The sequence below is a fragment of the Paenibacillus uliginis N3/975 genome, assembly GCF_900177425.1.
Lineage (GTDB): Bacteria > Bacillota > Bacilli > Paenibacillales > Paenibacillaceae > Paenibacillus_AQ > Paenibacillus_AQ uliginis.
Genome location: NZ_LT840184.1, coordinates 4399254 through 4456924 on the forward strand (window position 1 = coordinate 4399254; position 57671 = coordinate 4456924).

Consider the following 57671-nt stretch of genomic DNA (forward strand, 5'->3'; position numbering starts at 1 on the left):
TGCTGAAGACTTTCCACATTTCGCTGCTCACCGGTGATATTGATAATGGCTTCTCTTGAAGCTATTCTGGCCGGGATTTCCGATTCAATAATCTTTAAAAAAGAATCCTGCGGTCCGAACAAGGAAAGTCCTTCAGACGCGCTTTGCAAATAAATCTGAATGCTGGTCGTTTGCTGTGACAAATAGCCTCATTCTCCTTGATTGTATACTATGGGAAGTTCTTTTGCGATGGTCTCTTCCACCTCAAAAAGTACTTTCATATAAACTTTACCATTCTCTTTCTTATCATGCAAAATTTTTTGGCTCACCAGCCTGGTTTCTGAACCATATTTAGCCAAAATATCCCGATATGCGCCCTCTAATCCTTCTTTCTTGGCTTCTTCCTCTGTCACAGTTTGGCTACTCTCGCTTACCTCCATCACCTTTTCGGTCATCCAGCCGATCGGAAGTGCTCGCGAACGCCATGTCAGTGGATCATATATTGTCAGCGTCTCATGTTTCTCGAACGGAACATCCCCATACCCCCACAACTGAACAGCACGATTACCAAGGACAAAGTAAGACTTTTTGGATGCTTCACCAGTATATATTTTCCGCTTTTTCACAAGAGGCACTTCGATCTCATATTCATGCCATACCAGTCCCTTTACTTCCCCTTTGGCAACAACGGATTTGGCATTCTCCGTATCTCCCAAAATACCCGAAATCAGTATATCTCCTTTTTTTACCCGGGAATTGATCTGAACTTTCGGGACACCCTTCTCTGCGTAAATATAAGTAATTACAGCATCACTAGTGCTTACAAGATGCCGCGGGCTTAACAGCTCCGGCTTTTTGGGAACCGATGCCTCGACAACCTGAATCCGGATGCTCGTACCATTTCTCTCCACACCAACCCACGAGGTTCCAGGTAAACGGGTCGTCAGATTAGTAGATAGCTTGTCCAGTGATTTCAGTCTGAAAATCCATTGATAGGGGTATACCCCTTCCTGTTTCGCTACCTCCAATATATCCTCTGAAGCTATAGTCTCATTCCCTTCGACACTCACGTTCCATACCATAGAGGATAAAGCCATAAGGATCGCAAAAAACATGACCACTCCAACCACAAACACTTTGCGTTTCAGCAGGCGTAAAGCACGGAACGGCAAGCCATGCCGTTCAAGGATGCGGGATCTGCAGCCTGTCCGCTTTAACAAAGGGCGCAGCCCCTTGAAATCGTTTAACAGCAGTTTGAATTCTGCGGAATGCGTCCCTGTTGGTCTTACATCCCAAACCGGAGTTCCCGCCTCCGCCAATGCATTAATAAATGCTTCTACATGCTCCCCACGCACCGTAAGCTTTAAATAACCACGTAAAAATATCATTGTCGGTATGTTCACGGTCTCTCCCCCGTTCCTATGTATTGGATATTATTAATCGTGCCTTCAACCGTTACTTCACTACTCTGAATTGCTCGGATGGAGAGACCAGATCCCGTTATTTCCATAGTGCCCTGGGTAAGAGACAGTATAAGCTTATCCGCGGAAAAATGGCGGACACCGCGGTGATTTTCGATATGCAGCTCTTTATTGCCGATCAGGGTCAACCGCGGCAAGTCGAACAGTAGATCCTGCGGCAAGTCGAGCATTTCCTGAGTCCATTTCTGCAGCTTGCGGCTGATGCGGGACATATGAAGGCCTTCCCCCCTTCCTGTACTGTACACCTTATGAGCAATAAGCCCTTTTTATGCAAGTTGAAATGCAAAAAAAGACCGCCTCGTCAATGACGAAAGCGGTCTTCGTGTTCATGCTTTTATTGCCGTCTAACACCCTCAAACTCTGCCTAATGTCGACGGCCCATCGGCCTCTTAGAACGGGGCGGACCCAGAATTTCAGACCATATAACTCCTTTTCTAACCTCTTCAGCAAAATTCGACTGCTTTCGCGGCGATTTGGAATCGGCATCTGTAACCTCAACCAATGTTTCAGGTATGTGAGAGGTCATTCTATCCAATTGTTTATGGATCTGGTCCAGCTCTGCCTGCATATTGCGCTTGCGCTGCTCCATGCTGTCTCTGGCCGAGTGAGGGTCATCCAATTCCGACAGAACATCATACCGGGATTCAACAGGGGACTCGTAAGTTCTCTCCGGTTCTTCGTGGTACGGGTCAAATTCCTCATCTTCATCGTTATCGAACTGATCGTGTGACCGCTTATCGGTTGCCTGACCCGTCGGAACTTCTCCACCGGGCCACGGCTGGACGCGCCGAACCTGCTGTCCTGGGCGCACTGCCTTAGCTGCTCTTGGCCCCTGTTCGGCTGAATCCCCCCCTCCTCCGAAGGTAGGCATCCGGTTCGGCTTGTTTTCATCACTGCCCTTGCCTAATTTACCAAGCGCGGAGAGGAGAAAGAAAACAATACCCGCCACGATGTATATATTATCAAAAATCCATTCCATCAGTGGCTCGCCTCATCTCTACTTGTTATTTTTAGGAGTGTCCGGTCCGTCCGTATTCTCGCTGATCTTGCCAAGGGAACCTCTCATTTGGGTATCCGCTTCAATATTTTTAAGATTCATATAATCCATAACACCAAGTTTGCCACTTTTAAGTGCTTCAGCCATAGCCAAAGGTACCTGGGATTCGGATTCAACCACGCGCGCTCTCATTTCCACAACTTTTGCTTTCATTTCCTGCTCTTGCGCAACAGCCATTGCACGACGCTCTTCCGCTTTTGCTTGAGCGATCCGCTTATCAGCTTCAGCTTGCTCCGTTTGCAAGTATGCACCGATGTTCTTACCTACATCCACGTCCGCGATATCGATAGACAGAATTTCGAATGCTGTACCGGCATCCAGCCCTTTGGACAGAACAGTTCTAGAAATAAGATCTGGATTCTCTAATACGTCTTTATGAGACGCTGAGGAACCGACCGTAGTAACGATACCTTCGCCAACACGGGCAATAATTGTCTCTTCACCCGCACCACCGACGAGGCGATCGATATTCGCGCGAACGGTAACCCGAGCTTTAACTTTCACTTCAATACCGTCTTTGGCAACAGCCGCAACGGTAGGCGTTTCGATAACACGAGGGTTTACACTCATCTGTACGGCTTGAAGCACGTCACGTCCTGCGAGGTCAATCGCAGCAGCACGTTCGAATTCAAGCGGAATGTTTGCACGCTGCGCTGCGATCAGCGCATTAACAACGCGGTCCACGTTACCTCCCGCCAAGTAGTGACTTTCCAGCTGGTTAATATTCAATCCCAAACCGGCTTTTGTCGCCTTGATGAGCGGATTCACGATACGACTTGGGGTTACACGACGCAGCCGCATGGCTACCAGCGTAATAATTCCGACACGAACACCGGAAGCAACAGCCGAGATCCAGAGCATCAGCGGGAAGAAGCTGAAGAACACGCTCAGTACGATGATCGCTACGACCCCGATCAGTAAAATAGGAATTAAAGAACTATCCATCTAACACATCATCCTCCATACCAGATATTTGTTATGTCCATCTTACCAAATAAAGCAGGTTAATCAACTTTATATGGCAATTTTTATTCCTGACTTACTCTATTTCTTCTTCAACCACAATCCGGGTTCCGTCGGTTTTCACGACACGAACAGGACGCCCGGAACCAATAAAACTTCCTTCAGTAACCACATCAAGGCGGCGTCCGTCAAGCTCAACTGTTCCGGATGGTCGAAGTGGTGTAATACTTCTACCGACAAGCCCGATCAGCACATCCCGATCCTCGATAGGAATGTACCCCTGCTCCTTCGTGAGGCTTTCACTTAATATGAATTTCTTCCATATTCCCCGTTCTTTAAACACCAGTGCCACAACTACAATGGCTACCAGTGCACAGGCAGCTGCTATTCCCAGAGAAAGCGCTACATCTGATGTACTATATGCTGCGCGTACTACACCAAAGATCAGGCTACCTGAACCAACAATTCCCAATATACCGAAGCTTGGCACAAACAGTTCCATCACAAGTAGGCCGATACCGATAATAAACAGCAGCCAGGTTTCCGATCCAGCAAATCCGGCAACAGAGTTACCGAAGAAATAAAGCACAAATGCTGCCGTACCCAATATACCAGGCACTCCAAAGCCAGGCACTATAACTTCGATGATGACCCCGGCAATACCAATAAAGAGCAAGAGTGTCATCACTACGGGATGCGTCAGAAACGTTGCTAACTTCTCTGAGAAGGTTTGTTCCATATGAAACACATCGTTTGTAGAATAACCCATCCATTCAATGACCTCATTGGTGCTTCCGGCAATCTTATCCGCGTACCCAACCTTTAACGCTTCGTCTGCTGATAATGCAATAATCTCGCCAATATTTTTTGTCTTGCCGATTTCCGGCATTTCCACCTTCATATTAATATCAACCATTCCCTCGGCGATATCGGTTTCACGTCCATTAGCTCCGGCAGCACTCGCCATCTTGCTCTTCCACCAGGCTACGATCTTGGCGTCTTCAACACGATTACCCATTCCGTCTACCATTTCCGCTGCACCAATCATACTTCCCTTTGCCATTACAATCTTATCTGCGTTCAGTGCAATGAAACTACCGGCCGAAGCAGCATCCCCGCGAATATAAGCAACTGTAGGAATTTGGGTGCTCTTTATCAGTTTAGCAATTTTCTCGGCTTGATCCACACGACCGCCTGGCGTATTAATCTCAAGCACGATTAATCCCGCTTCCATCTCTTCGGCTTCTTTGAAACCGCGTTCCATGAAGCTGGTCAATCCACGCTCGATCTTCTGCTCAATCGGGATGACATACACCGAACCAATGTTAGCGGCCGCAGCTGACTTTACTGGAGTGACGTACATACCCACAGACATCAGTATAAGTGTTAGCACTCCTGCAAACGCCCAAATGCGCCGTACCCAGAAATCTCTTTTACCCATCATATCCCCCTCCTTTACGACATATTATGTCAGCAATACGCATATATCGATATTATAACCGATGCGAACCACCTCGGGATAACTTATGTATCAGCATCCCGACTTATGGTAGTTACTACGAATAAATTTGTATTCGGTTTCAAAATTTATGAGTGTATATACGAAAAAACACCCCTTGATAAATCAAGGAGTGTTCCGCTTATGTTGTTACAGAAATTGTTGAACAACTTGGTTGACAAGCTTTCCGTCTGCACGCCCTTTAACTTTCGGCATGAGAGCGCTCATTACTTTACCCATCTCGGCTTTTGAAGAAGCACCGGTTTCCTGGATGGTCTGCTGTACAATGACTTTAATTTCTTCTTCAGAAAGCTGTTCCGGGAGGTAGGCGCTAAGAAAATCAATTTCTGCTTTCGCATTGGCGACAAGATCGTCACGACCTGCTTTTTCAAAATCTTGGAGGGCATCTTTGCGCTGTTTGATCTCACGACTAATAATATCAAGCACTTCGTTGTCATCCAAACTTCTTTTCAAATCTATTTCAAGATTTTTAATCGTCGAACGAACCATTCGAATATTGGAGAGTTTGAACTTGTCCTTACTCTTCATCGCTTGCTTCATATCTTCGTTCAATCGTTCGCTAAGATTCATGCTAGTTCATATCCCCCTAAAACTTTCTCTTACGAGCAGCCTCGGACTTTTTCTTGCGCTTTACGCTTGGCTTTTCATAATGCTTGCGTTTCTTCACTTCAGCCAAGACGCCATCTTTAGCAATGGAACGTTTGAAGCGACGAAGTGCAGCATCAATTGTCTCGTTTTTGCGAACTTTCGTTTCAGACACCAGTTTTCCCTCCCTCCGACCAGACCGTCCAAGAGCAATAACACGGTTCATCATTCTTCATTATAGGGCAAACAGAAATAAGGTGTCAACCTTGATAGCTCATTTTTAAAAGCTTCAACGGCAATATGTATTCTATATTATGAAATCGCCGCCCTATGATGGTTAAGCATGGGAAGAAGAGATCCCTGTCAGGGCTCCAAGACGTGCTCCTCCGAGCAAATGATAATGTAAATGATGGACGGTTTGTTCGCCGTCGCGTCCACAGTTATTGATTAGGCGATAACCGCTCTCCGCGATTCCCAGTTCAGCAGCAGCCTCTTGTGCCGCCTTGTGAATGTCGCCAATCAGCTCTAAATCTGCCGCTTGGACATCGTTCATTGAAGCGATGTGTTTTTTAGGTATGATCAGTACGTGAACCGGAGCGGCCGGCTGAATATCATGAAACACGAGCACCCGATCATTCTCCAACACCTTCTTGGAAGGGATATCTCCATTAATAATTTTGCAAAACAGGCAGTTATCCATAACTGTACCTCCTCTAAGGTTATCATGCTCTCATCATACAAGAAAACCCGTAAATCCGTCCAATGAAGGCAAAAAAAATAGAAGCACCCGGTCAGCTGGAACTCAGCTGTCCAGCAAGCGGGCGTATGATATAAGAGGATTCTCTTATCCATACGTCCGCCGAGGTGCTTCTAAATAAGAATGTCGGCTTAGCTGTATTATAACAGCCCCTTGTAACTGTCTCTGTGAAAAATATCACGGGGTATAAATATGATTACATCGTCTCCAAAACAATCTTCGATCCCCCGCCGGAATGTTCAGCAGGCCGTACAACCAGTTTGCGGGGCAGACGTGCCCTCAGCTCAGGCACATGGCTGATAATTCCTACTGTGAGTTGATCATTATGCAGTCTTTCCAGAGAAGTAATGACTGTATCAAGCAACTCAGGGTCTAATGTTCCAAACCCTTCATCCAAGAAAAAGAACTGGAGAGGATACTGCCCTCTGAGTTGAATTTGAGCAGATAACGCCAGCGCCAAGGAGAGGGATGTCAGGAACGTTTCTCCACCCGACAACGTTGAAACCGGCCTGCGGACTCCCCCGTTCGCGTCATCACGAATAACAAATCCGCCTCCCGAATCGACCTCCAGAGAATATCGCTGTTTGGTAAGAAACCGCAGCCGCTCTGAAGCCGATTGACTGACTTGCATCAGCTGTTCTTCTGCAACATATTCCACGAACGCATTTCCGCGCAGACAGGATTGGAGCTTCGACAGGCGCTCTCCCTCTATGGAATGTAAACTCCGGCGTTCTTCCAGCTCCATAAACCGGATATGGCGTTGCCTGAGGTCCTCCAAATCCCGCTCAGCGCGGGCTTTCGACTGTATTGCCGCTTCATCTGCCTGCCGGCACTGTTCGAGATTTTGGCAACATTCCTGCCAATCTTCTTCACTGAACGTTGCTCCGTTCAGCTTCAGTTCGATATCCTTCAGCCGCAGTGACCATTCACGTTGCCCTTCACGGTGAGCTTGAACGTGAGCAGCACACTTATCAGCTTCCTGTGGAGTCATGAACGCCTCAAGAACCCCTTCTTCGGTAGTAAACGGCGAGTCGCCCAGCTGGGCAAGCCATCTCTGTTCCGCCATCTTCGTGTGCTCGTCTGCGGAATCCGCGGCCTGCTTAGCAATAGCTGCCTCTTTAGTAGCCTGTTGCTTCATCTCTTCCGCCTTGCGGCGTTCCTGCCTGGAATGCTCGGCAGCCGATCTCAAATGTTGCAGCCGCTGCTTGCATTCCTGCAGCAGTTCTTGAGCGGAACGGTCTCCTATCCACGACTGAAGCCGCTCCTCTTTCTCCTGCATTAGCTCCTGCTTGCCCTGATGCTGTGCATCCCATTGAATCAGCTGCTTCTCAAGTTCACGGATTTGACTCTCAAGATTCAACACGGTCTGCTTCTTCTCTTCCAGAAATGGTACGCTCCGGTCAAGTCCATCCTTCACGGATTCGGCTTTGGCATCCCGTTCCTGCATTTCTTTAAAGCGGAACTCCACCGCCTGAAGATCAAGACCGGGACTACTCTCACCCCACTCTTTCATCAAAATACTAATATCTTCTCTCAATCCGCTCAGTTTTCTCCCAAACTGTTCGGACGAAGTGCGCGCGTTCTCAGCAGAAGCCGTCCGCTTAGCCAGCTCCTGCTGCAGGGAACCAAGTTTCTGTTGATATATTGAAGTCTTTTCACGGCATTGATGCAAAGCCTCCGCTTGTGAAGAAGCAAATGCTTTCAAGGTGGATACAAAATGCTGAAACTTTTCAAGCTCTGCAACTTGCGATAGACCGTCATTATGCTCTAGCGCTAATCCTACAGCCGCTTCGGAGAATGCAATTGTTGAGGCACTACTCTCAGATTTATCTGTCATAGAGCCTGACATCTCGTGGACTGCAGCCGGAACGGGTAATCCCGATGCTTCGTTTAACTGCTGGCGAAGAACCAATCGCAGCTCTTGAATCTCTTCCTGTACCTGACGAAGGCGTTCCTGATGCAGTTCACCGGATTCATCTGAGAGGGTATCTGGTTGAACCGGTGCAGGGTGATGCAAACTGCCGCATACAGGACAGGCTTCTCCATCACGAAGCTCGGAAGCCAATGAAAGCGATAAGGCGTGAAGCTGCTGTTCACGGAAGGATTCATTCATAGCTCTAGCCGCTTCTGCCGCCTTCACTGCCCCCTGATCAGCATACTCAGAAGCATCGGCAACCGAGCGTCTAAGCTGTTCAGATTCCTGAGCAAGCTGCTCCAGCTGATGCTGTATCTCTTTTTCAATGGCTAGGGCTTCTTTCAGATCACGTTCGATGTGCTGCTGTTGTATGTTATGTTCCTTAGACTCAGCCTCCGCTTTAAATAACTGTGCTTCAGCCGTCAGGATCGATTGCCGCTTCTGCATAGCCTCATGCAACATCTGCCGGTCCTGTGCCCTTGTCTCAAGCTGCTTCAGACCCTCCTGCAGCTCTTCACGGCGTTTTCTTCCTCTTTCAAGCAGCTCCTGTTCCTTATGAAGCTGCTCATTGATACTCTCCAATGACTTTCCAGCCTTAGACCGCTGATCATTTAGAGCGATAAGCTCAAGGTGAAGAGCATCCCTTTCCCGCTGAAGAACAGCCGCCTGTTCCAACTGCTCAGCTCGAAGTAGAAGTTTAGGCTCTTCTGCAGATAAAAGCATCTGAGCAGCGTCGTCTGCCGTACAAGCACGTTCAGCCGCTACTTCTGACTGTTCCGATTGCCTAAACAGCAGTTCCGCTTTAGCGAGCAAATTCTCATGGATTTTCGCAGATTCTCGCCGCGATTCCAGAGCAGGAATAAGCAGTTTTGCAGACGCACCAAGGTCCAGCTGCTTTTCATAACTCTTAATCTCCTCTTCACGTGCCGATAAGTCATCCAGCTTGCTTCTTAGACGGCGCTGCTCCATATCCAGTTCGCGTACTTTGCTTAAAGCTTCACTTCGATCAGCAGCTGCCTTCAAATTTTTTCTGGATTTCTCCGCATGCACCACCGCATCCGACATCACCTTCTCGACTTCTGCTACCGCTTCCTTGCCTGCGTTCCCAAGACCTTGCTGCTCCGCTTCTACAGACTTTAATGCTCCATCGTTGTCTTTCACCCTGCGGCTAAGTTTCATGGCAAGCTGGTCACCATAGCGCTCCAGATGAAACAGCCGTTGAAGCATTTGCCGCCGTTCGCTGCCTTTCAATGATAAAAACTCGGCAAATTTTCCTTGTGGAAGCACAACCGCTCTGGTGAAATCATCCATTTTCAGACCGATTTTCTCTTCAATACACCGGGTCACGTCGGCCAGCTTGTCTGCAACTACGGCCTCACCCTCGTCCGTAATTACTACAAATCGGCTGATCGTATTACTGATCGACAGTTCATTAACCCGTTTAAATCGGCGCTCCACACGGTACCGCTCCGGACCATCTGCAGAGGCCAGCTCAAAGGTAAAGGAAACAAACAAGCTGTCCTCCGAATGATTCATAATGCCCTGCGTGCCGTTAACCGCACGCTCCACCTTGCCGTACATCGCCAAAGTAATGGCGTCGAGCAATGTCGATTTACCGCTCCCCGTTGGTCCAAATATGCCGAATAATCCGGTCTCGCACAGCTGTTCAAAATCGATTTCCTGCGGTTCCCGGTAGCTTTGAAGACCGGCTACTTTAAGTAAAATCGGCTTCATTCACTCACCCCCGCTTGTTCTGTTTCTTCCTCATCTACAAGCTCCAAGAAGAGGTCAACCAGGCTATCCTCCGGCTCTGCTCCTCCGGTCTGCCGCTGGTAGAACTTACGGAACAAATCAGGCAGCGGAAGCCTTGCGCGCTCCGTCTCCAGCTCCAATGCTTCCATCTCAGGGTATATCGGCCGGATGTGTACGATACCGTCCCGACTTTTGCGGAGGCGCTGAATATCTGCCATTCCCATGGCCTCGGTCAGTGAAACTTCCAGATCTATAAAAGCATCCAGATCTCGCTCTTCCTCAAGCCACCGGTACACCTCCTGCAGCCCTCCCTTCGCCTTCCAGCGAACAAGCGGACGTCCACTGCTCAAAAACAGCTCTTCAACGACCGGAGTGGTGCCAGGAGAAACATCTACCATGGTCACCGATTTAGCCTGACCCGCTTCCGAAAAGCTGTAGGCCAAAGGCGATCCGCTGTAACGGATTATCCCCTCACCTTTGACAGCCTGTGGGCGGTGAAGATGGCCGAGGGCCGTATAACAGGCACCAACCGCAAGAGCCGAAGGATCGACCGTGTAAGCACCCCCCACCTGAATGGGACGCTCTGATTCACTCTCGAGCCCGCCGAGTACATAAATATGACTCATGGCCAGATTGACCGTCTTCGGTGAAAAATCGCGGGCCATCATCTGCATCAACTTCCCCACTCGTTCGCTGTACGCACGGCGAAGCTCATCCTCGTTGCCGTCTGCGGTTAGCAGCTCATTCAATCTTGCCTCAGATGGATACGGGAGAGCTGCGATTTTGGCGATTTCTCCTGTTCTAGAAGCTGTTACTGTAACAGTTTCCGCCGAAGGAAGCCCAACCAAGGTAATACCGCGTTTTGCCACAAGCGGTGTCACAGACGATACCCTCTCGGGCTGATCATGGTTTCCTGCAATGACGACAAGTGGCCGTCCTCCATCTGTTAGCCGTGCCGCAGCATCATAAAACAACTGTTCCGCCGCTGCAGGCGGATTAACGGAATCATAAACATCACCTGCCATCAATATGAGATCCGCATGCTGATCATCCGCCATCCTTACGAGCTCGTCCAAAAATGCTTCCTGCTCAGCCAAACGACTCCGGCCTTCAAGCGTCCGGCCCAAATGCCAGTCACCCGTATGCAAAATCCGCATAACTCCTAGTTCCCCTCTCCCACTGAAAGCTTTCTACCTGAACGCTAAATAAGCTCAAAGAATATATATAATTTTTAAAAGTTTCATAATCCATTGATAAATCTATAAGAGCACTGCATGGCCCCCATCGAAAAAGTAGAGCCATTTTTCATGGATAGGTTCACCCAAAATATCCTGAAGCGCCTTACTGTACAACTCCAGCTGAAAACGATAGTGCTCTGTTAATGTTTCGATACCTCCACGGTGTTCCACTACGCGGTCTGTTTTATAGTCCAGCAAAATCAGCTTATCATTGAACCGGAACAAGCAATCCACGATCCCTTGAATTAAGACAGTCTCATCATCAAGAAGCTGGGCGTCCCGAATTGAGGATTCATCTGTACCTTCTGTAAAGCCAAGAAATGACAGACCTTTATAAGCTTCTGATGCCGACAGACCATAAGAGAACGGCATCTCGCGCCAGACCTGCTGCGCTTCAAGAAGCTTCACACCTACTGAAGAATGAAGGATTCCCAAAATATGTTCCGGACTTACGGCTTCAGCCTGTGCTCTCGTAATAATCTCTTTCTCCGTCAACTCCGCAATGGTCCTCTCAACGACCGAAAGATCCGTACTACTGCTGATAGGCAAATGCTGCATAACCGTATGATAAACCGTTCCGCGCTCTGCAGGAGTCAATGTGGCGGCTTCCATAAATTTGGGCCGCCGCAGATGCAGCGTGAATGAACTCGCATCCACCTGCGTCTCCTCCTGCTGCCTGCGAATTGCAGCTTCCTCTATCATGTCCAATGATGGACTATCTTGCATTGCAAGCAGCTTTTTCATTTCTGTGACGGACGTTTTCGCAGAAATCCCACTCACCGCTGCAAAGGGGTATGACCAGCTTAGACGGCGGTAAATTTCCTGTCTCATTTCCTGCACACTGCCCTTTTCATTCCAACCGATATCGGCAACAGGCTCAAGTTTACGTAGTGCCGACTCCTTCTCGGCCCGTTCAGCTTCAAGGACCTCCTCTTCGTCCTTCACGATCGTGTTCCCGGACAAAGAATCGGATGTCTCCATATGAATGATCCAGCCAGTACTGTCCGAAGACAGAACCGTATGCTCCAGAGATTGCAATCCTGCAGCTTCCCGAAGCACTCCGGCAGATGGATGGCGTATAATGGCCGGTCCGATCCAGTCCAGATAGCTGCGTCCACGAGCCAGCATATAATCAGGTAGGAGCAGTTCAAGTGTACTGTCCGCTTGAGCCCAACCGCTCACTTTTTTCGGCAGATCCTTCACGGTTCCAACTAAAATCATCTTCTCCTTCGGTCTGGTTAGCGCCACGTAAAGTACACGCATCTCCTCAGCCAGAAGCTCCAGCTGCGACCTGCGGCGAATCGCCAGATTCGGCAGTGTCGGATAACTGACCCGCAGCTTCTCGTCCACATATTTCGGGCCGAACCCTAGCTCTTTATGCATCAGGAAAGGAACGTTTAGATCCTGCTGATTAAAGTTTTTTGAAATTCCGGCAACAAACACAACTGGAAACTCCAAGCCTTTGCTTTTGTGAATCGTCATCAGACGAACAGCATTCCCCTGGCTCTCCGTCCCGCCTGCTGCGCCAAGATCCCCACCGTTGTCACGCAGTCGTGAGATAAACGTCAGGAAACGGAACAAGCCTCTGGATGAAGTATCCTGTTCGTACTGGACAGCCCGGTCATACAACGCCGTCAGATTGCCTCTGCGCTGGGTGCCACCCGGCAAACCACCGATCCAGTCCAAATAGCCCGTATCACTGTAGATGCGCCATATCAGGTCACTGAGGCTTCCCTGACGGGCTTCCTTACGCCAGCTGTGGAGTCTTTCCATGAACTTCTTCAGCTTCCCAAACAGCTCAGCGGACAGTACAGGGCTCTGGTCTGAAGAGATCCCTGACTTTTCTCGGATTTGTTGAAAATCGGCCAGACCTACCGCTACCTCGGCAAGCCCCGGCAATTCTATCCCCGTAAACCAACGGCCTGTATCGATCCCTGCCCCTTGAGGCAGCCCAGGCTCGAATGTACTAACAGCTTCTGAAAGTGCATCGTAAAACGTTCCTGATGCACAAAGGCGAACCTGTGCCAGTTCCTCTTCCGTTAATCCAACGATCGGCGACCGTAAAACAGAAGCGAGAGGAATATCCTGACGAGGATTGTCTATCACATGAAGTAAAGAAAGCATGATTTCAACTTCAATCGATTGAAAGTACCCCTTGTTCTGTTCGCCGAATGAAGGAATCCCCTCCTGCCGGAGCTCCTCCATAATTAAGGGGGCCCACACCATAGCCGAACGAAGCAGGATAACCATATCACCGTACTGCGCCGGCCTCATCGATTTAAGCTGCTTATCATACACCATCAGCGGCTTCCCATTTTCTCCGGTCATCTCCCGGATCCGACGGGCAATCGCACGAGCCTCCAGTTGTGCAGTTTCCATCTCCAGCCGCTCCGTTTCAGAAGAAATCCCTTCGATATCCGGGCCTTCCTCATCCTTCGGTTCCTCAGACTCCTGGCCAAGGCGGTCAATCAGCAGCAGTTCCGGAGCATACGGGTTTTCATCTATCTGCCCAGGTCCAGCATTTACATCGTCTTCATTCCGTACGTCTGATTGTGGGAAGGATGCGCCGCACACGAGCTCTGCCCGTTGATCATATGCAATTTCAGCCACGGACTCATTCATGATCTGCCGAAACAGCATATTAACAGCGTCCACAACCTCCATTCGGCTGCGGAAGTTCCGTGCGAGATCGATCCGGATTCCAGAAGAGCCCTGAAGATGCTCAGCGTTTTCAGACCCTGATGCACTTTCTGATCCGTAATTCTTGTATTTATCGAGAAATAACCCCGGCTCTGCCAATCGGAAACGGTAAATACTTTGCTTGACGTCCCCGACCATAAACCGGTTTCCGGGAAACTCCCGGGAGATCAGACGAACAATATCCTCCTGCACATTGTTGGTATCCTGATATTCGTCGAGCAGCACTTCATCAAACTGTTCGCGGTATTCCAATGCAGCATCGGATGGCATAAGGTGACCCGGATCCGAGTCTGGATGCCTTAGAATCTGGAGACAATAATGCTCCAAGTCATTGAAGTCCACTGTACTCTTGGCCGCTTTGGCTGCACGGTATCTGTCAGCGAATGTAATAACCGTCTCCACCAACTCACTCATAAGCGGAGCTGCTGTCTGAAGCTCATACATAAATTCTGAGGCCGGACGCCCAAACAGAGCTGTTTTAAGCTCATTCACCGTTTTTTTCACATTGTCCCGCAGTTCCTTGACCCGTTCCTGCAATTCAGGAACCACCTCATCCTTGCGGACGGATTTCAGTTTGCCAAAAGAAACATCCCGAAACCGATCATACAGCTGCTCCCATGGATCGTTGTTGACCGCTTCAAGCAGCGAATCCACCAATGCTCTATCCTCATCCAAATTGGCAGCATACGGAGCTGGTCCTCCCGGCAATAGCGCTACGGAACGCGCCTGTTCAAGCAGACCCGCTGCTCCGGAAAGAGCCAGGCGCGCATCAGCAAGGATGCTCTGTACCCAGCCCGTTTCACCGAGCGCTGCTGTGTCTACCACCTGGAATTCTGCGGCGGTGTCCCGAAGCCAACGATCAGGCCAGGAATGACTGCGGGAAAAATTGTACAACCGCTGAACCAGCCGGTATAGAGCATCATCGCTGCGCTCCCCACTGAACCAGTCGGCTAGTTGCAGGAAAGTTCCTCCCTGCTCGGCATCTCCGTATTTTTCCTCAAACAATTCTTCCAAAATGTCTTGGCGCATCAGTTCTGCTTCATGCTCATTCAATATCCGGAAGCCTGGATCGAGTGGTATCAGCTGATAATAGCGCCGTATCACTTCCATACAGAAAGAGTGCAGCGTTGTGATGGAGGCACGTCCCAGCAATGCGAGTTGGCGCCGCAAATGTTCATTGTCCGGGTCGTTCTCCAGCTCTCTCTCGAGTGCTTCCCGAATACGCTCACGCATTTCGGCTGCTGCCGCTTTGGTAAATGTGGCCACGAGCAGACGGTCCACGCTGAATCCTGCGCTCCCATCCGTTATTTTGCGGATGATACGCTCGACCAGCACGGCGGTTTTACCGGAACCTGCGGCAGCGGCTACCAGGATGTCGCTCCCGCTCTTCGCGATCGCTTTCCATTGGTCATCGCTCCACATACTGCCCTCCGGCTTTGTCATGATTCCGTTCACCTTGCGTCTCCTCCTTTCATATGACCGAGCAGATCCCATACCTGGTCCTTACCCGGCTTCCCGAGCAGCTGATAATTGCTGCCTTCCATCGCCTCATCAAACTGACAAACAGGACGGTATGAGCAATGGGTACAGGCTGTCTCCTGCTGAATCCGGTACGGCTCTATTGTCACTTCCCCGTCCGTGATCCGTGAGCCGATCGTAACAATATTTTCTCTTACGGCCGATAGTAGCGTATCCCATTGGTCTGGCGTTGCTACTGCCGCACTGCTGTAGAAACTCCCGTCGGCCTTAACGGCCACAGGAAGAATGGCAGAGTGACCTTTTTCAAGGAAAGAATCCATTAAGGACACAGCCTCACGATCAGCCAGCAGCAGTCCTTTCATCTTAAACCGTTTCAATAGTTCTTCCGCTGCTTGCTCAGGGTTCATGCCATTGGGTGACTGAAGCAACGGATCATGAACATGGAAATAGAGCGTGCCTGCAGGCAGTGCGCTCTCTCCAAGCCAATCTTCCGCAAACGTGAGCAGTACATCCAAATAGGTCAGCATCTGCAGTGACAATCCATAGTACACTTCATGCAACCGCAAATCTTTTTGGCTCGATTTATAATCAATTACCCGCAGCATAATCCCATTCTCACCGCGCGCCATATCAACACGGTCGATCCGTCCGACCACTTCCATCAACACCCCGTTCGGCAGCTGGAAGGCAAGTGGCGGGATGGGCTTGTCCGGCCCAAAATCCAGCTCCAGACCGACCGGTTCAAAACTGCCCCTGCGCGACTGCTCCCCTAATATGACAGAGGCGCGCCCGACGATATTTTTCAGCTTGCGGGATATATATCCGTATCTTTTGGAGCTAAGCAATATTTCTCCCTGTAACATAGGAATGAGTCTGTCCACCGTCGCCTCAGCTTCGCGTAGGCATTCATCCGCGCTCAGCTCACCCCAGCTCCGCTCTTGATCCTTAAAGCGAGACGCCATATCGCTAAGCGCGGCATGAAACAACTGCCCAATATCCGGAGCTTGTAGCCGGTACAGCTGACGCTCCCGTAGCTTGAGTCCGTGGGATGCAAAATGTGAAAACGGACACGCGACAAAACGCTCCATCCGGGATACACTTGTCCGCAGCTTGCTTCCGTATAAACGACGGCTCGTCTCTTCCGCAAGACTCCGTGTCTCATTGCGGTAAGAGAGCGAAGACAGCATGCTGCCCAATTGATCCTTCCATGCCGGATTGCGGGCAAACCAGTTGTACACTTCCCACCATAAAGGCGGCAGGCTTCCACCATTTCTCCATTCACGGAGTCTGCCAACAAGAAATGCCAGCGATTTTCCGCTTCCGGCCACAAATCGTCCCTGCTCCTCAGGAGACTGCCCACCATGAGGCTCGGCATAAAGCACTTGCTCTTTCAGCTGGAACATGCTTTTAATGTGGCGTACCACCTCTGATGGCAGCAGCGCTTTTCCTTCGTGATCTGCTGCCGGGTAACTGATCCACAGTTGGCGGCTGGCGCTTGTCAGTGCCGTATATATCAAAAAACGCTCATCTAGCAAACGGCGTGAAATATTAGGGGCCAACTCCATGCCCGAGCTCTCAAGAGTAACCCGTTCCTGCTCCGTCAATATTCCATCATCCTGGAATTGTGCTGGAATAACGCCATCATTAACCCCTAATAAAAATACATACTTCACGCCTCCAGAGCGGGTATGATCCATGCTGCCCACAAGTACTTGGTCAAGGGACGGCGGAACAAGTGCCATTCTCAGCTCCGTTAAGCCCGTATCCAACATTCCTGTAAACATCTCGGCGCTCAGTTTCTCACTACCCATCATTTCAACAATCTGATCCAGTAGGTCCAGTACAGCCCCCCAAATCTGACGGTGCTCTCTGGCTTCTTCCGGTCTACCGACATCCAGTGCCGCCCGGCTCATCAGTTCCAGCTTCCCTGGCACATCGGCATCTTCCAGTAGCTTGTAGACCGCTGTAGCTTTGTCTCTTGCTGTCGCACCCTTCTTCATCCTCTTCTCAAAAGCGTGAAGAGGCCCAGTAATGGCGGCGCGGCATTGTTCGATAATATGGAGCCCTTTTGCCTGCTGACTCTGACTTCCCCCGTCTCCATCTTCCAGTGATAGACTCGGTATCCCTTTCCAAGGGCGTCCATCATTCCAACGAGAGCCTTGGATGCCGGATGCGAGTACATGGTTCTCGAGCGCATCCATGTCTTCTCTGGAAAGCGAACCATCCAAAGGGAGAAGCAGATCTGTTTTGACACATCGGAATACATCTTCGTAACGCCAACGCTTGCCAGTCACATCTAGAGCAGAGCGTATAAACTCAACCAACGGATGATGAAGCTCACTGCGCTTCTGGTCCATGAAGTATGGCACACCGTATTCACGGAACAGCGGATTGATCATATGCTCATAATCTGCCAGATTACGGGCGAATACCGCCATTTCACGGAATCTTGCTCCTTCTTCCCTCGCCAGCCTCAGCATTTCGCGGATAGCGCCCTCCACCTCCGAACGGCGGTTATCCGCAGCGTATAGCGACAAGCCTTCCGTTTTCCCTGCTTCATCACCGTTCAGAGGACGCCACCGAGCTTTCCGGTCATAGCCACGTTCCAGATGTGCCAGCACGGAACGTTCCTTAAACCTCGGCAGCGTATCCGGGCTAAGCACCGTATGTACCGATTCCATACCCAATTCGTCAGCAATACCTTTCAACTTTATGTACGTCACAGCTGTAGGGTGGAACAAGTCCAGCTCATGCGGGAGCGCACCATTCATATAAGGCTTATCTAACGTCAACGCAGTCGTTACCGATGAAGCATGCTGCATCAGCTCCCGGAGAACAACATATTCCTGCGGTGTAAAGCCGTGGAATCCGTCAATCCATATATCCGCGTTGCGGATATATTCCGATGAGGCAATCCCTTCAGCGAGCTTTACCAAAGTATCCTCTTCATCTATATAAAGTGGGGATAGCTCGTGCTCAAAATCCCGGTACAGCGTTAATACATCTTCCAGTTTGCGGCGCAGCATCGGAGGACTTCCTGTAGAGGAAGCCATATGCTCAAGCTGATTCTCAACACCGGAAGCGTCAATGCAGTATCGTTTCATCTCCGTGTACATATCACTAAGTTTACCTACAAATCCAAGCTGTTCACTGGATCCGCCGAACAGTTTCAGCTCCTCTTTGCGTCGCTGGATAATTTTGTACAGCAGCATCCGCTTGCCTTCTTCACTAATGGCGACCCGGGCAGATCCGCCGGTCTCCTGCATAACCCGATAAGCGAGCCGGCGGAAGCTAAGTACTTGAGCGCGAAGGGTGCCTCTGGTGCGGCCTGAGGTGACAATCGTATTATCCGCCTGAAAGGATGCTTGCTCCGGTACGATCAAAATGATGGGCTTTCCGTGAGGATCTTCCTCAAGCCGTCTTGTAATCTCTTCACTTATTGCGGTACTCTTTCCGCTTCCCGAACGTCCGATGACAAAACGAATCGACATGTTATGCCTCCTCAAATCTCCAAACTATAATATAAAAAAAGTTGAACAAAAGACTCTCAGCCTGAGCATCACTACGAATGCGGATTATTCTTCCGATCGCTGTTGCCCCCAGATTTCATTGGTATATTTATATAATCGTTGAAATCCGGGGACAAAGGCGACCTCTCCGTTTCTCCAGAATAATTCCGCCTTCTTCGTTGTAGTTCTTCAATTTCTTCAGTTCAATCTATATAAATCTTCTTCATGGACAAATCTTTAAACTGAATTCCCGACTTACACTTCTTTATATCTTTAAAAAGACGGTGTCTATTAGTATAGCATAACTGCCGAATGAAGGAACATACGTTTGGATGCCATTACCATAACAATCTTGCACGGGAAACCGTCATGCAAGCCGATGTTATAGTTCTATCTCTCTTCCGATCAACCAGCTGTACCCCATACAAAAAAGACTGCCTCAACAGCGAAAATACATCGCTGTATGGGACAGTCTCCTCTAGACATTGCAGTTAATATTTTTACAGAGTCGTTTTGCTGCGGACTTCAAACACCGCAAACTTCAAATAGTGGCCTTCGTCCACACCTAGAATTTGAGGGTGATCCTTGCCCGCGGCACGCCATTCTACAAGACGCAATATTTTACCGGCATCTTGGGCAGCCTCCTTGATCGTCTCCAGGAACAAATCTGGACGCATATGGTAGGAACAGCTTGCTGTAACGAGGTATCCACCTTCATTTACCAGCTTCATACCATGAAGGTTGATATCCTTGTAGCCGCGGCACGCTCCCTTTACCGCTCCTTTGCTCTTGGCAAAAGCAGGAGGATCGAGAATGACAACATCCCATGTACGTCCGCCTCCAGCCGTCAATGGTTTTGAAGTATCTACCTTATGTTCTCCTCGGGCACGCTCTTCACGTTCCTCCACTCCCTTAACCTGTGAGCGAAGATATTGAAAAGCATCATCCACGACAAATTCGACTCGATCCTGAAACCCGTTCAGCTCCACATTTTCTCTGGCACTGTCAATGGCATGCTCGGAAATATCGAGACAAGTAACCTTCTTGGCTCCATATTTGCAAGCATGCAAAGTAAAGCTTCCCGTATGGGAAAAACACTCCAGAACGGTTGCCCCGTCCCAATAAGGGAACGTAACCTCTTTACCGCTTTTGTTTACTGGAACCCGCAGCATTTGTCCGTCCCGCTCAAGTTCTTGCAGTGTAATTCCGCTCCGATCTCCCCAACCGATCATCAGCGGCTGTATAGAGGCTCTATTCTCACGCTGGTCAAAGAAATAACCTGTCTTCTGTCCTTCTTCAATATCGACTTTAATCTTCAGGCCATTTTCGGTAACTGTAACATGTCGTGGACATTCCCCATACAAGGTTCCTTTGCGCTGCTCCAAACCTTCCAGTTCCCTTACGGAAACATCACTGCGTTCATAAATACCAGCAGGGTTCATCACTTCCACAAGCGCTTCGACAATACTGTCACGGCATTGATCCATACCGAGTGTCAACAGCTGAACAACCAACACGTCAGAAAAGCGGTCAACAATCAGCCCTGGCAGAAAATCAGCTTCCCCGTACACAAGCCGGTACGCATTTTCATCACCGATAAACCGTTCGCGGTGTCTCAAACAATCCTGAAAGCGGGACACAAAGAAATTGCGGTCCATCTTCTCAAGCGGCTGATAAGAGACAACTCTAACCGTGATTTGCGACTTCGGATTGTAGTAGCCTGTAGCCAGAAACCGGCCTTGATGATTCAACACTTGAACTAGCTCACCAGGTTCCGGATTTCCCTCGACCGATGCTATTTCACTTTTAAAAACCCATGGATGACTTTGTTCCAATCTTTTCTTTCGGCTGCGATCCAAAATGACCGATGGCATTCATGCTTCACTCCCTGATTTCTTTCCCTTCGGACAATCACTGGCATGCGTGTCCGTAAGGGATCATATACGTAATTAATATGAAAAACATCTATCGATGTATCTTCACAGTAGAAAGACCGCGTTTAGCGGTAGTTTTTCTTGCGAGATAAGGATGCTGTTTACTCTGAAGTTTATACTTTCTTATCTCTAATAACAAAGACCCTCACAAAGGAGAATCTCATGTTTTCTACATTCTGGTTTCCGGTCACTTACGGTCTCGTCGTGTTTTTGCTGGGCATGAAGGTCATGGAGATTTCACTTCAGCGTTTTGCTGGCCCTATGCTCCACCAATGGCTGAATAAAGCAACGTCCACGCCGTTAAAAGGAATGATGACCAGTACAGGTCTCACCGCTCTACTGCAGAGCAGTACGGCTGTCACGGTACTGGCGATTGGTTTCGCTAATGCCGGGCTCCTGAATTATGCAGGGACACTAGGCATTATTCTCGGCACCAATATCGGTACCACCCTGACAACCGAGCTGATCAGTCTACAGATCGGACAGGCAGCATTACCTCTGCTCATTCTTTCGCTGATGGTCTGGACAGCAGCCGTCATTCTGAGCGAACGACTGCCATCCAGACTTGTCGAGCTGCGGAGTAGGTTTGAGAAGACACAATTTCTTTGTCTCGCTTTAGCCGGATTTGCCCTTGTACTACTGGGCATCCGAGTGATGCAATCCATCGGTCCTTCCCTTCAGCAGTTAGGCGTGTTCCAGTGGTTCCTCGATCATGCTTCGCGAAGCATTCTCTGGGGAATACTGGCCGGCGCGGCGCTCACCGCTCTGATGCACAGCAGCGCTGCGGTTATCGCCATGGCCATGAGCCTGGCAGTAAGCGGTGTACTACCTCCTACTCTCGGGGTTGCCATTGTTCTTGGCTCGAACGTCGGCACCTGCGTAACCGCCCTTATCGCCGCAATCGGCAGCAGCCAGGCTGGGCGTTTTGTAGCCTGGTCACATTTGGGGCTAAATGTAGGCGGAGCAGTGCTCTTTGTTCCCTTTATCGGAACGCTTGCGGCCGTTTCCAGCTGGCTTGCGGTAGATCCAGGGAGCCAGATCGCCCATGCCCAGACCATTTTTAACGTCGTCTGCTCCCTTCTCGCCCTGCCGCTATGTTATCTGCCTTTATGGCGAAAGGATTCTAAATCCAGTTAAACGCTGATCTTTAGAAGTTCCAATGCTTTACGCAGGATGACATCATTGTTACCGTACCCGCTCTGGCGCTGTTTATTCCAAGCTACTTGAGGTTCGTACCAATCGACACCGTTAATTTCCTCAATTTGAGGTTTCAAGGTGCCTTCCTCGGCTTCTACTAAATAATAGTGTACTTCCTTGTCGACTATTCCGTACTCGGGATGATTGTATTTATAAGCAATAATATCGACGGGGGAAATAATCTTACCGGTAATTCCGGTTTCTTCCCATATTTCGCGCAAAGCCGTTTCCTCTATAGTTTCACCGGCCTCCATCTTGCCCTTCGCAAGAGAAGTTTTTCCATAACGGTCTTGAATCAGTTGAATTTGAAGTGCTCCGTCCTTTAGGCGGTACACGACACCACCTGCGGAAATTTCTTTTCGATTCATATCTGCATCCTCCTTCATGTGCAACAAGGATTTCACCTCCTTTAACCGGAAATGAAATCCTTGTCAGGTATGGCAGCCGTCTCTTGTAAAATTACTGGGCAGCAGCCGTCAGTCCGTTTTCGATGACGCTAACCAGCTCGCCCTCGCACTCATTCACTCCAGCTTTGGTTACCTTCACACGGCATACTTGTCCCTCAAGTTCAGGACCGCCATTGAAGACAAGCTGCAGGTAGTTTTCACTATATCCTTGCATTTTCCCACCATTCGGGGATCCTTTATATTCCCGTTCAGGAATAACCTCAAGCACCTGACCTACAAATTGCTCTGCATAGGCAAACTGCAGCTGTTCAGATAAATCGATCAGATCGTGAACACGCGCATTTTTTACTTCTTCATCCACTTGATCCTCCATACGCGCTGCCGGAGTACCCGTCCGTTTGGAGTAAGGGAATACGTGCATTTCAGAAAATCCGATTTCCTTCATCAGCTCATAGCCATTACGGAACATTTCGTCGGTTTCACCTGGGAAACCTACAATAACATCTGTTGTTATGGCCAGATCAGGCATTGCTTGACGAATCAGCTTCATCTTAGTTAGAAACTCTTCCGTCGTGTATTTACGTCTCATACGCTTCAACACCGTATCATCCCCTGCTTGGAGAGGAATGTGCAGGTGACGGCACATCTTAGAAGATTTATTCAGCACTTCGAGCATCTTGTCGTCAATTTGGCTTGCCTCAATGGAACTGATCCGAATACGTTCAAGGCCTTCTACACGATCAAGATCCCACAGGAGATCAGATAGTCGGTAGTTCTCCATATCATCGCCGTATCCTCCGGTATGAATACCGGTCAGCACGATCTCTTTGTAACCGGCTCTAACGAGCTGTTCAGCCTGTTGAATGATACTCTTTGGATCACGACTGCGCGACAGACCACGAGACCATGGAATAATACAGAACGTGCAGAAGTTGTTACAGCCGTCCTGGATTTTCAGGAAAGCACGAGTACGTTCCGCGAAATCCGGCACGTCCATTTCCTCAAACGCACGGGTCTTCATAATGTTGCGGACCGCATTGATCGGTTGGCGTTGTTGTTCAATTTCGTGAACAAAACTCATGATTTTATCACGGTCCTGGTTGCCGATAACAAGATCCACGCCCGGAATATCCAAAATTTCTGCAGGCGAGGTTTGGGCATAACAGCCCGTCACTGCCACAATCGCTTCCGGGTTACGGCGTACGGCGCGGCGGATCATCTGCCGGCTCTTCTTATCACCAGTATTCGTCACATGACAGGTATTGATCAAATAAACATCAGCAGTTTGTTCGAAATCCACCTGTTCGTAGCCTTCATTCTTGAAAAGCTGCCAGATGGCTTCGGTATCGTAAAAATTGACTTTGCAACCCAACGTATAAAACGCTACGGATGGCATATTCAAACTCCCCCCATTTCTCCGGATTCGTACAATGCGCAAGCCAGCGCAGTCATTCCTGCGGTCTCACAGCGCAAAATTCTGCGCCCAAGCCCGACAGAAACAGCCCCCGCTTCTTCGGCCTTTCTGCATTCTTCTTCAGTGAACCCGCCTTCGGGACCGACGAGCAGCAGCAGGCTGGCGGTCGATCCCGGTTCCTGTAATGCCTGCGCTGTAAATGGCCTCAGCACGTCCCTGAGTTGGGAACCGTGCTCTTTTTCATAGCAAAAACAAACGGCGTCGTAGTTGGAAAACGTCTCCAGCAGCTTTTTCCAGGTTAGCGGCTGTTCGACCGCAGGAATCATGTTACGGTGAGACTGCTCCGCTGCTTCCTTGGCGATCTTACGCCACCTCTCCAGACGTTTACTTTCTTTCTTCGCGTCATACTGGACAATAGTGCGCTCGGATAAAAACGGAACAAATGTCACCGCACCAATTTCTGTGCATTTCTGGATGACGGTTTCCATCTTGTCTCCCTTAGGCAGACTCTGAGCAATCGTCACCTTTAGACGAGGCTCGTGATCCATCTCCATCGGCTCAACTACTACGGCAATGACACTTGTCTGTTCTATACTTTCAATCTCCACCAGAGCTTCACGGGAAACACCGTCACTAACGATGAAAGTATCTCCCAACTTGCCCCGCATGACCTTCGTAATATGTCTGGCATCTTCCCCGGTAATGTCCACGCGGTTTTCCTTGAACTGTTCGGGTGAAACGAAATATCGCTGCATATCTTTATCCTCACCTATCTCAAAATCGCCAAACCTCATCATACAACTTTTCGCTCAGCCTGACCAGAGAAAATCATTAGCATAAAGCTTCAAATCAACCTCCGAACAAGGTCTTAAACATATTCAGGAAAAAGACAGATAAATTATAAGCTGCATCATAGAGCGGTCGAATCGTGTAATTTTGAAAGCCCGGAATCACAATAATTAACAAGAAGATCATGATGGACCACTGCTCAAACTGTTGCAGCTTCGCGCGTACACGGCGCGGCACCAGATCTTCAACGATACGGTAACCGTCCAGCGGCGGCAGCGGAATGAGGTTAAACAGGAACAGGAAGAAGTTCAGTACGATAAAAGTATCGAAAAAGAAATGAATGCCCTGAACTGCCTTAGCGTTGCTTATTCCATCAATGACTCCAAATTGGTGCATACCGGCATATATCAAACATCCTACGATGCCTAGCAGCAAATTGCTGAGAGGACCGGCAGCTGATACGATAATACCCATTCGCCGCGGATTACTAAAATTCTCCCGATTGACCGGTACCGGTCTGGCCCAACCAAAACCAGCAATGAGGAGCAGGATAATACCCAGCAGGTCGAAATGAACTGCAGGGTTCAGCGTGACCCTTCCAAGCAGCTTCGCTGTCGGATCACCGAACTTATTCGCGAAATAAGCATGGGAAAATTCATGCAGCGTGAACGCTATAATCAAGGTTAATAAATAAAAAGGTAGCCGCTCCAGCGGATAAAACAGAAGTTGATCCAAAAATTCCATTTTTACCTCTTCCTTGCTACAAACGCAACCCAGTCATCCTCACGGTACACGTCCGCAATTTCAAAACCGGAAGAAGTCAGCGCTTGCTCAACAACATCGAATTTATTCTTATAAATACCGGAAGCAATATAGATACCTCCAGATTGTAAAGCCGCATAAACGTCATCCACAAACAGAAGAATAACTTCGGCCAATATATTAGCTACGACAACCTTTACTGGAAGCCTAACACCAAGATCCTCCGAGCCGCTTCCTTCTGTGATAACCGTAAGGAGATCACTCTCTTTAACCGTAATTCTGTCCTCCATACCGTTCAGGCGCGTGTTATCCTTCGCGCTGAGCACCGCCACCGGATCGAGATCCAGTGCAAGTACCTTGGAGGCGCCCAGATGAACCGCACCTATGGAAAGTATCCCAGAACCAGTACCGACATCGATAACTTCTTCACCGCCTTGGATTACGGAATCCAATGTGCGTAGGCAGAGGGAGGTCGTTGGGTGTGCACCTGTACCAAACGCCATACCCGGATCAAGTTCAATAATCCGTTCATCGGCTGATTCAGGGGTGTACTTCTCCCAGGTCGGCTTAATCGTTAGCCTCTCGGAGACACGAATCGGTTTAAAGTACTGTTTCCATGCCGTTGCCCAATCTTCTTCGTTTACCGTCTTGATCTCATAACGGACATCGCCTGTATCAATTCCGAACTCCGCAAGCTCCTCAACCCGCGGAGAGATTTCATTACGGATCTCTTCAAGGTTTACTTCTTCGGAGAAGTAGCCTTTTATAACCGCGTGTCCTTCAGGAATATCATTAAAAGGAACATCCCCAAACCATTCACCATGAGGTGCTTGCCGTTTCTTATTCAACGTGCCGGACTCTTCAATCGAGACACCTCCGGCTCCAGCTTCATGCAAGAAGTTAGAAATCATTTCTACAGCTTCTTCTGTAGTATGTATCGTTAATTCATGCCATAACATATTTAGGTGATCCTCCTCGTTTTTACATAAGTAATATTGTACTATACTGAGGACCTCTGTTACAAAATTTAAGAATTAATTATTACATATACCCATCGTTATTTCGCCAAAAAGGAAAAACAAGGCCCCTCCAGTGGGACGCACTCCGCTGAAGAGACCTTTGAACACCAGCCAATAAGTGACCTGCATACTTGCTATTTTTCGTTTTCGTTATCGTGATTATCAAACATCTCTTTGAGTTGCCGCTTGTCGGCTGCCACACTGCGGCGCAAGGCCTCCATATCGTCTTGGTCGGCCTCTAAAGCGGAAAATTCCACATCCTCCGCTTTTGCAGACTGGAGCGTAATCAACTTTTCGGTCTTATCTGCTATTCTTCCTTTCATCTTTCTACGCATTTAGCTCATTCTCCTTCCGCTGGATTATGCTACCTACACCATGCCTCCGGCATCTTCAATTATGCTCATTGCCTGATGGAATACATTCTCATCCAACACTACCGTAAGCAGAATATCCCGCCCATCCGGACCATCCTGACTTCCGTCACTCATGCCGCTTGCTGAAGGATCTACTGCACCTAATATTCCTGAGGATCGGTTGGTGAGTGAAGAGTTCAGGGTCATCGATGTCAAACTGACAATATCGCCCGTCATAGGGTGCATGGTATTGTTCAGTTCTCCACCCGGATATGCACTGAACCGGTCGATGGACATATCCGCAACTCTCAATGCCTGTAGCTTACGCGCCACACCTTGGGCTTCATCCGGGGTTTTGAAATACGCCAAAATATTTTTTTCAGTCACTATGCTCACCTGCGCTTTATCGTCTGAAATTGTTCCATCCGCTACTATACGGAACCTTTCCTAGCGTGCTTCATCCAGAGCCGTTTTATTCCGGGGCACGAGTAGCTCCGTACCTGAATCGTCTTCCAACATCCAGAGCAGGCTTAAATTAAAGGTAAAACAAAAAGCCCGGCCATTTCGGCCGAGCTTTAAGTCACAGCTATATTTAATCCCCGCGGAAAGCTTTTTTCATACGGTCAAAAAAGGACTGTTCTTGCTCATGGGTCTGCTCTCCATCCAAGGATGCGAACTGACGAAGCAGTTCCTTCTGCTCATCGCTCAGCTTGCTTGGCGTAATAACGACTACCTTCACATGCTGATCGCCCTGCCCAAGGCCGCGCAGACGGGGAACTCCTTTTCCTTTCAAGCGGAAGAAGGTACCTGTTTGTGTGCCTGCCGGAATTTTCAGCTTTACCTTTTCAGTCAGCGTCGGGATTTCAATTTCGTCACCGAGTGCTGCCTGAGCAAAGGTAAGCGGCACTTCACAGTAGATATCGTCGCCTTCACGCTCGAAGAAGTCATGCGGTTTCACACGGATGACGATGTACAAATCACCTGCTGGTCCTCCGCGCAGTCCACCTTCGCCTTCACCAGTCATACGCAGTTGAGCACCGTCATCGACACCCGCTGGCACACGCACATGGATTTTACGCTGTTTCTTGACTTTACCGTTACCATGACAAGAGCTACAGCGTTCCTTAATGATTTTGCCGGTCCCGTTACAATTGGAACAAGCACGCCGGTTCACCATGCGACCAAACGGCGTGTTCTGTACAACCTCCTGCTGTCCGCTGCCATGGCAGACACCGCAGGTTTGCGGTTTCGTACCCGGCTTCGCGCCGGAGCCGTCACAGGTATCACATGTTTCCGTTCTCGGAATCGTAATGTCAGTTTCTTTGCCGAAGACAGCCTCTTTGAACTCGACGGTCATCGTGTACTGCAGATCGTTCCCCCGCTGTGGTGCGTTCGGGTCACGGCGTCCACCGCCGCCGAAGAACATATCAAAAATATCTCCAAATCCTCCGCCGAAGTCGCCGGAGAAACCACCGCCGCCCATTCCCTGGTTCGGATCTATATGTCCGTATTGGTCGTAGCGCGCACGATTCTGGCTATCGCTCAATACATCGTATGCCTCTTTAACTTCCTTAAATTTGGCTTCGGCATCATCGGCCTTGTTTACATCTGGATGATATTGACGCGCCATTTTTCGGTATGCCTTTTTGATTTCGTCATCCGACGCGTCCTTGCCAACGCCAAGCACCTCGTAATAATCACGTTTTTCAGCCACGGTTTCACCCCCATTCACTCATTACTAACAATGCTGGACAAAAGGAAAGTCAAAGTGCGGGATTCGCGCTTTGACTTTCCCTTGACACAGGTCTATTCAGATTAACCTTACTTTTTATCCTCGTCAACAACCTCGTATTCAGCATCAACCACATTATCTTTCTTCGGAGCTTCTTGAGAAGCTTCACCAGCTCCTCCAGCTTGTTCAGCTTGAGCTGCTTGCTCATACAGTTTCACAGACAATTGCTGAACGATTTGTGTCAACTCTTCAGTTGCAGTATTGATCTCTTCTAGGTTATCGGATTCCAAAGCTTTTTTCACTTTTTCTTTCGCTTCGTTCGCTTTATCGATTTCGGAAGCGTCCACTTTATCGCCAAGATCCTTCAGCGTTTTTTCAGTAGTGTACACGAGCTGATCAGCATTGTTGCGAGCCTCAACGAGCTCTTTACGCTTACGATCTTCTTCAGCATGAAGCTCGGCATCCTTCATCATTTGTTCTACTTCATCATCGCTCAAACCGCTCGAAGAAGTAATGGTGATTTTTTGGCTCTTGCCTGTGCCTTTGTCCGTTGCCGACACGTTTACGATACCGTTAGCATCGATGTCGAAAGTAACCTCGATTTGCGGTACACCGCGTGGTGCTGGAGGAATATCTCCAAGCATGAAGCGTCCAAGAGTTTTGTTGCCCGCTGCCATTTGACGCTCACCTTGCAGAACGTGAATTTCAACGCTAGGCTGGCTGTCTGCATAAGTCGAGAACACTTGGGACTTGCTTGTAGGAATCGTTGTGTTGCGTTCGATCATTTTGGTGAATACACCACCAGCTGTTTCAATACCCAGAGAGAGCGGAGTTACGTCGAGCAGAACGACGTCTTTTACATCCCCTGTCAAAACGCCGGCTTGAACAGCTGCACCAAGGGCAACCACTTCGTCCGGGTTAACACCTTTATGAGGGTCTTTACCGGTCAATTTCTTGATCGCTTCTTGAACAGCAGGGATACGAGTGGATCCACCCACAAGTACAATTTTGTGAATATCGTTAGGTGTCATACCTGCATCGCTAAGAGCTTGACGAGTTGGTCCGAGTGTACGTTCCACGAGGGACGCGGACAATTCTTCGAACTTCGCACGAGTCAGGTTTACTTCCAAGTGCTGAGGCACGCCGTCAGCCACAGTGATAAACGGAAGGGAAATGGTTGTTGTCAAAATACCGGACAACTCTTTCTTCGCTTTTTCAGCAGCATCTTTCAAACGCTGAACTGCGGCTTTATCTTTACTCAGGTCAATTCCTTGGTCTTTTTTGAATTCGGCAACCAGATAGTCAATGATTACTTGGTCAAAGTCATCACCGCCGAGGCTGTTGTCACCACTTGTAGCTTTAACTTCAAAAAAGCCATCGCCGAGTTCCAAGATGGATACGTCAAACGTACCGCCACCAAGGTCATATACGAGGATCGTTTGATCTTCGGATTTCTCCATGCCGTAAGCAAGCGCTGCTGCTGTTGGCTCGTTGACAATACGCAGTACTTCAAGTCCAGCGATTTTACCGGCATCTTTTGTTGCTTGACGCTGGCTGTCATTAAAGTATGCAGGAACGGTAATAACGGCTTGGGTTACGGTTTGGCCCAAATAAGCCTCGGCATCCGATTTCAGCTTTTGCAGAACGATAGCGGAAATTTCCTGAGGTGTAAATTCTTTGCCATCAATCGTTTCTTTATGGTTCGTACCCATATGACGCTTAATCGAGCTGATTGTACGGTCAGGGTTGGTGATCGCTTGACGCTTCGCTGTGTCACCGACAACGCGTTCGCCGTCTTTCTTAAAACCTACAACCGATGGGGTTGTGCGTGCGCCTTCCGGGTTCGGAATGACGACAGCTTCGCCGCCCTCCATTACCGCTACACAAGAGTTGGTAGTACCTAAGTCAATACCGATTACTTTGCTCATGAGATAATATCCTCCTTCATATTTCACACACTGAAAAGGGTGTGTGGTTCATTACAGTTATGATTTATTTAAAGTCGACAATGGATAAAGCCTATTACATGCTTACCTTAACCATAGCCGGTCGAAGCACCTTGTCTTTCAGCATATAGCCTTTTTGAACTTCCTCAACGACGATACCTTCCTCATAATCATCGCTCTCCACTTGCATGATAGCTTGGTGAAATTCAGGATTGAACGGTTGGCCAACACTGTTCATGGCTGTTAGGCCTTCCGCATTCAACACCGTCTCAAGTTGTCGGAAAATCATGCCTACACCTTTTGAGAATGACTCGAATTCCGGATTGTCCTCTGTAGCAGCTAGAGCGCGTTCAAAGTTGTCGAATACCGGCAAAAGCTCGGTAACCAACTTGGAAGAAGCATATTTAGCCAGCTCTTCCTTTTCTTTTTGGGTGCGTCTACGGAAGTTGTCATAATCAGCTTGGACACGAAGGGTGCGCTGCTGATGTTCTGACATCTCATTTCTTAGGTTCTCTATTTCTGCCTGAAGGCCAGCCTCTTCTGAGGAATTGGTTTCCTGGGAAACATTCTCTTCGTTAGAAGACTTCTGCACCTCCGGATGTTCACCGGATTCCGATGCGGTATGAGTTTGCTCCATATTTTCTTCGTTTACTGTATCTTGTACCGTGTTTACTTTGTCTTTATTCAAGATGCCTTCCACCTCCTAATATTCATAACTCATATTTGTGTGTGAGTTCGGTATTACTCTTCGGAACTGCCTGTCTCCCTCATCTTAATCACATGATGAATGCGAAGAACAGCTGACGCTACTTCCCCTGCCGCACGGAGTCCATGAAGCTTAACAGGAGCAGGATCAACGATCCCTTTGTCCTCATAGCTGATAACCGCACCGGTATCACAGTCAATTCCCATGGAATCAGTCCCCAGGGAAATCTGTGCCGCACGCACTTCCTCCATTTTCTCCAATGGATTGTATCCTGCATTCAGCAATATTTGTGACATCGGCCGCCGCAATGCCGTAGATACGGCTTCTATGCCAAATGCCTCCATACCCTTTTGGACTTCCCTGTGACGCTCCAACTCGTAGGAAACAGCGAGTTCGCTTGTCCCGCCTCCAGGGAGTACTCCGCCGGCCACAGCGGCTTGAAGAGCTGAAGCCGCGTCACAGGCGATACGGGCTGCCTCACCAACAACTTCTGACGTGCTGGCGCCGACAATAACGGTCACAACCCGCTCTCCAGCATCGCTACCCTGAAGGCGAACACGCTCCAGAGTTTCATCATACGCAGCTCGAGGAGTATAACCGAGAATCGACATTAATTGTTCTGGGTCTTTATGTAGCGCCGTCCGGCGTACCGGTACAGCCCCTGTCATGTCGCAGACCCGGCGGATATCGGTCCGTGAAATACGGGGAACGACCATAATTCCGTGATCCAGACAAAACTGCTCAGCGTCTGGATGAATTCCTTTTTCCAACAGAATTAGTTTAACAGACAATTCCGACAGACGCGCCAAGTCAGAAGCAAACACTTTACGCAGGTCCATGTATCTGGCGAATCCAGCTTCCGTGGTCAGTACCTCTTCATCGAGCTCATCGGGCTCCAGAGAATCCAGCAGCACAAGCACTTTTGCATCGTTATACTCCTGCTGTTCCCGGGAGAACAAAGGCTTCTGCCGGAGCAGTATTCCCTCGAACACCTCATTCTCCGCTTTTTCAAGCGCGATAATACTGCTGGCAAGCGAATAAGATGGGTCCCTTAAACGGTCAATTCCCGCTTTATAGGCGGCCTGCATGACCAGATCCACCATATCCCGGCGTTCACGTCCGGCTACAAAAGCCGTTCGTTCCAACAGAGGGTCGTCCAGACCATCTATTACCCGTACCCGATTGGATAGAAGACGAAGCGCCATATCAACGCCTTGTCTCATGCCCTCCACGACCTTCGATGCCGGAACACCTCGGACAATTTGCGCTAGGCCTTCTTGAACCAATGCTCCTGCAAGTACGGTGGCGGTTGTGGTACCGTCCCCGATCTTTTCTTGCTGGGCACGAGCCACTTGAATGAGAAGGCGAGCTGCCGGATGAGTTACATCCATTTTATCCAAAATGGTTACCCCATCGTTCGTGATCACAACCTCGCCGCGGGGCCCAACCAGCATAACGTCAAGCCCTTTGGGGCCAAGTGTCCCTTCAACGGCAGATGTGACAGCCCGAACCGCATTGCTGTTGTTAATCAGCGTGGAATGACGTTCATCACCATCTCCATGCGGCTGTTGTCCTTGGCTCATCACCCTCACTCCCTTATTTATACCAGTGTGACAGTAATCTTGTCAGATCATGCGAAAGGATATTCAATATCCCGATCACACGGGCGTATTCCATTCGTGTAGGCCCTAATATACCGATTGTTCCAAGTGCTTTGCCATTAGCGGAATAGGTTGCAGTGATCAAGCTGCAATTCGCTATGGCTGCGTGGTCGTTCTCCGTACCAATGCGCACCTGAATGCCACTCTCTCCTGGCGCCGGTGTCATCATTTTCATCAGAGTCGGTGTCTGCTCCAGCAGTTCAAAAATGTTTCGCACCTTCTCTACATCTTTGAACTCGGGTTGGTTGAGCATATTGGTTGTTCCACTCAAATACACCTTCTGGTCCTGTTCTTTACTATCCAGTGCAACCTCAAGCACACTCATTAATTCCTCATAGTGATCGATGTGCCGCTGCATTTCTTGACCTAATTCGGAGTATAGGCGGGTCTTTAGTTTGTAAAGAGGTACATTAGCCAATTTACTGTTCAAAAGGTTGACCACTTGTTCCATTTCCGATACGGATACACCTGGTGGAATACTAACGGTCTTGTTTTCTACCTGTCCGGTGCTCGTTACAATAATAGCTACTGCTGTACTGTCGTCTAAAGGAAGAAGCTGGAAATGACGCAAAGACGTATGAAAAACTTCCGGTCCCAGGAGGATGGAAGTGTAATTCGTCATCTGTGACAAAATACCGGCCGCATGCTGAATCATTTGCTCCATAGCATTAAGCTTCTCGGCAAAAAATGCTTTCATCAACTGCAGTTCGGAAGGATTTAACGAAAACGACGACGTAAGGTGATCTACATAGTAACGATATCCCTTATGCGAAGGAATACGTCCTGCTGAAGTGTGAGGCTGTTCCAAAAAACCAAGGTCCTCCAAATCAGCCATCTCATTACGAATCGTCGCAGGGCTGTAGCCCACATCTCCGCGTTTAGAAATGCTCCTTGATCCAACCGGCTCTGCCGAACGGATATAGTCATCGACGATCGCACTCAAAATCATGCGTTGACGATCTGTTAACATGTCGCTCCCTCCTTGCTGACTGCATGTTTTCCATGTCGTTAGCACTCATCATCATCGAGTGCTAACCGCTATAACAAAAATACCAAACCGACCAGAGTATTGTCAAGTCAGTTCGGCATCTTTAGAAGAGCTATTTCAGTGCAGGCATAGATCTTTGGAGTGGTGAATGCTGATTCGGGAATATCAAAAGATAACCCAACAAAAGGTTTCCATAGGCATGACCCGGGAGCAAGTTATTCTTTCCTGGGGATATCCGGATGACAGCAATTCTTATACCAGCTCTTATTCTGATATGGACCAATGGATATATGGAGATACCTACTTGCATTTTTATAACGGAGTTCTTGGGTCTTGGTCAGATTATTAAAAAAATGGGGGTGTCCTAAAAGGCCTATTGACCTGGGACACTCCCTTTTGCCTGTTGTAAGACGCTACGTGCATGACCACTCATTTCGCTCGTTCACCATTCCCTGAAGAACAGACCATGGACCACAAAACTAAGCATGCCACCCAAGGATAAATCCTCGGGCGGCATGCTTTTTCTTTTTTACTGAGAGAGATCACTATCTGGAATAAAGCGAAGATGGATACAAATATGAAGGTGAACTTTGGTTCATAGGGGAATTAGATTAAGTTATTGAAGAACGTATTTACCTGAGCCCACGTATTTATTTGTTTTCGGATTCCAAGTAAATATCCCTACCGCAGTATCCCATCCACCTTCGAGTTTATAATTTTTCCAAAGCTGATATACTTTACCTTGTTTATCAATTTGAACATCAATATCGCCCATTACTTTAAGAACTTGTTTTAATGTTCCGTCTTTGTAACGATAAACATACATTTGAGTATTTGAAGGGAAATAAGTGGCGGTAAGGGCAACATGCTTCTCTTTGGCCGTCACCGAGTAAATATGGATATTGTAATCTTCATAACCTTCTTCATCTGAAATCCCTGTATTGATCAGCACAATAATACCTTTGGAATTAATCAAATAAAAGTTGCCCGAGTTCGTCAAAATAAAAGATTCCTGTTTCTTGTCTGAGTTCACGTCCGCCGTTTTGATCAATCTTATAGTTTCATTGGGATACTTCTTCTTAAGAATATCCTGGGGTTTTAAAGACTGAGCGTTCGTAACTGGGATATTCAGCCATGAAACAAGAAACATCAATGCCAATGACCATGTAAAAATCTTTGTTTTCATAATTAGCCCCCCTTATGTATTAGAGTACCAGATGATTGTGATTCATCCCATGAAAAAAGGCTGTCCTGAAAATATCGGACAACCCATTTATAAATTAATCGGTTATTTTATTTGATTTTACTATAATCAGTTCATTACTTTCAGAACCGCTATTTCATCACAGGCGTGCTGTTTTTTACAGTGAATACAGTCCGTCCACACCTTCTCCGGGAAAATGTCTTTTTCCACCACGGCAAAGCCGTTTTTAATAAAAAAAGAAACCTCATATGTCAAAGCCATCACCTTCGGGATTTCTCTGCGTTTGGCCTCGGCCATAAGAGAATCCACCAGCATGGAGCCAATTCCCTTACCTTTATAACCTTCGGAAATGCCAAGAGAACGTATCTCCACAAGATCACTTCCGAGCTGACATAAAGATCCGCAGCCAATGACCGTTCCGTCCCATTCGGCTACGACAAACTCTTCAATCTGCTTCTCCAGCACATTCCGCGACCGGGGCAGCATGATTCCTTTTTCAGCATATCCCTGAATCATCTGGTACAGCGGTTCTACATCCTCTACTCTCGCTTTTCTGCATACGGCCGGCATTTCTCTTTCTCCCCTTTATACGCTCCGTTATATTTATGAATAAATATACAACAGAGCGTATAGAAGTTCAATAGATTAATTACCTGATAAACTGCCTATAAATTCAGCAAATACTTCATTGCCGAACAATATTCCCTGTTCACTCAGTTTATAGCCATCATCTGTCGCATCCAGCAATCCTGCATTAACCATCTTATGAAGCGGACGCGCAAAGACAACGTCCAGCGAAGTGTTGAATTGCTGCTCAAAGCGAGTGCGGGAAATACCGTCAAGCACCCGTAAACCGACCATCAGGAAATCCTCCATCGCTTCCTCAGGGGAAATATCGTAGCTATCGAGACGCGGAAGACCGCTTTTTACAGCTTCAACGTAAGGATTGACTCCTTTAATGTTCATATGGCGCTGACGACCAACATAACCATGAGCGCCTGCTCCAAGACCATAGTAGTCCTCATTTAACCAATAGGTCATATTATGCTTGCTTTCGAAGCCAGGTTTGGCAAAATTACTGATTTCATACTGTTTGTAACCCGCCTCTTTCATCCGGTTCATAAGCAGAAGGTACATATTCAGCTCAGCTTCTTCATCCGGAAGAGGCAGCTGATTTTTCTGGTACAAGGTATGGAACAGCGTGTTCTCTTCTACCTTCAAGCTGTATATGGAGTAATGGGGCAATCCCAGTTCCAGAGCCTTTGTAACACTCTCCGACAGCATGTCCACCGTCTGGTTCGGCAGCCCAAACATAAGATCAATCGACATATTGTCAAACCCGGCTTTTTTCGCATTTTCAAGACTGCGGTAAACGTCATCCGTATTATGAATACGACCTATACCAGTCAGCAGATCGTTCTGAAACGCCTGCACGCCAAAGCTGACACGGTTTACACCGCCTTCTCGCATGACAGACAGTTTCTCCAGATCCGTCGTTCCAGGATTGGCCTCCATGGAAAATTCAATGTTATTATCCCATTCAGGAAAATGATCACGTACAATCTTCAGAAAATACTCCATTTCCTTAGGCTTCAAAACCGTTGGGGTTCCTCCCCCCACAAAGATACTCTTGATCACTCCCGGTGGAGATGCCTTAACGGTCATTTCCATTTCGCGTTCAAGCGCCTGCAAATAATCCATGACAGGCTGACCCTTTAGAACATACGAGTTAAAATCACAGTAGAAACATTTATTCGTACAAAACGGAATGTGAACATATACAGCCTCAGTACGCTTGCTGTTTCCGTTTATAAATGGCGTCGTCATAAAGAACCTCCCTTGCTTAGCCCTGCTCATAAGCTGTTAGCTTAATACTTTATATCATAATTTTAAAACTTCTTAATCATGAAAGAAAAGGAAAGCCTGATCGGCTTTCCTCTCGTAATCCCTCTGTATCTGTTCAGCATTCGAAATAACCTTAGTTGTCGTCGATTTTGAGAACCGCCATGAACGCTTCCTGAGGTACCTCAACACTGCCGACCTGCTTCATCCGCTTCTTACCTTCCTTCTGCTTCTCAAGCAGTTTCCGTTTACGCGAGATGTCGCCGCCATAGCATTTGGCAAGAACGTTTTTACGCATCGCCTTAACGGTTTCACGGGCCACAATCTTCGTTCCGACAGATGCCTGAATCGGCACCTCGAACATCTGACGTGGGATCAGCTCTCGTAGCTTTTCACATATAGCCCGGCCGCGATGAAATGCGCGATCACGGTGCACGATGAAGGACAATGCATCCACCTGCTCAGAATTGAGCAGAATGTCCATTTTGACCAGATTCGAAGTCCGGTATCCAGACAGTTCATAGTCAAACGAAGCATAGCCCCTCGTGCTAGACTTCAACTGATCAAAGAAATCGTACACGATTTCTGAGAGCGGTATCTCATAAGTAAGCGTAACGCGTGTCGTATCAAGGTATTCCATGTTGATGAACTCACCGCGTTTATTCTGACACAACTCCATGATCGCACCAACAAAGTCGTTAGGCACAATGATGGCCGCCTTAACATAAGGCTCTTCCACATAATCGACCTTACCAACCTCCGGATAATGCGACGGGTTATCGATCTGAATCTGCTCCCCGTTCGTCAAGGTGATACGGTAAATAACGCTTGGTGCCGTCGTAATCAGCGGAATGTTAAATTCACGCTCGATACGTTCCTGGATAACATCCATATGCAGCAGGCCCAAAAATCCGCAGCGGAACCCAAAGCCCAATGCACTGGAAGTCTCCGGCTCGAAACTGAGCGACGCATCGTTAAGCTGAAGCTTTTCAAGTGCTTCACGCAAATCGTTGTAATCTGATGTTTCGATCGGATACAGCCCACAGAACACCATCGGGTTGATTTTACGATAACCTGGAAGCGGTTCAGCCGTAGGTTTTTTGGCATCGGTAACCGTGTCACCGACCTGAGTATCTCCTACATGCTTGATTCCTGCCACGATAAATCCTACATCGCCCACCTGCAGCTCATCCACGATAGTCATCCGCGGCTTGAACGCGCCAACTTCGATGACCTCGAATGATTTTCCGGTAGCCATCATCTTTATCTTAGATCCGGCTTTAATACTGCCATCAATAACGCGAACGTAAACAATAACCCCTTTGTATGGGTCATAGTGCGAGTCGAAGATAAGCGCTTTAAGTGGTTCCTCGGAATTACCAGTAGGTGCTGGCACCTGCTTGACAACCTGTTCCAAAATCTCTTTAATCCCGATACCTGCTTTTGCGGAAGCCAAAACGGCTTCACTCGTGTCGAGACCGATAACATCTTCGACCTCTTGCTTCACACGATCAGGATCTGCACTCGGCAGGTCGATTTTGTTGATGACCGGTAAGATTTCAAGGTTATTGTCTAGGGCCAAATACACGTTAGCCAGCGTCTGGGCTTCGATGCCCTGAGCGGCATCCACAACGAGCAGCGCGCCTTCACAAGCCGCTAAACTCCGTGATACCTCATACGTAAAGTCAACGTGCCCCGGGGTGTCGATGAGATTCAAAATATAATCCTCGCCGTCATCCGCACGGTAGTTCAGACGAACCGCCTGCAGCTTGATTGTGATCCCCCGCTCCCGCTCCAGATCCATTGTGTCAAGAACCTGCTCTTGCATTTCACGAGAAGTCAGTGCACCCGTGAACTCCAAAATACGGTCTGCCAATGTCGATTTTCCATGGTCTATATGTGCAATGATACAGAAATTACGAATTTTTTGTTGTCTTACTTGTACGTCAGTCATGCCTTACCCCCAACAACCACCAGATGTTTGAATCAATTTATTATAACAGTTGGTTGTGTACACAGCAATGGCAAGTACTTTTTACATTCAATCCGTGATGGAACCGAACATGGAAACCACCCAGCGGATGCTTTGATTCGAGAGCTGCTGAAGGAGCCCCGCCGTTTTGTCGGCAAGTACGTCCGCAGGCGGCTTTGAACTTTCCGGCAGCAAAATGTCACGCGGGGTTGGTTCAAATTTCGGCTGTTCCTCCTTTGCATAACGGTCATCCACCTGTTCAGCAGTTTCCCCTGCCGATGCTTTAGAGGCTGCATCTTGCGCCTTATGATCAAGAGCCGGAAGGTCGCCCTGACCCTGCTGAGCCTGCTGAACCTGCCCGGACATAGGTCCTTTCTGAACCATAGGTCCTTCCATCCCGCCCAGCTGCATACCTATAAGTACACCGATTCCGGCCCAAATTACGATAGCGATCAACTTTTTTCCGGCTCTTGACATCTTTTCTCCCCCTTGATTTGTTTATAGTGCATGTTCAAAAAGGTCGGTTTTCAGCACCGAAGCTTATGCTTCCGATGTGCGTTTTTTCAAACGCATCAGTTGGATGAAGCTAGGGACTGAGGAGCGGAGCTGCACGTTTTCGTAGAAAACGTCTTCGGAAGCATCAGCTGTTTTGGGTACGTGAGCACCTGAGATGTTTCCGGAGGAAACATACTTCGTAAGCATATGCTGGGACCGGCTGAATTCAAGATTCGATGCCGAGCCCCTTCCTGATTCACTTCGTGATCAAACGCGGACTTCTTGAACAACCTCTTATATATCAGGACTGTTTACTGTTCTTTTGAACCGTTACTGTTTCGCTCTCGGTTGTTGCCTTCCTCCCATCTTTCTTGTTCATTACGCTTGCTTTTTGAGCTTTCTGATCCTGCCAGTACACTTCTGCAATCATATCGGCAAGCAATTCGGCTGTACGCTGTAATTCTTCCTTCGTGCTGTCAATACCGCCGATTTCTATTAAAATACTGTTCGGTGACAGGGATTGATTGTACTCCCCATTACCTTGGTCCGCCGATTTTCCCCACACGCCGCGGGATACCCCAGGATAGGATTTCTCCAGCAGCCCATTGATTTTGCTTGCAAACTCTTCATTTTCACGCCAGTTCTTATTCGCATGCCCGATAATAAAATACACCTGTGCGTAATTGACTCCGTTGATCGTCGTTGTTGTCTTGCTGTGGCGCTGAGAATCCCGATGGATATCTATCAGGTAAGAAAGGTCTTCGTTCTGAGAAAGGGCCGACTTTACCGTCTGACGTGAATATTTATAGGAATAATTCCAGCTATAATCCGGTACGCTGCTCTGGTAATCACTCTTATCGTGAACCGTTCCAATGCCTTTCGCTTCAAGCCTTTTTGCTACCATATTGCCCACCAGCATAATATTTTTGTTCGGTGAAGAAGACCCCGGATTGCTGCTCTGCTTCTCCAGCAGTGGATTGAACGCTTCCTGCGGATGAGAATGGTAAATAAATACGTTCTTTTTAGCTGAGTCTGTTCCAGTCTTTCCATTTTTATTAGTACTCCCAGGGCTGCTTTCAGACGGTGGTTCCACCGGATCTTTCTCCGTCTTTCCAGGTACAGTAGCTTCCGTCTTCTCCTCAGGTTCTGTTGGGGAGTGATCCGGCCGGTAATCCGCCGGTGCTTCCCCTTGCTCGTTACCTGAGCCGTTCCTGAGTGGGACCGGCTGATTTGTCTTCATGCCCGGCACCTCACTAGCCAGAAGGCTTTTGGGATCCCTTGGATTCACGCTAGTCAAAAGTTCAAATACGAACGGAGTCATTTTTTCTGCAGACAGGGTGGACGATTCCTTTTCCAATGCCATATGCGGCATTTCCATTCCAATCATGTCGATAAAAAAACGGCTGGACAGTGATGCAGCCAATCCCTTCATGGAAGAGACCGGAGAAGTGTTCAGACCTTTCTCTGCCATCCCCCCGAGTCCCAGCAATAAGAAAAACAAAAGAGACCCTAGCATCAGCAGCACCAACGTTCGTCCCATGCTTAAACCTTCCATAACTTTTCGTTTCAATCTGGCAATGTTCCAGATACGAAATTTTCGATTGTTCATATCGATGTCCTCCTCCGTTAACGGAAATGCAACAAGCTTTGACTGCTTGTCCCGCGACTCTGTAATCTCTTATATTTCAAATCTATGAACGGAGAAGAATCGATAGAACGTATAAACGAAATTCCTTTCAAAATATAATAGAATGCAAAAAGGCTGCCCCAAGGTTCTGTTCAAGAACTTTGGAGCAGCCATATGGTTTGATATGTTTATATTGGTTGTGAATGCCCATAGCAGCCAGGCGTTCTTTCTACAAATCTAGTGTGTGTATGCACCAGCATTGCCAGGATCAACCGCTTCGTGCAGTGCAGCATTCAGACCGCTTGCTACGATGTTGGCGATATCCTCGATAAACTCATCAATCTCTTTCGGCGTGACGATAAGGTCGTGACCAAGCGGCTCCAGCACCTCTTTCACTAAAGCCAGGCGCTCATTTTCCGGGATCTCATTAAGCATGCCCATAATCTGACCGGTCTCCGGCGCTCCCTTGCCAAAATGATCCTTCATCAGTTCGATCGCATTGTTCACAATCGTTGATGCATAGCATACGGTTGGAACACCGATAGCTATACAAGGTACGCCAAGAATTTCTTGGGTCAGACCCTTCCGCTTGTTGCCGATGCCGGACCCCGGATGGATACCGATATCCGCGATTTGGATCGTTGTATTTACCCGTTCCAGTGATCGGGAAGCCAGCGCATCAATCGCTACAATGGCATCCGGACGCGTCCGTTCAACGATGCCGTGGACGATTTCACTCGACTCAATTCCAGTCAACCCAAGCACACCGGGTGCTACGGCACTAACCTGGCGATATCCAGGTGACACCCGGTCCGGCATCAATTCAAAATAATGACGGGTTACCATGACATTCTCAACGACGAGCGGACCTAGTGAATCCGGGGTTACATTCCAATTGCCGAGTCCAACGATCAGGATGGAAGCATTTTTACCGATACCAATACGCTGGATGAAATCCTCAAACTCGCGGGCGAACACCGATGCCACCTGCTCCTGCAACCCGGTATCTCCATTTCGCAAATCAGGTACTTCAAGTGTTACATAGTGTCCCTTGACTCTTCCAATCCTTTGGGAGGCAGCTTCATTTTGAACATCAAGTCGGGTAATCTTGATTCCATCCTCCTGCTTAACGTCTTCCAAAACTCCTGAAATCGGCGGAGCTTCAGAGCCGGAGACAAGTTCTCTCGATTCAACCGCCAAATCCGTTCGAACCGAATAACGCTGCAGATCTAATTCCATGCTGATTCACTCTCCTGCATCATAATAATGGTAGTGTGCTGGAGTTGGACAAGGATTATGCAGAAGTCTTTTTCAAAAAAAGAAAGTTATATTTTTCGCATGAAGGTGCATTTTCCCCTTTTGAGAAAGTAGGCGAAGTCGTTTCTACTTGGTATTGCTTTTTGTACCCCCCCATGCTAAAATATTTTAAGTTGTGAAACATTTCGCTCTATTGAAATGCCTTACAGGAGGTGAATGTAATGCCAAACATTAAATCCGCGGTTAAACGCGTCAAAACGAACGACAAACGCCATGCACTCAACATTTCCCAAAAATCCGCACTTCGCACAGCAGTTAAGAACGCTGACGTAGCGCTGACTGGTACGGAGGTTGAAACTGCTAAAGCTGCTTTCCAAGCCGCTTCCCAAAAGCTTGACAAAGCCGTTACGAAGGGCCTGATCCATAAAAATGCGGCTGCCCGCAAGAAGTCCCGTCTGGCGAAAAGACTGAACGCTCTTACTTCCCAAGCGTAAGATTGCGTTTCTGAATAAGAAGTGGAAAACCCTGGACAGCCTAAGCTGATCAGGGTTTTTTGATTGTTTAGGAGAGTATATACTTTTTAGAGTCTGCTTCCCTGAAGTACGTAGATAGGCGATTTCTAATGTGTAGCGGTTAGGGGCTTTAAGCCCCGAGCCGAAGTAAAAACAACTCTAGTCCCAAGACTTTGTCCACTCCACCTGTCTTCATCTTGTAATCCAAATCTCCCAGATGATTCAGTATGTTTTCCAATCGGGAAGTTTCGAATTTCCGTGCCTGCTCCCCGGCAATCTTTACAGCATACGGATGCAGACCAATCTGCGAAGCGATCTGCTGCTGGGAGTAGCTCTGTTTGGATAAAGTCTTCACCTGTAAAATAATCCGAAACTGTCTCGTGATGAGTGCGGCTATTTTAATCGGTTCCTCACGTTGCTTCAGAAGCTCATAGAAAATAGATAACGCCTTATCAATCCGAAGATTCGCGATATCCTCCACCAGAGCAAACACATTCTGCTCCGTGCTTCGGGCCACCATATGATCCACAGTTGCCTCATCCACCGTTCCGCCGGCTCCGGCGTACAGACACAGCTTATCGATTTCCCCAGCAAGGGTCTGTAGGCCCGTGCCTGCGTTGCGGACGAGTGCCTCTGCGGCTCCCGGACCAAATGAGCAGTTCTGTATCGAGGCCTGCTTGTCCACCCATCTCAACAATTCATCCCCGCCGAGAGGCATAAAAGCAAGAGCCGTTCCTACCTTCTTAACAGCCTTCACTACTTTTTTGCGCTCATCGAGCTTTTCATGCTGAACCATAAACACAACAACACTGTAATCCGCCGGATTATCTAAATATTCCAACAGCGCCTCTACTCTATGCTCAATTTTGCTGTTATCTTTACCAGCCGTAAACAGGGAAGTATCTCTTACAAAAATCAGTTTTCTCGGCACCATAAAAGGTACGGTTTCCGCTTCCTCAACTACAGCCTGTATAGGTACTTCCCCCAGATCCATATGAATCAGGGCAAAATCCTTGTCTTCTTTAGTTAACAGCTGCGATTCCAATAACGCAGCGAATTCATTCATTTGATATTTCTCACTGCCGTAAAGCAGGTAAACGGAGGATACCTCCCCCTGCTTGACCGCCTTTGCTGCTGCTTTGGCATCCATCCTGTGTTCCCCCTTCTCTTTCTTTGTACACTATACCAAAAAAGCTGCCCTTAAAGCGAGAAGCGGGCTTTTTACATCAAAAGAAAAACATCTATCGACATAACTCAAAGAAGATAGGCCGCATCGAGTCGTAATTTTTCTTGCGAGATAAGGATGCACTTTAATCCGATGTTTATACTTTCTTATCTCATAGCAAAAGGACCTCGGCGCGTTGGCTGCGAGGTCCTTTTGTCCCAACATCTATATAAACGCCGGACGGAGTGCTCTAGAATCACTCCGCCGTCGGTCATATGACGGTGGTTAGGCGGCATATTTCCTATCTACCTTAACTTATTCATATCTCTTGGTAAGTGTGCACCGGTTTATCGTCTTTTTAAGGCGTTGTTACTGATTTGGTTGTATCTGATTTCTCTGGTGTATCTGCATTAACTTTTTTGTCTGCTTTATCGGTTTGATCCGAATTTTCAGGCTTCTCAGTCTTTTCGGCTTCTGGCTTGTTTGACTCAACCGGTTGTTGAACGTTAAGTACGTGCTTAACCTCTTTTTGGTCGACGAGCACCGTATAGGTGAAGTTCTTGCTGTCTACGGACCATTCTCCAGCAATCCAATCCCCGTTCAGCGGAAGTGAATGTATCACTTCAGGTAACTGATCAGCTGCAGGGAGCCGATACATGACCAGTTGATCAATTTCTAAGGACGCACTGTAAAGACCATCCGGAGAAGACCATTGCCCCGGTACCATACCCGTAATACCATGTTTATTAACATTATCGAAAGAAGTATCCAGACTTTCCGTAACTGTAACATCGGTTTCAGCAGGCTTTTGGGTGTCCTGAATATCCTTTGATCCCTGGGAATCGGGTTCAGGCAGCTCTGAAGGTGGAGCCGTTGGTTTGTGTGCCTCTTGTGGAGGTTCCGTATTCCCCGTTTTGCCTTTCGTTGAACCCTCTCGGGCAGAAGTTCCTGCGTCCGGGCTAGCTGCCCGGCTCTTATTATCGTTTTTCGTATCTTCTACCGGCACTGAATCCATATTGGTCGATACACTTTCATCAGGGCTGCTCTTCTCCGCCCCAGCCTTCTCGGAGTCATCCTCAGCCGCTGCATATGGCTGAAGTTCTACTTGCTGTTGCTGTTGATCCTTATCGATTACGTCACTGTCCTTATTCGGATCTTCACTCTCAGGCAGCTCCTGACTCCCGCCGCTGCCAGTCTTCATACTTGTCGGCATAACCTCTTCCACAGGTAGCTCAGCATCGGAGAGCATTTGCGGTTCATAATTGAATATGGCAACTCCGAGAATAACAGCCGCTGCTGCTGTGCCAATCGCCGTTCTACCTGCTATGGAACCCCACCAGCTTGTTGTTCGTCTGGAACGCTTCAGCTCCGGCATCATTACGGCCGGCCCCTTGTCGTCGTCAACTTTGGCCTGCTCCTGACGGGCCAGGTCTATAGCATCCAGCTGCGGCAGTATAGAATCAACCAAACTGTAAGGAGGTGTGACAGCCGGAAGATCTTCCAAATCCCTTGACAGGGATTTCAGCACATTGAATTTTTCCGCGCAAGCCGGACAAACAGCAACATGGCGGTACATCTGCGCAGTCTCTTCCGGATCAAGGTCTTGATCCAAATACCGGTGCATATATTCCACCACCTCTTGGCAATTCATCCTGATACACCACCCTTCTGATGCTCATGGAGCATGTTCTGAAGCTGTTGTCTTGCCCTGAATAAATACGATTTCACCGTGTTCAGCGGCAGGTTCAGACAATCAGCTATTTCGTTGTAAGACAAATCCTGCAAATATCTTAAGACAATAACGGTGCGATGATGGTCCGGCAGTTGATTGATCGCCTCTTGAATGTCCTGAGCCAGATATCCTGTCATCACTTCTTTCTCCACGTTGTGCCGATCCTGAAAAACAAGATCATGCTCATCAATGGAAACCGTAGGTTTCGTCCGCCGAAACTTATCGATACAAATGTTCGTGACGATTCGTTGCACCCATGTTTTGAATTGGGCTTTCTCTTCGTAGGAATTGATCTTCGTATAAATGCGAATCAATGCTTCCTGGGAAGCATCCATTGCATCCTGTTCATTGTTTAAAATATAATAAGCAGTCCGGTACACTTGTTGTTCAATTTCTCGCAATAGGGTGATTAGAGCGTCGCGATCGCCCGATTGAGCGGCTCTGATGAGTCCCTGCTCCACCACAGTGGATCCCCCTCTCCCTGCATATATACAGACGGATGATAGTATTAATTTGTTGCAATTTGTTACCTATTAATTTTCAGGAAAGTTCATCTAACTATACCAAAAATAATTAAGTTAGTCATCAGACGTCAATCTCGTACGAACATCTATTTCACCTTTGCGTGAAATTTTCATCTGAATTTCTCCATGCAGATCTGTCCTATATACCAGTGAATCATTCCTTTGAATCCTCTGCACGACATCAGGATGGGGATGACCGTACATATTGTCCACGCCGGCAGAGATCACGGCTGAAGCAGGCTTCCAAACTTTGAGCCATGAATCGGTTGTTGATGTCTTGCTGCCATGATGGCCTACCTTTAATACATCGAGCGGATGGATTTTCGACCGCTCTGCAATACGGTCAGCGTGTTCTGTCAATATTCGTTGCTCGGCTTTGGCATCGGCGTCCCCAGTGAACAGAAAGCGAGCTTCGTTCATTACAAGCTCAAATACAAGAGACTCGTGATTTTGATCTTTTACCACAGGCAGTGTATCCTTCTCCTCGTTTTGCTCCCTGCCATCAATGCCGGCGTTCAGGAACAAAAATTCGGTACTGGTGTCCGGCCGATAGACGGTCCCGCTGTCAGCCTGATAAACGGGGATGTCTTGTTTCACCGCAGTTTTGAGCAGCTTCTCAAACGCCTCGGATTCAGCCAATGTACCGTTAAATATGATTTCCTTCACCGGAATTTCCTCCAGAACTGCTTGCAGTCCGCCAAAATGATCCTGATGATTGTGAGAAACCATCACCATATCCATCGAATGAATCCCCCTCTTCTTTAACAGAGGCACAACGACGCTTGCACCAACTTCAAACGGACGGCTTCGTACCTTCCATGCATCCTTCTCTTTCTTGAAATTTGTCGTACCACCAGCATCGATTAATATATGTTTTCCTTCCGGAGTAGACACCAGAATCGAATCTCCCTGCCCCACATCCAAAAATTGAACCGATCCGCCCCCCTGCTTAATCGGCCCATGATAACCGTTGTACAGCAGCAGAAAAAACAAACCGATAAGCACTGCTACCGCTGTGCCACTGCCGAAATGCTCAAATACACCGGCTAGCCGGTGCAAACCTATAGATCTGAGCCATTCGGCTGTTCGGTATTGAACTGAATGACCAGAACCTCCCCAGTTATCATTCCGATGTGCAGCAGATCTTCCGGGAGGTTCTTCTCCGGATAATGGAACGGTCTCGTCTACAGCTCCAGATAGAGCCTGATCCAATCTCTTTTTCCGGCCCCAAACATATAACATTAAATATAGAACTATAAAATAACTGACGATCCACCACAGACCCGGTGAGGGCCAAATCGTAACAAATACGGGTGAACCGTTCATCCATTCCACAACAGAGAAAGTAAACATATTCAACCACTCTGTCATTCCAGCAATCCATTTCGCACCCGTAAGCCACACCCAACTCAGAATCAACGCCACCGTCCCCATTGGTAAAACAATCATACTGATCAGAGGTACCATCAATAGATTAGCTAGAACTGACAAAAGAGAGAACTGGTTGAAATAATAGATCGTCAATGGAAAAGATACCAGTTGGGCAGCTACCGTCACTCCCAAGGTGCCCGCCAGCCAACGCGGCATAAACGAAAGAAAAGGCATCAGTTTCGGGACAAAAACCATCAGTCCGGCTGTTACGAGAAAGGACAACTGAAAACTGACGTCCACCAGGAAATAGGGATTCCATAGAAGCATCAGCAAAGCAGCAGCACACAAAATGTGCATGCCATCCTTCAGCAATCCTCTTCTTGCAGCATACAGACCGATCATTCCCATAATACCGGCACGAATGATTGACGGGCTGGCCCCTGTCAGCAGCACATAGAACGGCAAAAAAACCATTACAGCGGTGAGTGACGTCTCCCGGGTCAAACGGCATAACGAGAAAATAAATAAGAGTGCACCTACAAATACCGCGACATGCATACCCGATATGGCAAGAATATGAGTGAGTCCCAAACGGGAAAACTCGGCGAACGTATCCGGATTCAAATCACCCCGATCACCAATAATAAGCCCCTTCATATATCCCGTATGTACTCCGCTGAACAATTGCTCAATCCGATGACCAAGATACTGACGGACTTCGTCATTCCAGCGAAGCACATGAGACAACTTCCATTCATCGGGTTGCCGTACCGTAATATTTTGTATTCCTTTCACCTTAAGGAGCCAGTGTATTTCCTTGGTCCGCAAATATTGGCGGTAATCAAATCCATCAAAATTGCGGGCTGTTCCGGGCTTCTTCAGCTCTCCTGTAATCTGCACGAAATCCCCACGTTTCCATTCAACTGCCGTCTGTGTCTCCACCTCTGTCAGAAGTTTAACCTGCACTTGAACCTCTTCCTTGATACCGGTGTGCGAGTTAGTAGCACGAACAGACAACACAAAATCAGCACGGTCACCATCAACTTTTACGGGAGATACAATAACTCCTTCAGCCGATACGGGGATCGGATCATCCTCATTGGTTGATTTTTGCATAAGGGACTGCAGCCTGCTGACGTTGCGCGTATCGTTCCATTCCCAGTATCCTGACGAAACCAGCAGTGATGCGACCATGCAACCTATAAACAAAGGTCCTGCTGCTCCAAGCAAAAAAGGAACGACCAGCAAGATTGCAATTCCTGTAACAATAAGCGTCAGCTGCCAGCCTGAATACATACAGGCAGCCCCGCTGCCGAGAACCCAACAGATCGTAAAAGCCAGCAGCGGTCGTTGTGTCATCACGTTCCCATCTCCTCTTCATAATAAAATAGCATACGTACAAAAAAAAGAACCTCTGGCTGACTAAGCAACCAGAGGTTCTTCCTCATCATACTAATAGTGCGTGTTCAAAAAGGTCGGTTTTCAGCACCGAGGCTTATGCTTCCGATGTGCGTTTTTTCAAAACGCTTGAGTTGGATGAAGCTAGGGACTGAGGAGCGGAGCTGCACGTTTTCGTAGAAAACGTCTTCGGAAGCATCATCTGTTTTGGGTACGTGAGCACCTGAGATGTTTCCGGAGGAAACATACTTCGTAAGCATTTGCTTAGGAACGGCTGAATTCAAGATTCGACGCCGAGCCCACTTCCTGATTCACTTCGTGATCAAAAGCGGACTTTTTGAACAACCTCTTATATAATAATTAGCTTTCCAACTTCATATAGTACTGGGTTAATCCGACACCGTCATCAGCGTCTCCCTCGGCGGATCATATTGGAACAATTGACGGAATAAAATTCCCTTCTGTTCCATCATACGGCTTACCTTTTCCGTATCCTTCGGGTAAGACCTGTGAAATACGACTTCTGTAATTCCGCTGTTCGCCAGCATGTTAGCGCAGGTCCAACACGGCTCATCCGTCACATAAACGGTACTTCCCTCACGGTCATTGCGGTCTGTAAACAGCAACAGATTTTGCTCGGCATGAATCGTTCGGACACAGCGCTGTTTTTTGACCATTTCTTCTTTACCATCATCATGAATAACAAGTTCATAGTCTTCTACAATCATGCAACCCGCTTCAGAGCAGTCCGGAACGCCCATCGGAGCTCCATTATAAGCAGTCCCGAGCAGTTTTTTCCCCTGTACAAGCACCGCTCCGACGTGGCGCCGGGAACACTGCGAACGTGTAGACACCATAAATGCAATATCCATAAAATAGGTGTCCCAGTCTTTACGTTGATCCGTACTCATTTCATAGCTCACCTGTTTCGTAAAATTTATTTAATTTCATTGTATCACAGGGTTAAAAACCTACGTAAGGCTTCATTTTCTCCAGCATTTTCGGGCCGATGCCTTTCACTTCTAGAAGATCAGCCGCAGTGCGGAACGGACCGTGCTTAGTCCGGTAATCAATAATAGCCTGGGCTTTCTTCTCACCGATTCCCGGTAAATCCATAAGCGCTGCCGCGTCTGCCGTATTGATGTTAATTTTACCGGAAGTTTCAGCCGCAGGCATTTCACTCACTTTCTCCGCAGATTGAACGTCTTCGGCAGCAGGTTTTGAAGCTTCGATAACTGGCTTAACCGGCTCTTCGGATTCCACAGAGGCGGGTGCAGGCGTTTCTTTCACCCCGTGTTGTCTTTGGACATTAGAATCGTCATTTCCCTTTTCGACCGCTTCCTCCATGGGTACAGACTTCGTGGGAACGGACTTCGGTGAATCCGGCTCCTGCATCCCAAGCACCTCTTCGATCTCAGCATTCAGCGGTTTCCATCCTTGTATTCCACCCTGATTGCCTCCGGCAAACAGGATAAGTCCACAGCCTATCAAAACCGTCGTAACACTCAATCCTAACGGTAATCGTCTCATAAAAATCACTCCGATCCCGAACGGAATACCCGTCCGATGAATATAAACGAACATTACAGCGCTCTCATTCTGTAATCCTCCCCAAAACGGTCATCAATTGACGGCTAAGCCGCATACATTAACGATATGAACACGGCATCCTATTGCCGTAAAGCGCGAAAGGAGGGAACGTACACATGAAGGTCGGTTTTATCGGTACGGGAAGTATGGGCAGTCTTTTGATCGACTCCTTCATACGAGCGGGTGCTCTACAGCCTGAGCAAATCCGGATCAGCAACCGCACGCTGAACAAAGCACTTGAGCTGTCAGACCGTCACCCTGGCCTGATCGTATGTAGAAGTAATACGGAAGCTGCGTCAAAGAGCGATCTGTTTTTTCTGTGCGTTAAGCCCGGTGAGTTCAAAACTGTCATCGACGAGATCCAAGAGCAAGTCCACATCTCTCAAATCGCTGTATCTATTACGAGTCCCGTCCAGCTGTCTCATCTGGAATCTGCGCTTCCCTGCAAGGTGGCGAAAATTATACCGAGCATCACCAACCAAGCTGGAAGCGGCGCATCCTTATGTATTTATGGATCACGCATAAAAGAAGAAGACAGGCTGCTTTTGGAAAGCCTCCTGTCTTCGATTAGCAGGCCCACCCCGGTTCTGGAATCACACACACGGATTACATCCGATTTTTCCAGCTGCGGGCCTGCTTTTTTGAGTTTTTTTGTGGAAAAATGGATTGATGCCGCCGTCGAAATGACCGGAGCCGACCGTCCTACGCTCAATGCACTTGCCGGAGAAATGCTACTCGGAACCGGCAAATTGCTTACGGAGGAAGGTTTCTCTCCTGAACAGCTTCAAGAGAGAGTGGCTGTTCCCGGAGGCATTACCGCTCAAGCGCTGTCCCTTCTCGGAAACAGGTTGGACGGTCTGTTCCACCAATTGATCAACACCACACATGAAAAATATGAGGAGGATCTGGCGAAACTGGACATTGCCTTCGGAAAGACGGTTAACCGGCCACGATATTGACCAGTTTACCCGGCACTGCAATCACCTTGCGGATACTCTTTCCTTCCAGCGCCTGCTTGACATTTGGAAGGGAGAGGCTATATTCTTTCATCGCTTCTTGGTCCATATCTTTAGAGATTTTAGCCCGGTCTACGATTTTACCACTTACTTGGATAACGATTTCGATTTCTGCATCCACAGTCCAAGCTTCATCAAATTCCGGCCATGGCACATAAGTCACGCTATCACTGTTACCCAAACGGCTCCAAAGCTCTTCGGCCAAGTGTGGTGCGAGAGGAGACAGCATTTGCACGAAGTTCTCCATCGCTTTGCGCGGCAATTCATTAGCCTTGTAGCCTTCGTTAATGAAGATCATCATCTGACTAATGGCCGTGTTGAAGTGCAGATGTTCCATATCGTCAGTAACCTTCTTGATCGTCTTATGCCAGGTACGTTTGAACTCATCGGTTCCTTCGCCATCTACGATCTTGGAATTCAGCTCGCCGTTCTCGCCGATAAATAGACGCCAGATGCGGGACAAGAAACGGTGCATTCCTTCCACACCATTCGTATTCCACGGTTTGGTCGCTTCAAGCGGCCCCATAAACATTTCATAGACACGCAGTGTGTCCGCACCGTATTCATTGACGATATCATCCGGATTGATAACATTGCCGCGCGACTTACTCATTTTCTCGTTGTTGTTACCCAGAATCATACCCTGGTTGACGAGCTTTTGGAACGGCTCTTTCGTATCCACAACCCCCAGGTCGTACAATACCTTATGCCAGAAACGGGCATACAACAAGTGGAGTACCGCGTGTTCAACACCGCCGATATACAGGTCAACCGGCAACCATGCCTTCTGCTTCTCTTTGGAGCACAGTTCATCATGGTTATCAGGATCAATGTAACGCAGATAATACCAGCAGCTTCCAGCCCATTGCGGCATCGTATTGGTCTCGCGGCGGGCTTTCATGCCCGTCTCAGGATCAATCGTTTCGACCCATTCCGTCACATTTGCAAGCGGAGATTCTCCCGTGCCTGATGGTTTGATCTGATCCACATCCGGCAGCAGCAGTGGAAGCTGATCCTCCGGTACGGTCTTCATAGTACCGTCCTCCAGGTGAAGAATAGGAATCGGCTCACCCCAGTAACGCTGACGGCTGAACAACCAATCTCGCAGACGGTAGGTTACCTTTTTCTCACCTTTGCCGTTCTTCTCCAACCACTCGTTCATAGCTTGGATAGCTGCTTCATTATCCAATCCGTTCAGGAAATCAGAATTGACGTGTTCTCCGCTACCGGCGTACGCCTCTTCCTCCACATTTCCTCCCTTAACGACTTCAATAATGTCCAGACCGAACTGCTTCGCAAATTCCCAGTCCCGGCTATCATGGCCCGGAACGGCCATAATAGCACCCGTGCCGTAACCTGCAAGCACATAATCTGCAATCCAAATCGGTACTTGAGCTCCGTTTACCGGATTCACTGCATAAGCTCCAGTAAACACCCCGCTCTTGTCTTTTGCCAGATCCGTACGCTCCAGATCGCTCTTACGTGCTGCCTGCTCCTGATAAGCTTTTACAGCATCCTTCTGTTCTTCCGTAGTAATTCGTTCCACCAGTTCATGCTCCGGTGCCAGCACACAGTAGCTTGCACCGAACAGCGTATCCGGACGAGTCGTAAATACGGTCAGATGCTGATCGTGGCCAGCGATGTCGAAGCGGACTTCTGCACCGGTCGATTTCCCGATCCAGTTACGCTGCATATCTTTAATGCTTTCGGTCCAATCCAGCTCCTCCAAATCCTCCAGCAATCTCTCAGCATAATCTGTAATCTTCAAAATCCACTGACGCATCGGTCTGCGGATGACAGGATGATTGCCGCGCTCGGATTTGCCGTCAATCACTTCTTCATTAGCGAGAACCGTGCCCAGCGCCGGGCACCAGTTTACTGGTATCTCCGCAACATAAGCCAAACCCTTTTTATACAATTGGATAAAAATCCATTGTGTCCACTTATAGTACTCAGGATCCGTAGTACTGATCTCACGATCCCAGTCATAGGAGAAACCGAGTGACTTGATCTGCCGGCGGAAGTTATCGACATTTTGCACTGTAAATTCACGCGGATGTTTACCAGTGTCCATCGCATACTGCTCAGCAGGAAGGCCGAATGCATCCCAGCCCATCGGATGGAGTACATTGAATCCACGCATCCGTTTGAAACGGGCTACAATATCCGTTGCCGTGTAACCCTCCGGATGTCCTACGTGCAGACCTGCACCTGACGGATATGGGAACATATCCAGCGCATAAAATTTCGGTTTCGACTGATCTTCATGCGTTTTAAACGTTTTATGTTCATCCCAATACTGCTGCCATTTCGGCTCGATAGCCTGCGGCTGATAGCCGTGGCCTGTTTGTTGATTTTCACTCATACTTTCCAGCTCCTCCTTCGCAGTCAGGCACGCGGTGTATGACCGTGCGCCTCCAAACAAAAAAACCTCATCATCCATAGCGTACGACGCTAGGGACGAGAGGTTTGATTCCCGTGGTACCACCCTAGTTAGCCAAAGGCATTCTTTGCCTTCAACTCACTTTGCACCTCTATCGCAGGTGAGACGACGATGACTCATCGGCCTGACATTAACGCTTACCGTGTAAGCTGTCTAAACCGGGTTAACATCGTTACTCCGAGGTGAGTTCATTTCCTTCGTCAACCGGCTTGCACCAACCGCCGGCTCTCTATGTGATCGGGTTAGAAACTACTGATCCTCATCATCGTATCATATTCGATTTTAATGACGATATTATATCGAACATCGGCTGTTAAGTCAATGAAGATAACCTGCTGTTACGGTAATCTTCCGGTGTCAGGCCGACCATCTCCTTAAACATGCGGCTGAAATGAGCCAAATGTTTAAACCCCGCAGCGTAACACACTTCGGTTACAGTCAGATTCGGATGAAGCCAGAGCAGCATTTTTGCCTGATTGATTCTTCGGCTGTATACATATTTAAATACCGTTGTTCCAGTGACTTCTTTAAATAAGGATGATAAATAGTGCTTTGTTAAATGTACCGAATGAGCAATTTCTTCGAGACTAAGATCCTTCATATAATTCTGCTCCACGAAGGTGATGACTTGCTGGATATGGCGCTCTTTTTCCGGATAAGATTCTTTATGATTCACAGCAGTGCGGCAAAGATCAGCAATAAAACACATCATGTCAATCAGTCTCAGCATTCTTCGTTCTTGCGGAGCGCCTGTAGATGTCAAACGTTCCAGCTCTATCATAATGCCTTCGAATTCAGCTCTCTCTGGTCCCTCAAGCGTAATCCGGTAGTTGCTCAGCTCTTCAAACGGGCTTAATAAGGCAGAAAATGCGGCGGGTTGAAGCCACCGGCCCACAAATCCGGGATCAAAATGAACAATACTCCGGACATACCTGGCATCAGGTTCCACATGAGGACAATGCAGTGTCAAACCATTCATTAAGAGAAGATCACCTGGCTTCAGAACATAAATCTTATCCCCGATCAAGTATGTACATTTTCCCTCGTGAAAATAAAATATTTCATAGAATGGATGTGAATGAAATTCACCGCTAGCCATCGGTTTATCGTTGCGATAATGAAAATCGAACGGTTGGTGGAGCTGGAGTTGCCCATTCAATTCATTCATAAAGGACACCGGTTTCATAGAGTCTGCCCCTTCTGATCCTAGGTATTCCTTTATTATAACGGATACAATTACTGAATACGAACGGCTTCATTCTGTGCAACAATACATAATTCCCCCGCTTTAAAAGCATGCTCCTGCGTCATGGCCCGTTCCGTCCGTTCCAGGCAGTCAACAATCAACTCCCCGAAGAACGGATATCCCACCTTTCCCTTGAGTTCCATATGATATTCCCCTTCATGGTTGACCAAGTAAAGATGATCTCCCTGCGAATCCCTTGCCACATCGATATACTTGCGCATCTCGATATATCCGTCCGTTCCAAGAATAAATGTTCTTCCATCCCCCCAAGTGCCAAGACCGTCCGGCGTAAACCAGTCCACGCGAAAATAATGACTTGCCCCGTTGTCACCAATTAACGTTGCATCTCCGAAATCCTCAAGTTCCGGATACAACGGATTGTTGTAATTGGCCACTTTGCTGCTCATCACCTTGGCATCTTTACATCCTGCATAAAACAAAAACTGCTCAATTTGATGAGAGCCGATATCGCACAAAATGCCCCCGTATTGTTCATGACGGAAAAACCAGTCAGGACGAGATGGGGCGTTGAGACGGTGGGGTCCAGTGCCCATCACCTGTATAACACGGCCGATAGCGCCATCCTGTATTAACTTTCCGGCGTGAATAGCACTCTCGACATGAAGTCGTTCACTATAATACACCATATATTTTCGGCCCGTTTCCTCTGCTTTTGCCCTTGCTGCCGCGACCTGATCCAGCGTCGTAAATGGTGTTTTGTCCGTAAAATAATCTTTGCCATGGGACATAACCTCCAGTCCCAGACTGCAACGTTCAGACGGAATAGCAGCCGCGGCGACAAGCTGAACCTCCGAATCTTCCAGAATCTGAGCTTCTGAAAAAGCTACACGTACCTGAGGATATCTTTGGCAAAACAACTTCACTTTCTGCGGATCGGGATCATATACCCATTTTAGTGTTGCCCCCGCCTCCACCAATCCATTGCACATTCCGTATATATGACCGTGTTCCAGAGACATCGCTGCAATGACGAATTCTCCCGGCTCGACGACCGGCTTAGATTTACCGGCAGGGGCGTAAAGCATACCGTTGTTACGATTCATTTGATCATCCTTCTCGAATTCGATAACTGCCCAAGGCTGTTAGTGATCATCATTCATCATAGTGTCTTTAACCGAAGGTGGTTGACATATCTACTGGTCCTGTTTCTTTCACCGTCTTCTGATAGGTCGAATTTTTAATGCGCTCCTGCAGGAGCTCGTAATACAAATCTTCATCCATAGGGATATCCACCCAATCATCGGTCCAGCTAGACAAATGCATCGCATTGGATAAAGTCAGACCTTTAATGCCTTCCTCACCCGGTGCAATAAGCGGAGTACCATTTAATATGGCATCCGTGAAATTTTGTATAATACCGCTGTGCTGAGGATTGTCTCCGTAGACTGGAATCTCGCACTTCCAGCATTCCGGCTCCCCGAAGCCACCGGTATACTCACGGTTGAACTCCGTTTCGGACACCCGCAGCCGCCAAAACGTTATCTTATCATCTTCTATAACGATTTTGCCCCGATCTCCTGTAACCTCAAAGCGATTCGTTCCCGGTGCTTCGCCCGTCGTCGTAATAAACACACCTGTCGCACCGTTTTCATATTCCACATAAGCCGTCACATCATCTTCTACTTCGATATTTCTATATTTGCCGAAGGAACAGAAAGCTCTCATCCGGACAGGCATCATTCCGGTAATCCACTGCCATAAATCCAATTGATGCGGACACTGGTTAATGAGAACCCCGCCGCCTTCACCTGCCCATGTCGCGCGCCAGCCGCCCGAATCATAGTAGCTTTGCGAACGGTACCAGTGGGTAACAATCCAGTTCGTACGGCGGATTTCCCCAAGCTCCCCAGAAGCAATCAGCTCGCGAAGCTTTTGGTAAAGCGGATTGCAGCGCTGATTGTACATAATCGAGAATACTTTGCCGCTCCCGGCCACAACTTTATTCATCTCCCGCACCTGCTTTGTATGAACGCCGGCAGGCTTCTCAATCAGTACATGTAGGCCCTGCTCAAAAGCAAATATAGCTTCCGACGGGTGATCATAATGGGGCGTCGCAATGATGACAGCATCGATTTCACCAGATGACAGCATCGCCTCGGCGTCGTCCCATATTTTTACTGTATCCGGTAATTCGGCTCTAGCCATGTCCTGCTTGCTTGCTTTTACGTCACATACTGCCGTAAGAGACGCTCCACGAATTTTTCCCGCTGCCAAGGTTCTCACATGACTAAAGCCCATACCCAAACCGATGACGCCAATTCTTACTTCTTCCATTGTTGTACCTCCCTTTTGTTAAAAAAGTGAATTATACTCGTAAAATGTTTATATGTTCTCTGCTATATAAGTTGCATTAAAGATTCTCAGCCTGATCATCACTACGAATGCGGATTATTCTTCCGATCGCTGTTGCCCCC

At 48.2% G+C, this 57671-nt stretch carries 46 protein-coding genes and 1 other annotated feature (1 of these 47 only partly in view); of the genes, 3 read left to right on the forward strand and 43 right to left on the reverse strand.

The window, feature by feature from the left end; translation table 11 throughout:
* The 14 genes from B9N86_RS21005 to B9N86_RS21070 all read right to left on the reverse strand — a co-directional run.
* A protein-coding gene (locus B9N86_RS21005; RefSeq protein ID WP_208915094.1) for a PhoH family protein crosses the window boundary here: on the reverse strand, positions 1-182 show its beginning. 790 nt of this gene lie to the left of the window's left edge; 182 of the gene's 972 nt are visible here — the first part of the coding sequence; the start codon lies at positions 180-182; its stop codon lies off the left edge, out of view.
* Positions 183-188: 6 nt separating this feature from the next.
* On the reverse strand, positions 189-1382 hold the full coding sequence (gene yqfD, locus B9N86_RS21010; RefSeq protein ID WP_208915095.1) for a sporulation protein YqfD: 1194 nt from the start codon (positions 1380-1382) through the stop codon (positions 189-191).
* Positions 1379-1672 carry a sporulation protein YqfC gene (yqfC, locus tag B9N86_RS21015; RefSeq protein WP_208915096.1) on the reverse strand — a complete coding sequence of 98 codons (294 nt, stop codon included), beginning with the start codon at positions 1670-1672 and terminating at the stop codon, positions 1379-1381. Before yqfC ends, yqfD begins: the two co-directional genes overlap by 4 nt.
* Before the next feature lie 152 nt (positions 1673-1824).
* Positions 1825-2439: a hypothetical protein gene (locus tag B9N86_RS21020; RefSeq protein WP_208915097.1), complete on the reverse strand. Its 615-nt coding sequence runs from the start codon at positions 2437-2439 to the stop codon at positions 1825-1827.
* Between the two features lie 18 nt (positions 2440-2457).
* Entirely contained in the window at positions 2458-3462 is a 1005-nt protein-coding gene (gene floA / locus B9N86_RS21025) for a flotillin-like protein FloA (protein WP_208915098.1), read from the reverse strand.
* A 94-nt stretch (positions 3463-3556) separates the two neighbouring features.
* Positions 3557-4924 carry an NfeD family protein gene (locus tag B9N86_RS21030; RefSeq protein ID WP_208915099.1) on the reverse strand — a complete coding sequence of 456 codons (1368 nt, stop codon included), beginning with the start codon at positions 4922-4924 and terminating at the stop codon, positions 3557-3559.
* A gap of 204 nt (positions 4925-5128) precedes the next feature.
* Complete coding sequence (locus tag B9N86_RS21035; RefSeq protein ID WP_208915100.1) at positions 5129-5569, reverse strand: GatB/YqeY domain-containing protein; 441 nt, start codon at positions 5567-5569, stop codon at positions 5129-5131.
* 16 nt (positions 5570-5585) lie between these two features.
* Positions 5586-5759 carry a 30S ribosomal protein S21 gene (gene rpsU, locus B9N86_RS21040; RefSeq protein WP_005547957.1) on the reverse strand — a complete coding sequence of 58 codons (174 nt, stop codon included), beginning with the start codon at positions 5757-5759 and terminating at the stop codon, positions 5586-5588.
* A 162-nt stretch (positions 5760-5921) separates the two neighbouring features.
* Entirely contained in the window at positions 5922-6284 is a 363-nt protein-coding gene (locus B9N86_RS21045; protein WP_208915101.1) for a histidine triad nucleotide-binding protein, read from the reverse strand.
* Between the two features lie 253 nt (positions 6285-6537).
* Positions 6538-9990 (reverse strand): AAA family ATPase, encoded by a 3453-nt coding sequence (locus tag B9N86_RS21050; RefSeq protein ID WP_208915102.1) that lies wholly within the window; start codon positions 9988-9990, stop codon positions 6538-6540.
* Positions 9987-11165: an exonuclease SbcCD subunit D gene (locus tag B9N86_RS21055; RefSeq protein ID WP_208915103.1), complete on the reverse strand. Its 1179-nt coding sequence runs from the start codon at positions 11163-11165 to the stop codon at positions 9987-9989. Before B9N86_RS21055 ends, B9N86_RS21050 begins: the two co-directional genes overlap by 4 nt.
* Before the next feature lie 102 nt (positions 11166-11267).
* Positions 11268-15389, reverse strand: a complete 4122-nt coding sequence (gene addA, locus B9N86_RS21060; protein WP_244563159.1) for a helicase-exonuclease AddAB subunit AddA — start codon at positions 15387-15389, stop codon at positions 11268-11270.
* An 8-nt stretch (positions 15390-15397) separates the two neighbouring features.
* The gene (addB, locus tag B9N86_RS21065; RefSeq protein WP_208915105.1) at positions 15398-18916 is read right to left on the reverse strand and encodes a helicase-exonuclease AddAB subunit AddB; all 3519 of its coding nucleotides are present in this window, start codon (positions 18914-18916) and stop codon (positions 15398-15400) included.
* 518 nt (positions 18917-19434) lie between these two features.
* The gene (locus B9N86_RS21070; RefSeq protein ID WP_208915106.1) at positions 19435-20808 is read right to left on the reverse strand and encodes a class I SAM-dependent rRNA methyltransferase; all 1374 of its coding nucleotides are present in this window, start codon (positions 20806-20808) and stop codon (positions 19435-19437) included.
* A gap of 222 nt (positions 20809-21030) precedes the next feature.
* Between B9N86_RS21070 and B9N86_RS21075 the strand changes: the two genes are divergently transcribed.
* Entirely contained in the window at positions 21031-22005 is a 975-nt protein-coding gene (locus B9N86_RS21075) for a Na/Pi cotransporter family protein (RefSeq protein ID WP_208915107.1), read from the forward strand.
* Here the strand turns inward: B9N86_RS21075 and B9N86_RS21080 are convergent.
* The 19 genes from B9N86_RS21080 to gpr all read right to left on the reverse strand — a co-directional run bounded on the left by B9N86_RS21080 (position 22002) and on the right by gpr (position 42221).
* The gene (locus B9N86_RS21080; protein WP_208915108.1) at positions 22002-22433 is read right to left on the reverse strand and encodes an NUDIX hydrolase; all 432 of its coding nucleotides are present in this window, start codon (positions 22431-22433) and stop codon (positions 22002-22004) included. The two genes, B9N86_RS21075 and B9N86_RS21080, sit on opposite strands and share 4 nt — an antisense overlap.
* Before the next feature lie 91 nt (positions 22434-22524).
* Entirely contained in the window at positions 22525-23868 is a 1344-nt protein-coding gene (gene mtaB / locus B9N86_RS21085) for a tRNA (N(6)-L-threonylcarbamoyladenosine(37)-C(2))-methylthiotransferase MtaB (protein WP_208915109.1), read from the reverse strand.
* Positions 23869-23870: 2 nt separating this feature from the next.
* Positions 23871-24641, reverse strand: a complete 771-nt coding sequence (locus B9N86_RS21090) for a 16S rRNA (uracil(1498)-N(3))-methyltransferase (RefSeq protein ID WP_208915110.1) — start codon at positions 24639-24641, stop codon at positions 23871-23873.
* Between the two features lie 94 nt (positions 24642-24735).
* Positions 24736-25419 carry a site-2 protease family protein gene (locus B9N86_RS21095; RefSeq protein WP_208915111.1) on the reverse strand — a complete coding sequence of 228 codons (684 nt, stop codon included), beginning with the start codon at positions 25417-25419 and terminating at the stop codon, positions 24736-24738.
* Positions 25420-25421: 2 nt separating this feature from the next.
* Entirely contained in the window at positions 25422-26396 is a 975-nt protein-coding gene (gene prmA / locus B9N86_RS21100; RefSeq protein WP_208915112.1) for a 50S ribosomal protein L11 methyltransferase, read from the reverse strand.
* A 194-nt stretch (positions 26397-26590) separates the two neighbouring features.
* A complete protein-coding gene (locus B9N86_RS21105; RefSeq protein WP_208915113.1) occupies positions 26591-26791 on the reverse strand; it encodes a YfhD family protein in 201 nt (66 codons plus the stop codon).
* A 33-nt stretch (positions 26792-26824) separates the two neighbouring features.
* Entirely contained in the window at positions 26825-27196 is a 372-nt protein-coding gene (locus tag B9N86_RS21110) for a hypothetical protein (RefSeq protein ID WP_208915114.1), read from the reverse strand.
* Between the two features lie 205 nt (positions 27197-27401).
* Complete coding sequence (dnaJ, locus tag B9N86_RS21115) at positions 27402-28523, reverse strand: molecular chaperone DnaJ (protein ID WP_208915115.1); 1122 nt, start codon at positions 28521-28523, stop codon at positions 27402-27404.
* A gap of 107 nt (positions 28524-28630) precedes the next feature.
* Complete coding sequence (dnaK, locus tag B9N86_RS21120; protein WP_208915116.1) at positions 28631-30469, reverse strand: molecular chaperone DnaK; 1839 nt, start codon at positions 30467-30469, stop codon at positions 28631-28633.
* Between the two features lie 94 nt (positions 30470-30563).
* Positions 30564-31175, reverse strand: coding sequence for a nucleotide exchange factor GrpE (grpE, locus tag B9N86_RS21125; protein ID WP_244562781.1), 612 nt, complete (start codon positions 31173-31175; stop codon positions 30564-30566).
* A gap of 53 nt (positions 31176-31228) precedes the next feature.
* A complete protein-coding gene (locus B9N86_RS21130) occupies positions 31229-32776 on the reverse strand; it encodes a TCP-1/cpn60 chaperonin family protein (protein WP_208915117.1) in 1548 nt (515 codons plus the stop codon).
* Between the two features lie 13 nt (positions 32777-32789).
* Positions 32790-33824, reverse strand: coding sequence for a heat-inducible transcriptional repressor HrcA (gene hrcA / locus B9N86_RS21135; protein ID WP_208915118.1), 1035 nt, complete (start codon positions 33822-33824; stop codon positions 32790-32792).
* Between the two features lie 634 nt (positions 33825-34458).
* Positions 34459-35028, reverse strand: coding sequence for a hypothetical protein (locus B9N86_RS21140; RefSeq protein ID WP_208915119.1), 570 nt, complete (start codon positions 35026-35028; stop codon positions 34459-34461).
* Positions 35029-35154: 126 nt separating this feature from the next.
* Positions 35155-35616, reverse strand: a complete 462-nt coding sequence (locus B9N86_RS21145) for an N-acetyltransferase (RefSeq protein WP_208915120.1) — start codon at positions 35614-35616, stop codon at positions 35155-35157.
* Positions 35617-35691: 75 nt separating this feature from the next.
* The gene (hemW, locus tag B9N86_RS21150) at positions 35692-36873 is read right to left on the reverse strand and encodes a radical SAM family heme chaperone HemW (RefSeq protein ID WP_208915121.1); all 1182 of its coding nucleotides are present in this window, start codon (positions 36871-36873) and stop codon (positions 35692-35694) included.
* A gap of 151 nt (positions 36874-37024) precedes the next feature.
* Entirely contained in the window at positions 37025-38842 is a 1818-nt protein-coding gene (gene lepA / locus B9N86_RS21155; protein ID WP_208915122.1) for a translation elongation factor 4, read from the reverse strand.
* 87 nt (positions 38843-38929) lie between these two features.
* On the reverse strand, positions 38930-39337 hold the full coding sequence (locus B9N86_RS21160; protein WP_208915123.1) for a hypothetical protein: 408 nt from the start codon (positions 39335-39337) through the stop codon (positions 38930-38932).
* Between the two features lie 319 nt (positions 39338-39656).
* Positions 39657-40964, reverse strand: coding sequence for a stage II sporulation protein P (locus B9N86_RS21165; RefSeq protein WP_208915124.1), 1308 nt, complete (start codon positions 40962-40964; stop codon positions 39657-39659).
* A 255-nt stretch (positions 40965-41219) separates the two neighbouring features.
* Positions 41220-42221: a GPR endopeptidase gene (gpr, locus tag B9N86_RS21170; protein WP_208915125.1), complete on the reverse strand. Its 1002-nt coding sequence runs from the start codon at positions 42219-42221 to the stop codon at positions 41220-41222.
* A gap of 239 nt (positions 42222-42460) precedes the next feature.
* On the opposite strand from gpr, the gene rpsT reads away from it, so the two are divergent.
* On the forward strand, positions 42461-42733 hold the full coding sequence (rpsT, locus tag B9N86_RS21175; protein ID WP_208915126.1) for a 30S ribosomal protein S20: 273 nt from the start codon (positions 42461-42463) through the stop codon (positions 42731-42733).
* Between the two features lie 148 nt (positions 42734-42881).
* Here the strand turns inward: rpsT and holA are convergent, their stop codons facing one another.
* From holA to B9N86_RS21205, 6 genes are all read right to left on the reverse strand, one after another.
* Positions 42882-43901, reverse strand: a complete 1020-nt coding sequence (gene holA, locus B9N86_RS21180; protein WP_208915127.1) for a DNA polymerase III subunit delta — start codon at positions 43899-43901, stop codon at positions 42882-42884.
* A gap of 373 nt (positions 43902-44274) precedes the next feature.
* On the reverse strand, positions 44275-45567 hold the full coding sequence (locus B9N86_RS21185; RefSeq protein ID WP_208915128.1) for an anti-sigma factor: 1293 nt from the start codon (positions 45565-45567) through the stop codon (positions 44275-44277).
* Complete coding sequence (locus B9N86_RS21190; protein WP_208915129.1) at positions 45564-46112, reverse strand: RNA polymerase sigma factor; 549 nt, start codon at positions 46110-46112, stop codon at positions 45564-45566. The genes B9N86_RS21185 and B9N86_RS21190 overlap by 4 nt, the downstream gene beginning before the upstream one ends.
* A 114-nt stretch (positions 46113-46226) precedes the next feature.
* On the reverse strand, positions 46227-48902 hold the full coding sequence (locus tag B9N86_RS21195) for a ComEC/Rec2 family competence protein (protein WP_244563160.1): 2676 nt from the start codon (positions 48900-48902) through the stop codon (positions 46227-46229).
* Positions 48903-49330: 428 nt separating this feature from the next.
* The gene (locus B9N86_RS21200; RefSeq protein WP_208915130.1) at positions 49331-49852 is read right to left on the reverse strand and encodes a deoxycytidylate deaminase; all 522 of its coding nucleotides are present in this window, start codon (positions 49850-49852) and stop codon (positions 49331-49333) included.
* Between the two features lie 52 nt (positions 49853-49904).
* The gene (locus B9N86_RS21205; RefSeq protein ID WP_208915131.1) at positions 49905-50471 is read right to left on the reverse strand and encodes a ComEA family DNA-binding protein; all 567 of its coding nucleotides are present in this window, start codon (positions 50469-50471) and stop codon (positions 49905-49907) included.
* A 176-nt stretch (positions 50472-50647) separates the two neighbouring features.
* Between B9N86_RS21205 and comER the strand changes: the two genes are divergently transcribed.
* Positions 50648-51490 carry a late competence protein ComER gene (comER, locus tag B9N86_RS21210; protein WP_208915132.1) on the forward strand — a complete coding sequence of 281 codons (843 nt, stop codon included), beginning with the start codon at positions 50648-50650 and terminating at the stop codon, positions 51488-51490.
* Here the strand turns inward: comER and leuS are convergent.
* The 4 genes from leuS to B9N86_RS21230 form a co-directional block, all read right to left on the reverse strand.
* On the reverse strand, positions 51471-53912 hold the full coding sequence (gene leuS, locus B9N86_RS21215) for a leucine--tRNA ligase (RefSeq protein ID WP_208915133.1): 2442 nt from the start codon (positions 53910-53912) through the stop codon (positions 51471-51473). The genes comER and leuS overlap by 20 nt on opposite strands.
* 88 nt (positions 53913-54000) lie before the next feature.
* Positions 54001-54265 (reverse strand) — a binding site (T-box leader).
* 38 nt (positions 54266-54303) lie between these two features.
* Positions 54304-55158, reverse strand: coding sequence for a helix-turn-helix transcriptional regulator (locus tag B9N86_RS21220; RefSeq protein ID WP_244562782.1), 855 nt, complete (start codon positions 55156-55158; stop codon positions 54304-54306).
* A gap of 68 nt (positions 55159-55226) precedes the next feature.
* Positions 55227-56300 carry a Gfo/Idh/MocA family protein gene (locus tag B9N86_RS21225; RefSeq protein WP_208915135.1) on the reverse strand — a complete coding sequence of 358 codons (1074 nt, stop codon included), beginning with the start codon at positions 56298-56300 and terminating at the stop codon, positions 55227-55229.
* A gap of 67 nt (positions 56301-56367) precedes the next feature.
* Complete coding sequence (locus B9N86_RS21230) at positions 56368-57531, reverse strand: Gfo/Idh/MocA family protein (protein WP_208915136.1); 1164 nt, start codon at positions 57529-57531, stop codon at positions 56368-56370.
* Positions 57532-57671: the final 140 nt, after the last annotated feature.

Coding starts and splice junctions, on each gene's coding strand:
- comER (WP_208915132.1), top strand. CDS start 50,648: ATGAAGGTCGGTTTTATCGGTACGGGAAGTATGGGCAGTCTTTTGATC.
- B9N86_RS21185 (WP_208915128.1), bottom strand. CDS start 45,567: ATGAATTGCCAAGAGGTGGTGGAATATATGCACCGGTATTTGGATCAA.
- B9N86_RS21145 (WP_208915120.1), bottom strand. CDS start 35,616: ATGCCGGCCGTATGCAGAAAAGCGAGAGTAGAGGATGTAGAACCGCTG.
- B9N86_RS21020 (WP_208915097.1), bottom strand. CDS start 2,439: ATGGAATGGATTTTTGATAATATATACATCGTGGCGGGTATTGTTTTC.
- B9N86_RS21220 (WP_244562782.1), bottom strand. CDS start 55,158: ATGAATGAATTGAATGGGCAACTCCAGCTCCACCAACCGTTCGATTTT.
- B9N86_RS21105 (WP_208915113.1), bottom strand. CDS start 26,791: ATGCGTAGAAAGATGAAAGGAAGAATAGCAGATAAGACCGAAAAGTTG.
- addA (WP_244563159.1), bottom strand. CDS start 15,389: ATGACAAAGCCGGAGGGCAGTATGTGGAGCGATGACCAATGGAAAGCG.
- B9N86_RS21090 (WP_208915110.1), bottom strand. CDS start 24,641: ATGCAGCGATATTTCGTTTCACCCGAACAGTTCAAGGAAAACCGCGTG.
- mtaB (WP_208915109.1), bottom strand. CDS start 23,868: ATGCCATCCGTAGCGTTTTATACGTTGGGTTGCAAAGTCAATTTTTAC.
- B9N86_RS21130 (WP_208915117.1), bottom strand. CDS start 32,776: ATGAGCCAAGGACAACAGCCGCATGGAGATGGTGATGAACGTCATTCC.
- B9N86_RS21195 (WP_244563160.1), bottom strand. CDS start 48,902: ATGACACAACGACCGCTGCTGGCTTTTACGATCTGTTGGGTTCTCGGC.
- B9N86_RS21070 (WP_208915106.1), bottom strand. CDS start 20,808: ATGCCATCGGTCATTTTGGATCGCAGCCGAAAGAAAAGATTGGAACAA.
- B9N86_RS21205 (WP_208915131.1), bottom strand. CDS start 50,471: ATGAGACGATTACCGTTAGGATTGAGTGTTACGACGGTTTTGATAGGC.
- prmA (WP_208915112.1), bottom strand. CDS start 26,396: ATGTTATGGCATGAATTAACGATACATACTACAGAAGAAGCTGTAGAA.
- B9N86_RS21045 (WP_208915101.1), bottom strand. CDS start 6,284: ATGGATAACTGCCTGTTTTGCAAAATTATTAATGGAGATATCCCTTCC.
- B9N86_RS21095 (WP_208915111.1), bottom strand. CDS start 25,419: ATGGAATTTTTGGATCAACTTCTGTTTTATCCGCTGGAGCGGCTACCT.
- B9N86_RS21055 (WP_208915103.1), bottom strand. CDS start 11,165: ATGCGGATTTTGCATACGGGTGACTGGCATTTGGGCCGGACGCTTGAA.
- dnaK (WP_208915116.1), bottom strand. CDS start 30,469: ATGAGCAAAGTAATCGGTATTGACTTAGGTACTACCAACTCTTGTGTA.
- rpsT (WP_208915126.1), top strand. CDS start 42,461: ATGCCAAACATTAAATCCGCGGTTAAACGCGTCAAAACGAACGACAAA.
- B9N86_RS21165 (WP_208915124.1), bottom strand. CDS start 40,964: ATGAACAATCGAAAATTTCGTATCTGGAACATTGCCAGATTGAAACGA.
- leuS (WP_208915133.1), bottom strand. CDS start 53,912: ATGAGTGAAAATCAACAAACAGGCCACGGCTATCAGCCGCAGGCTATC.
- B9N86_RS21080 (WP_208915108.1), bottom strand. CDS start 22,433: ATGAATCGAAAAGAAATTTCCGCAGGTGGTGTCGTGTACCGCCTAAAG.
- B9N86_RS21200 (WP_208915130.1), bottom strand. CDS start 49,852: ATGAGTACGGATCAACGTAAAGACTGGGACACCTATTTTATGGATATT.
- hrcA (WP_208915118.1), bottom strand. CDS start 33,824: ATGTTAACAGATCGTCAACGCATGATTTTGAGTGCGATCGTCGATGAC.
- lepA (WP_208915122.1), bottom strand. CDS start 38,842: ATGACTGACGTACAAGTAAGACAACAAAAAATTCGTAATTTCTGTATC.
- B9N86_RS21160 (WP_208915123.1), bottom strand. CDS start 39,337: ATGTCAAGAGCCGGAAAAAAGTTGATCGCTATCGTAATTTGGGCCGGA.
- yqfC (WP_208915096.1), bottom strand. CDS start 1,672: ATGTCCCGCATCAGCCGCAAGCTGCAGAAATGGACTCAGGAAATGCTC.
- B9N86_RS21035 (WP_208915100.1), bottom strand. CDS start 5,569: ATGAATCTTAGCGAACGATTGAACGAAGATATGAAGCAAGCGATGAAG.
- B9N86_RS21075 (WP_208915107.1), top strand. CDS start 21,031: ATGTTTTCTACATTCTGGTTTCCGGTCACTTACGGTCTCGTCGTGTTT.
- floA (WP_208915098.1), bottom strand. CDS start 3,462: ATGGATAGTTCTTTAATTCCTATTTTACTGATCGGGGTCGTAGCGATC.
- B9N86_RS21225 (WP_208915135.1), bottom strand. CDS start 56,300: ATGAATCGTAACAACGGTATGCTTTACGCCCCTGCCGGTAAATCTAAG.
- B9N86_RS21140 (WP_208915119.1), bottom strand. CDS start 35,028: ATGAAAACAAAGATTTTTACATGGTCATTGGCATTGATGTTTCTTGTT.
- hemW (WP_208915121.1), bottom strand. CDS start 36,873: ATGACGACGCCATTTATAAACGGAAACAGCAAGCGTACTGAGGCTGTA.
- B9N86_RS21230 (WP_208915136.1), bottom strand. CDS start 57,531: ATGGAAGAAGTAAGAATTGGCGTCATCGGTTTGGGTATGGGCTTTAGT.
- gpr (WP_208915125.1), bottom strand. CDS start 42,221: ATGGAATTAGATCTGCAGCGTTATTCGGTTCGAACGGATTTGGCGGTT.
- B9N86_RS21050 (WP_208915102.1), bottom strand. CDS start 9,990: ATGAAGCCGATTTTACTTAAAGTAGCCGGTCTTCAAAGCTACCGGGAA.
- holA (WP_208915127.1), bottom strand. CDS start 43,901: ATGGATGCCAAAGCAGCAGCAAAGGCGGTCAAGCAGGGGGAGGTATCC.
- addB (WP_208915105.1), bottom strand. CDS start 18,916: ATGTCGATTCGTTTTGTCATCGGACGTTCGGGAAGCGGAAAGAGTACC.
- B9N86_RS21030 (WP_208915099.1), bottom strand. CDS start 4,924: ATGATGGGTAAAAGAGATTTCTGGGTACGGCGCATTTGGGCGTTTGCA.